Genomic DNA, 57671 nt, shown 5'->3' with positions numbered 1-57671 from the left:
GCGGATCGGCAATATCGCGACCCTGTTCCGGCGTTCCAAGGAACGGCCGCAGATCAGCCTGCCGCGCTAGGCTGGCCCCGCTCCCATCGCACGAGCCGACTCGCGCCCATGCCGCTCGCCGAAGATCGACAGGAAGGCCTCTACACCGTCCGCTGGGTGTCCGCGGATGCGATCCGCATCGACGACGCCGAGTTCCGCGACAGCCTGCTGCTGATGCCGGACAGGGTGCGCGACAAGGTGCCTGCACAGCGTCCTGCCGATATCGGCGAGGCGCTGGTGGCGGAGATCCTGGGCTACGCCCCGCAGGTGCTCATCCTCGGCACCGGCGAGCGCCAGATCTTTCCGCCGCCGGCGCTGCTGGCCGCCTTCCTCGGCCGCGGCGTCGGCCTTGAGGCCATGGACAACAGCGCCGCAGCGCGCACCTACAACCTGCTCGCGCTGGAGGGCCGCCGCGTGGCGGGTCTGTTCCTGCTCCCGCACAGCGGCTGAGTTCGCCCAAAGCGCCGCTGCCACCGGCGTCCGGCGGCGGCCGCACCAGGCCGATAGCTCTTTTTCGCGGGCGCTCAACCTCCCGCCTGCTCCAGACGGGCCCGAAGCGCCGGCAGCTCGATGTGGTTGGGCTCAAGCTCGGCGGCACGCTCCAGGGCCTGGCGCGCCGACGCGATCTCGCCTCGGCCCAGCCGCTCGCTGGCAACGCCGACATAGGCAGCAGCCAGGCGCTGGCGCATGGACGCCAGCTCCGCCGACCCCGGTGCCACGACCTGCAGGCCCTCCAGATAGCGGAGGGCGTCATTGGGCCGGCTGGCCGCCAGCGCGGCATCGAAGCGCGCCTGCGCCTGCGCGGGCAAGCCCTGCATCAGGGTGCGCGCACGGCTGTCTGTCGGCGCCAAGGCCAGCGCCGCGCGCAGGCTGTCATAGGCGCTCTCGCCAGGCGGCTGCAGCAGGCGACCCTGCGCGATGGCCGCCTCGGCCTCGGCGATCAGCGCGTCCACGCGGGCCGGGTCGCTGGTCGAGCCGCCGGCGACACGGCTGTAGTTGCGACGCGCCTCTTCCATGCGCTCGCGCGCGCGAACAAGCCCGGCTGGCGGCGGCGTCAACAGGGCGGCGGCGTCCAGCGCGGCTTCGGCAGCCTCGAAATCGAAGTCGGCGCTCGCCGATTCCGCGCGCCGCAGCAGGTCCTGGGCGAGACGTCGCAAGCCTTCGCGCGCTTCGCTGTTGTCCGCATCCAGGGCAAGCACCGCGCGGAACGCGTCCTGCGCGCTCTGCCCTACGGGCGTCGTCAGCTGCCCGCGGGCACTGCGCTGCCGCGCCAGCTGGAGCTGCGCTGCGATCTGATCGGCCCGGCCCTTGCGCGCTTCAGCCAGCGCAGCGCGCAGCTCGGGCAGCTGCAGATTGGCTGGATCGACCTGCGTCACCACAGCGATGCGTGCCTCGCCCTCGGCAAAGCGACCCGCGTCGATGTCAGCGCGCGCTGCGGTCAACACCGGCGCGAGCGCCTCGCGCAGCCCGGCACGGGCGACCGGATTGGCCGCATCCAGCGCAAGCGCCTGCTGGTACAGCGCGATCGCGCCGGTGACGGGCTCCTCGATACGGCCGGCCGCGAGGGCCTCCGCAGCGGCATCGATGCGACGCGAGAGCTCCTGCATTCCGTCCTGACGTTCGCCAGCGTCGGCCAGTGCCGCCTCGACGACCGCGAGTTCCTCGCGCCCCACGCCCAGCGTGCGCGCAAGTTCGAGCTCGCGCCTGGCGGCGTCCGTAACGCCCGCCTGCAGCTGCTGACGCGCCTGCTGGAGATGTGCGCGTCCAACGCGGCGCAGGCCTTCACGTGCCGCCTCGTGATCGGGCTCGGCGGCGAGGATGGCGTTGTACAGGCTGCGCGCGCCCGGGCCGTTCTCGTCATCCTGCAGGCGCCCGGCCTGTAGCGCTGACTCTGCGCGCGTCAGCTGTTCGCTGCGGTCGGAGCCGCTCCACAGCGGACGCAGCCGCTCCTGGAACACCAGGCCAGCAGCAAGCGCGATGACCAGAGGAAGCAGCCAGACGGCCCAGCGCCAGCCGCCTCGCGAGGCTCCGCGGCGACGGGATGCAGGCCTGGAGGCTACGCGCGGTCGCGGCCCGGTGTCCCGTGACCGGATCGCATCCATGGCCCCCAGCGAAGGGCCCTCCGCGCGCGAGGCCGACCTCGCGGCACGCGCCTCGGGCGGGGTCACTAAAGTCGGCGTCGTGTCCGACACCTGCGGTCGCGGGCTGCGGCCTCGCGGTGCCGGTTCCGGCAGCACCAGGTCCAGCGCTGAAAGGGATTCCAGGGCGGCGACGAGTTCGGCGCCGCTGGCGAAGCGCTGATCGGGCTCCTTGGCCAGCAGGCGATCGAACAGCGGCTGCAGCTCCGACAGCGACTGCGGCAGGCGCGGCAGCGGCGCGGTGATGTGCATGATGCCGACCGCGACGGAGTCATCGGCCTGGTACGGCACCTCGCCCATCAGCAGCTGGTAGAACACCACGCCCAGGCTGTAGAGGTCGGCGCGACCGTCCAGCGGTTGGCCGCGGGCCTGCTCCGGGCTCATGTAGTGCGGCGTGCCGATGATCGCGCCCGTGCGGGTCATGCGCATCGAATCGCCCGCGCGGGCGATGCCGAAATCGGTCAGCACCGCGCTACCGTCCTCGCGCAGCAGGATGTTGTCCGGCTTGATGTCCCGGTGCACCACGCCGCGCTTATGCGCATAGTCGAGCGCGCTGGCGATCTCGCGGATCACCCGCAGGGCGAAGCGGTAGTCGCGCCGCGGGCCGCGGCGCTGGATCACCGGCCCGCCGGGCAGGTGCTCCATCGCCATGTAGTGGTGCTCACCGTGCTGGGCCACGTCATAGACATGGACCACGTTCGGGTGACGCAGGCTGGTGGCGATGCGCGCCTCGCGCAGGAAGCGCTCGCCGAACTCCTCGTCACCCAGCAGGCTGCCGGACATGATCTTGAGCGCGACCTCGCGCTGCACCGACTCCTGCAGGGCCAGGTAGACCGTAGACATGCCACCGCGGCCGATCGGGCGGTCGATACGGTAGCCGGGAATCTCGATCACAAAGGGCAGGCCGCGCACATGGACAAACAGCCGACAGCATAGCAACTCCCCTGCCCGCTTCGGCCCCGGGAAATCGGCTTGCAGCCCACCGGACTTTGCACCACCCTACGCCGCCGCGCCCGCCGGCGGCCTGCCGATTTCCGTGACCGAATCCCCCGACGATCGCCTGAACGACTTCCTGGTCCCCGGCTTCAGCGCCGAGGAGCTGCCGGGGCTGGCCCTGCTGCTGCGAGGCCGCGAGCTGCTGCGCGCCTTCTCGGCCCTGTTCCACGGCGGCGAAGGCGGCGTGCTGGCGCGGCTGCTGGTGCTGCGTGCGCTCGGCTCACGCATCGACCCGCCCGACATCAGCCCGGCCGAGGTCCGCGAGCAGCTCTGCTACATCGACCCGGTCAAGCTCGACACCATCCTCGGCCGCCTGAAGGACCACGAGCTGGTGGTCTGGGAGCCCGAGATCCAGCGCTATCGGGTCAGCCCGCTGGGCCGCAAGACGCTGGCCGCGCTGTCCACCCTGCTGGAGTTCGAGGCCTTCGACCATGACGGCGTCGGCTACCTCACCGCCCAGATCGCCGCCAGCCAGGCGGTGGGCGTGGTGCCCTCGGACGAGCTGTCGCACCTGCTCTCGCGCCTGACCGAGCTGCGCGACGACTTCGACCGCGCCGTACTCTCGGGCTCGGAGTACCGCATCCGCGCGGCTTCCGCCCGACTCGACCAGGTCTGGCAGTGGGTCGAGCGCGGCACGGACGTGGTGCGCAAGATCACCGCGGATCCCGACCTCGATCTCGACCCCAGCACCCATCGCCTGGCGCAAGCGGTCGGCCGCGCGCAGTCGGCCCTGCTGCGCCAGGCCAGCGTGTTCGCGCGGGCGCTGAACCAGATCGACCGCGACCGCATCCATCTGGGCCAGTCGGGCCTGTCCTCGTCCGACCTGGTCGGCTGGCTGCGCGAGCAGAGCGCCGAGCGTCTGGCCGAGTTCGCCGAGGAGCTGTGGACCGCCCCGCCACGCCCGGCCTTCATCCAGGACCAGATCGCATTGGACGTGGCGGAGTTCGAGCTGGTCGACCGCGAGCGTGCGGCCCAGCTGGTGTCCGCTCTGCCCGATGGCGCCAAGGCCCCGCGCACCGATGCGCTGCCGATCGAAACCGAGGACACCAGCCGCCTGCAGCGCTGGCGCGACGAGCTGGGCGAGGTGCGGCGCGAGACCGCGCTGTCGAAGCTCGTGCCCAGCGAGGACTACGCCGCCAGCGCCTATCGGCTGTCCCTGCTCGGCCTGCTGGGCGATCCGGAATCGGCTGCGCTCGACGGCCCGGCGGCGGACATCGCGCGGCTTTCGCTGCGCGTCACTTTCAGCAACGACAAGATCGACCTGCGCGGGCGCGGCGGCATCGCGCTGATGAGCGCGGGTGACGTGCGGCCGCTCGTGGCCCCCGCGGAGGAATGATGCAGGACCCAGTCGCCACCCTGATCGCGCGCCTGCTGGCGCAGCGCTGGCTGCCGCGCGAAGACGAACTGGCGCGTCGCGCCCTGCTCGACGAGCCCTTCCGCGCCGACCTCGACAAGCGCCTCGAAGCCGCGGGACTGGTGCTGCGCGAGCATCCCTATGCCGCCCACATCGGCGTGGCGCTGGCGCGCGCGCAGGAGAAGGCGATCTTCGCCGTAGACCAGGGCTGGCTGTCCAACCAGCTGCAGCTGGACCGCAATGCGATGGCGCTGCTGGTGGTGCTGTGGGCGCTGATCATCCTGCCCAAGCGCCAGCGTCAGGTGGAGCGGCAGGACGCCGACTCGGCCAGCGCGCAGCAGGCGCAGATGTTCGCGGAAGAGAAGCCCATCCCGGTGCACGCCGGCGTGTCGCCGACGCTGAGCGAACGCACCCTGATCGCCGACTTCGCCGACAAGCTGGGCGGCAAGATGGCAGTCAACGTCAACCTGGGCGTGCTGGCGCGGCATGGCTTCATCCAGCGTCGCGCCGGTGACTTGAGTGAAGGCCCGCTGCTCGATCTGGCCTTCGACTACGAGCGCACCAGCCGCCGCATCCTCGATGGCGCACTGGCTGACATCCTGAGCCCGGCCGCGCGCGCCGAGCGAGCGATCCGCCTCGCCGAAGCGCCGCTGCACTCGTCCGACGAGGAAGAGATCGCGCTGCCCGATGCCGACGTGGGTGACGCCGGCTGGAACGCGCCGCTGGCGATGGACGCCGGCACCGACAGCAGCCCGCAGGGAGCCTGAGGCCATGTTCGAATTCCGCGAGCTCGAAGTCGTCCACTGGGACTACTGGGAGCGCTTCAGCCTGCCGATGGACGCCCACATCATCACCGTGGTGGGCCCCAATGGCTCCGGCAAGACCACCCTGCTCGATGCCCTGCGCACCCTACTGACCATCGACTGCGCCGGCAACCGCGATTTCAAGAGCTATCTGCGCCACAACGGCAAGCCCTTCGCCTGGCTGCGCGCGGTGGTCGGCAACACGCCCGGCCCGACCGGCGCGCGGCCCTTCTTCCCGGTGATGGACAGCCAGGCCACCCTGTTCTGCCGCATCCAGAAGAAGGGCGGCGAGTGGACGCGGCAGTTCGCCATCCTCGCCGGCTCGGCCAGCATCGAGGAGGCCGACCAGCGCGGCGAGTGGATCGGCCTGCGCGACTACCGCATCCGCCTCGAAGCGGCCGGGCTGTCCGGCGCCATCCGCCGCGTGCTCACACTCGAACAGGGCGCGACCGACAAGCTCTGCCAGCTGTCGCCGCGCGCCCTGCTCGATCTTGTGTTCGACGTGTTCGGCGACAAGGCCACGCTGGACGACTACCAGCGCGCCCGCAACGAGCAGGAAGAAGCCGAACGCGAACTGGCCTCGCTCAACCACCAGCTCAACCTGCTCGGCGTCAGCCTGCAGGCCGCCGAAGGCCGCGCCCGCGCCTACGGCGAGTGGCAGGCGCTGAAGCGCGAGCGCCAGGACCTGATGATCGACGTGCTGCCGCGGGTCGAGCTGGCCGAGCAGCTGGCGGCGATCCGCAACGCGCGGCCGCAGCTGGCGGTGCAGCGGCGCAAGGCGCGCGAACTGTTGGCCGAGCGCAGCGAGCTGGTGCACCTGATCGCCGAATGCGACGAGGGCGAACTGCGCCTGCGCGCCGAACAGGGCGCGGCCGAGGAAGCCCGCCAGGCGGCGATGAAAGCGCTGGAGCGCGCGCGTGCGGCGCATACCGCCAACTCGGTGGTGCTGCAGCAGCGCGATCGCCTCAATGCGCAGCTCGAAACCCAGGACCAGGTCGACGTACGCGCGCTCAGCGAAGAAGCGCAAAGCCTGCGCGCCAAGGCAGGCGCGCTGGGCAGCGAAGAACAGTCGACCCATCGCGAGCTGGAGTCGCTGAAGAGCCGCCTGCAGGCCTGGCGCAGCGGCCGTCGCTACGTGCCCGAGTTCGAAAGCCAGTTCCGCGCCGAACTCGATCGCGCCGGCATCGCCCACCGCATGCTCAGCGAGATCGTCGAGATCACGGACTCCACTTGGCAGGCCGCGGTCGAGGGCGTGCTGGCCGGCTATCGCCACGTGGTGCTGCTGGAAGACGCCAAGGACCGCGAAGCGGCCTGGGCCATCGGCGAACGCCTGCGCTACAAGCATTTCGTGGTCGCCGACCGCGCCCCGGTCGGCAAGGCCACGCCCGGCAGCCTGCTCGACGTGGTCGAGTTCACCGCCCTGCCCCCCGAGTGGCTGCCGCGCCAGCTCGAGCGCATCCAGCGCGTCGACGAGGTCAAACACGGCGCGCACCTGCCGCGCGAGCAGGAGTGGATCACGCCGGCGGGCTACTACAAGGAGCGTCGCGGCGGCCGCCATCTGGGCGTCGACGACAGCTACTTCGGCACCGCCGCACGCGAGCGCCAGCTGCGCGAGGGCGAGTCACGCCTGGCCGAACTGGAATCGCGCCTGCTGGCCCTGGTCGATGAGCGCCGAATGCTCAGCCAGCGCATCAACGAGATCGAAGCCCAGCTCAAGGGCAGCCAGGCCGGTGCCCAGCTCACCGCGCGCGCCGAAGAGTTCGCCGAAGCCGAGAGCCAGCGCGAGCTGCTGGAGGCCGCGGTGCTGCGCGCCGCCGAAACCTTCGCCGCGGCCGAATCGGCCTTCACCGAAGCCCAGCAGCGCCGCCAGCAGAACTCGCGCGAGCGCGATCGTCTGGATGCCGAACTCAAGCAGGAGGAGCGCCAGCGCAGCGAGGCCGAGCGCACTCTGCTGGGCGCGCGCCAGGAGCAGCTGCAGCGGCTGATCGCCTTTCGCAAGAAGCGCGCCGGCATCCCGTTCGAGAAGCGCACGGTCGCCGCACTCGCCGAACTGCGCGACGCCTACGAGACGCCGCAAGCCGTGCGTCGCGAAGTGGATCGTCTCGAAGCCCGCCTGCGCGAGGGCCACTGGGAAACCGACGACAACGTGCTCGGCCTGCGCGACAAGCTGGCCGACGACCATCTGGCGCTGAAGACCGACCTCGAACGCCGCGGCGCGCACGCCGAGCGCGCGCGCAAGAGCACCGAGGAAGCGCGCGGCGCTTACTTGAGCGTGCTGCGCGCCACCCTGCGCCAGTACGCGCGCAATCTGCGCCACCTTGCCGAGTTGGCCGGCATCGGCGTCGAAGTCGATCTGCCCGAGTTCGGCCGCGACGATCTCGCGCTGGCGCAGTCCGGCCTGATCGTGCGCTTCGAGTTCGACAAGAAGGGCTGGATCGGCATGGATGACGGCGAGGCCTCGGGCGGCCAGCAGGTGATGAAATCCCTGCTGCTGCTGGTGGCCCTGATGCGCGACGAGCACCGCCCCGGCGGCTTCGTCTTCATCGACGAGCCCTTCGCCCATCTCGACATCTTCAACATCGACAAGGTCAGTGCCTTCCTCAAGGCCACCCGCGCGCAGTACGTGCTGACCACCCCGGTGACCCACAACATTAATGTCTTCCAGCCCTCCGAGCTCACGCTGGTCACCAGCAAGCGCCGGCCCGGCAGCCCTTGGGCACAGCCGGTGGCAGTGCTGCGCAGGGCGGACGAGGGCGAGGCGGCGGCTTGAGGACTCTGATGGCTTGGGCCTGAAGCCGCGTGGTTCAACTCACTGCGGCAACTGCGCAAACCCGAAGTTGATCTGCCGGGAGACCTCGCGGATCATCGCGTGCACCGGACTTCCGACCATTGATATGAACCATTCGCTTCGCAAACTCTGCGTCCTGGACATCGCAGGCTTCCTCGCGCTCTTCGGGCTTCTACTGGGACTTCTCAGCGGCTTGCTGCTGATGTTCACCCACAGCCAGGAGCCATCACAGTCGGTGCTTGAGCTCAACGCCGGCCCGCTGACTTGGGAGGTGCCGCGACAGTGGAGCGCCTTGGTGATCCCGCTCTGGGCGTCCGTGTGGAGCGCTCTCACCTACGGCGCAACGGGAGCCTTGCTGGCCATTTTCTACAACTTCTACGCTGTCTGGTTTCGACCCGTGCGAATGCAGATCGATCCATTTGATGATCAGACGCAACAGTTGGGCGACCTCGACGCACGCCAGGCTGAACAGGCCCGCACAACTCGCCAACTGATCGAGGATGGGCGCGCACGTCGGGGCCGCACCAAACCTGCAGCGTAAGAGCCGTCGGAGGACAGGGCCCTGGTCACGCCGAGCCCCCGTCGTTCTACTGGGCTGGGCAGCAGGAAGGCCTTGAGTCCCCGCGGCAGAGTTCAAGTTGCAGCCACTCCAAGGGAACAGAAATGCCACGCAGCGTTCGCGAGATCGTTCAGGGGCTGGCGCGCGGCATCGCCGCCACGGTGGCCGGAGTTCTGCTCGCCGGACTCACCATCGCCGGCGTCGAGTGGTTTGGCCATCGACTGTATCCGCCGCCGGCTGGACTGAAGGCCGACGATCTCGAAGCCATGGCCGCACACGTGGCGGCAATGCCGATCGGCGCCCTGCTGTTCGTGCTGCTGGCCTGGCTGCTGGGCGTCTTCCTCGGCGGCCTGCTCGCCGCCCTCGTCGCAGGCCGCCGACCGCGGCTCTACGCCGGCGTGATCGCGGCGGTCATCCTGCTCGGCGCCATCGCCAACTTCGCGATGATTCCGCATCCGGCATGGTTCATGGTAGCGACCGTACTCACGCTGCCACTGGCGGGGTTTGCCGCGGCAGCAATCGGCTCGCGCAGTTCAGCGCAACCGGCGGCGCCCGCGCGGTAGACACAAGGGTCCGATCGCGTCGGCTTGCTCCGTACTTCATCGAGAGTGACCCACTACGCAATGGACCAAGGCATGCAAGCAGACCCTTCAGCGCTCGACCCCCACCGCTACAGCGGCTCACTGATGCTCGTCGGCTTCGGCGGCGCCCTGGCCTTCGCACTGGCTTTCCTGGTTTCCGTGCTGGCACCCACGCAGCTCGAATCGGCGCTCAAGCAGGTCGTTGCCGGCGAGCTTCGTGCGCGCGCCGACGCCCAGATCGAACGCGTGCAGGACACGCGCCTGGGGCGGACGGCCGAGCGCCTGCTGGCAAGCCAGTCCGAGCGCATCACCCAACTCAAGGCCGAGCTGGCCACAGGCCTGCCGCGGCGCATTGATGCCGTTCTGAACGAAATGCTGAGACCCGACTGCGAGTGCCGGGAGGGGCTGCGCTTCAGTGCCACCGAGAACAGACTGCTGGAAATCGCCAGCCTCGAGCGCGCCAGCGAACAGCTCAAGGACTTTCTGCAGTCGCAGTACCGCGCGCTGGCCGACCAGCTGCACCGTGAGTTCCGCATCTTCACCGGCGCCAACGCGCTGGTGCTGCTCGCCGTTGGCCTGACTGCCGCGCTGCGCCGCCGGGCCGGTCCGCACCTGTTGCCCAGTGCGCTGCTGATCCTCGGCGCCACCCTTATCGTTGCCGGCTTCTATCTGTTCGGCCAGGACTGGCTGCGCACGATTCTCTTCAGCGACTACGTCGGCTTCGGCTACGTGGCCTGGATCGGCGTGGTGTCCCTGCCCCTCTTCGACGTAGCCTTCAACCGCGGGCGCATCACCACCGAGGTGTTCAATGCCGGTCTGGAGGCTGTGGGTTCGGCGGCCTCGGTCTGCACCTGCTGAGAGCGGGGATTCCGATGCCTGCGTGGGCGACTCTGTGGCAGATTGCGTCAGCCCTGCCTCGCACGAGAGCCCGCACGTGAGCCCGATCGAAGTCGCCCAGCACCAGCTCGATGCCTACAACGCCCATGACCTGCAGCGCTTTCTTGAGGTCTACGCCGAAGACGTCGAGGTCTGGCGCATGCCGGCCAGCGAACCCAGCCTGCGCGGCCGGGCGGCGCTGGGTGAGTTCTACGCCAACGAGCGCTTCCACCTGCCGGCCCTGCACGCCGAGCTGGTCAACCGAATCGCCGTGGGCGACACCGTGGTCGACCACGAGCGCGTCAGCGGCCTGCGCGAGCAGCCCTTCGAGGTGGTTGCGGTCTATCGGATCAGCGGTGGACTGATCCGCTGCGTGTGGTTCCACAGCTGAGCATGTGGGCGGAGCTGCTGCGTGACGTCGGCCGCCTGCTGACGTTCCGACGCATGGGCCCGGGCGTGCGCACGCACGCCAACGCCTATCTCGGCTTCGGGCTGGCCATGACCTGGCTGGCCGGCATCGGCCGCTACTGGGACAACCCGCGCGCCGAGCTGTGGCAGATCGCCGGACTGGGCTCGGTGGCCTATGTGTTCTCGCTGGCCCTGCTGCTGTGGCTGCTGATCCTGCCGCTGCGCGCGCGGCGCTGGAGCTACCGCAACGTGCTGCTGTTCGTCTGCCTGACCTCACCGCCCGCCCTGCTCTACGCGATTCCGGTGGAGCGCTTCATGAGCGGCGAGGCGGCGCTGACAGCCAATGCCTGGTTCCTCGGCATCGTCGCCAGCTGGCGGGTGGCCCTGCTGCTGGTGTTCCTGAAGCGCGATGCCGGGCTGCGGGCGTGGGAGGCGATCGTCGCCTGCCTGCTGCCGTTGGCCCTGATCGTGGTTTCGCTGGCCCTGCTCAATCTCGAACACGTGGTGTTCAACCTGATGAGCGGCATCCGTGCGGAGGACCAGAGCGCCAATGACGCGGCCTACATGATCGTGGTCATGCTGTCCTACTTCTCGTTCCTGGCCTCGCCGCTGCTGGTGATCGCCTACCTGTGGGTGCTCTTCCACCGTCGCGAGGTCGCAGCGCGACCGCTGTAGAACGCCGCGCACATCGCACCGAAAACGCGCCGAGAAAGTGCTTGACAGGCCGAGGGGTCGCCGCTCCTCCAAGGGCTGCGGGCGATGGCTCGGGCCGCAGGTTGTGCACAGCGCAAATCGCCGCTCTGTCAAGCGACAGTTTCCGGAATCGGGCATCTCAGCCGACTTCAAGATCGCGACGTAAGCAATTGATTTAACTATCGAATCCCGCTTTGGTCAGATTTTCACCAGAGTCCAGCAAGCCCTTGATGCGCAGGGCTTTGCGCAGCCGCTCCCCAAACCCATGCACACACTTATCCACAGGCGGTGTGGATATCCGATCGCGGGCCTTGAGGGCCGCAGCCAGCCGCTGCAGCACGCCGTGAAAGTCATGGCCACGCTGCGCGTCGAGCCGGAAAGACCATAGGGTGGGCCCTGGCCCACCGAACCCCACCACATGCACCGAAAATGAGCCTCGCCGTTAAGGTTGGCGTTGCGGTTGCGAGAAACGGAAGCAGGAAGCAGGAAGCAGGAAGCAGGACCGGGACGAGCGTCGAGCTCATGGTGGGCCAGGGCCCACCCTATGCGCGCGCTTCGGCACGACGCGGAGCGCGAGCTTGCTCGCGCGGCAAATCCCCACGCGCCTGGCGTCACTTCCGTACCATGCAGGCCCCGCCAGCGAGACTCTGCCGATGCATCCCACCGCGCTTGACCAGGCCGATCCGCTCTCCCGCTTCCGCGAGCGCTTCAACATCCCGCGCCACGGCGAGGGCGAACTGGCCTATTTCGTGGGCAATTCCTTGGGCTTGCAGTCGAAGGACGCCGAGGCCGCGGTGCTGGCCGAACTCAAGGTCTGGCGCGAGCTGGCGGTGGAAGGCCACTTCAAGGGCGAGCGGCCGTGGCTGCGCTACCTCGAATCGATGAACGCGCCGCTGGCCGAGCTGGTCGGCGCGCAGCCGATCGAGGTCGCGGCGATGAACACGCTCACGGTCAACCTGCACCTGCTGATGGTGAGCTTCTACCGACCCACGCCGGAGCGCCCGGCGATCCTGATCGAAGCGGGCGCGTTTCCGTCGGACTGGCAGGCGGTGGAGTCGCAGATCCGCTTCCACGGCTTCGACCCGGCCGAGTGCCTGATCGAGGTTCAACCCGATGAGCCGGGCGGGACGATTTCAATGGAAGCCATCGCGCGCGCCATCGAGCAGCACGGCCCGCGCCTGGCCCTGGTGCTGTGGCCGGGCATCCAGTACCGCACCGGCCAGGCCTTCGATCTGAAGGAGATCGCGCGGCTGGGCAAGGCGCAGGGCGCTGCAGTCGGCTTCGACTGTGCGCACGCGGCCGGCAACCTGCCGCTGGCCCTGCACGACAGCGGCGCCGACTTCGCCACCTGGTGCCACTACAAGTACGTCAACGCAGGACCCGGTGCGGTCAGCGGCATCTTCGTGCACGAGCGCCATGCGCATGACAACACCCTGCCCCGCCTCACCGGCTGGTACGGCCACAAGCTGGCGACGCGCTTCCAGATGGCGTCGAGCTTTGATCCCACGCCGGGCGCAGAAGGCTGGGTGATGAGCAACCCGCCGATCCTTGCCCTGGCCCCGGTGCGCACTTCGCTGGAGCTGTTCCGCGAGGCCGGCGGCATGGCCGCGCTACGCGAGCGCTCGCTGCGGCTGACGGGCTATCTGGAGTCGCTGATCGAAAGCGAGCTGTCGCAGGTGCTCGAAGTGCTGACGCCGAAGCAGCCGGAACGCCGAGGTGCGCAGCTTTCGCTGCGCGTGCGCGGCGGCCGCGCCCAGGGCCGCGCGCTGTTCGAGTATCTCGCTGCCCACGGCGTGCTCGGCGACTGGCGCGAGCCGGACGTGATCCGCATCAGCCCGGCGCCGCTGTACAACCGCTTCGCCGAAATCCGTCGCTTCGCCGACACCGTGCTGGCGTGGAGCGATGCGCAGGCTTGAGTTCTTTCAGGAATCAGAGTTCTCTTCCGCCTCCTCCAATCGTCGCCCCCGCACAGCGCCTGTCCTCGCGAAGGCGGGGACGGGACCCAGAAAATGGCGTCCTCACTCGCAAGAGGTCTGGATCCCCGCCCCCGCCTTCGCGAGGGCAGGCTCTTCGCGGGGATGACGAACCCATGTTTCTTCGAGAACACCGGGCCGCGACGCGCGGCTGGCAAGCTCTCAGGGTGGCGTTGTCGGCTTCAGCCCGAAGTCGGCCGGGTGCCCGCGAGCATTCGCCGCAGCAGGGCCGCCAGCGTGATCACCGCGAGGAAGGCGCCGTAGCCGACCACGGTGGCGAGGATCTGCGGCCACATCGTGCCGATGCTGTCATCGGCGTGGGCCAGCGCCCAGGGACCGGCGATGCCAGCGGCGACGATGGACACCGCGATCGCCGCGAGATCGAACAAGCGTCCTGACCACGGCGCGGGCGTGCGGCGCATGCGCCAGTAGACGATCAGGATCACCAGATACCAGGGCAGGAACAGGATCAGGGCCAGGTTCTGGGCGACGCTCGGGGACATGCAGGTTTCCTTGTTCAGCGCCGGACCATGCCGCCCAGCTCGCGCACTTCATCAGGCGTGATCGGGCGCGGACGTGAGCCCCAGCGCTCGCGGATGTCGTTGACCAGGGCCGCGATCTCGCGCGCGTTCAGACGATGCGCCGAGGGCGGCATGCTGTGCGGGCGAGGATTGAGCGACGTGCTCGGGGCGATGGCGCCGAGCGCGATCAGCTTGACCAGGTTGACCGGATCGCTGCCGATCACCGCGGCCGAATCCACCAGCGCGGGATAGCGCCCCGGCTCACCGCGGCCTTCGTCGCCATGGCAGTCGGCGCAGTGCTGTGCGTACAGGGCACGGCCCTCGCGCAGATGCTCGCCGCTGGCGCGCAGGCGATTCGCGGGCCCCTCGGCCAGCGTCAGCGCCGGCAGGCTGCGCAGGTAGGTTTCGATGCCCTGTGCGTCCTGCTCACTCAGGTGGCGCGTACTGGTGGCGATCACATCGGCCATGGCGCCATAGCCGCCGCGATCATGCGCAGTGCCGCCGCGCAGGTAGGTGGCGACGCTGCCCGGCTCGAAACGTCCGTCCAGCGAACCCGCGTGCAAGGGCGGCGCATACCAGCCCGAAATGCGGCTGCCGCCGAGTTCGGCATCGGCCGCCAGCGAGGCGAAGCGCCCGCGCTGGCCGTGGCACATCGCGCAGTGGCCAATGCCGTTCACCAGCTCACGCCCGCGCTGCCAGTCCGCGTCCATGCCGTCCACGGGCTGCAGCTCGGCGGGCCGGTGGTAGAGCAGACGCCAGGTCAGCAGCGCCCCCGGCAGGTTGGCCGGGAAGACCATCACCGCCTCGGGCTGGGCGCGCGCCACCGGCGCGAGCTGGCCGAGGTAGGCGAACAGGGCTTCGATATCGCGCTCGGGCAGCTGGGCGAAATTGGCGTACGGAAACACCGGCGACGCGATGCCGTTGCGGCTGACGCCGTGGCGCATGGCGTGCGCGAATTCGGCCAGCGACCAGTCGCCGATGCCGAACGCGGGATCCGGGGTGAGGTTGCTCGAATAGACCGTGCCGTAGTCGCTGCTGAAGGCGCGTCCACCGGCGTAGGCCTCGCCGCCGGTCGCGGTATGGCAGCCCGCGCAGTTGCCGATGCGCGCGAGGTACGCACCGCGCTCGACCAGGGCGGGATCGGTCGGCACCACGCGGGCCTCTCCCGTCGGCACGCGGAACGGCGCCAGCCCGCCCTGCTGCACCAGGCCGTAGAGCGCGAGGCTCAGCAGCAGCATCAGCAGCGGCGCAAGCAGGGCGGCGGCCGGCAGCCAGCGCGGTATGCGGCGGCTCATGGCCGTGCCTCTGCGTCCAACACAGCCACGGGCGCAGCGACCGGATTCGAGCCGCAGGCCACAGGCAGGGCGAGGCTGCCGGCCGGCGCCGGGCGACGCGGCTCGCTGTGGCCCTGTACGGCCAGCCATTCGGCAATGGCGCGGATCTCGGCCGGCGTCAGCGACTTCGCGATATCGGCCATGCAGTCCGGCGCGACCGCCGTGCGCACACCGGTGCGCCAGGCGCCGAACTGGGCGACCACGTATTCGGCGGGCAGGCCGACCAGGGCCGGCACGCCGGGCTCCACGCCTACCAGATCGGCGCCATGACAGGCGCTGCAGGCGTGAAGGCCGCGCGCGGCATCGCCCTGCGCCACCAGCTGCCGGGCGATCGAGTCGCCGGGCCGCTCAACGCGCGCGGCCAGCACTTCGACGGGCGCAGTCTTGGGCGGCAGTGCGGCATAGAACTCGCCGATCTCGCGCAAGTAGGCGTCATCGAGATGGCGCACCAGCCAGGCCATCTGCACGTGCTGGCGACCGCCATCGCGGAAGCCACGCAGCTGCTCGTACAGGTACTGCGCAGGCTTGCCGGCGAGATGCGGGGCGTACTCGCTGTCGCTCGCGCCCTCGCCCTGTGCGCCATGGCAGCTGGCGCAGGCGGCGAGGCGCTCGCGCAGCTCATCGCTGGATGCCGCGGATGACGACCCCGGCTCTGGCGCGCCGCCTTGTTCTGATGCTGCATGCAAGCCCGGGCTTGAGCCGAGCAGCAGCACACAGCCTGCCACCAGGCCACGGATCCACGGTTCGATCCACACGCGCCAGCGAGCCGGCGCGCGCGCAGCGCCCAGCATGATCAGTCCGCCTCGGGCCGCATGTAAGGGAACAGCAGCACGTCGCGGATCGAGGCGCAGTTGGTCAGCAGCATCACCAGACGGTCGATGCCAATGCCGAGGCCTCCGGTCGGCGCCATGCCGTATTCCAGCGCGCGGATGTAGTCGGCATCGAAGTGCATGGCCTCGTCGTCGCCGCCCTCCTTCTGCTCGACCTGGGCGCGGAAGCGCGCGGCCTGGTCTTCGGCGTCGTTGAGCTCGCTGAAGCCGTTGGCGATTTCGCGGCCGTTGATGAACAGCTCGAAGCGCTCGGTGATGCCGGGCTCGCTGTCGCTTTCGCGCGCCAAGGGGCTGACTTCGACCGGATGGTGGGTGATGAAGGTCGGCTGGATCAGCTGGCCTTCGACGGTCTTCTCGAAGATCTCCAGCAGCAGCTTGCCCCAGCCATAGCCCTTCTTGACCGGGATCTTCAGGCGCGCACAGTGCGCGGCCAGCGCCTCGCGGTCACGGCAGTCGGCCTCGCTGATCTCCGGGTTGAAGTGGCGCACCGCCTCGTCCATGCGCCAGCGGCGGAAATCGGGACCCAGGTCGATGGTCGCACCTTCCCACTCGCGCACCGGCGTGCCAAACACCTCGACCGCGCAATGGCGGATCACCTGCTCGGTGAGGTCCATGATCTCGTGGTACGTGGCGTAGGCCTCGTACAGCTCGAGCATCGTGAACTCGGGATTGTGGCGGGTGGACACGCCCTCATTGCGGAAGTTGCGGTTGATCTCGTAGACCCGCTCCAGCCCGCCGACCACGAGGCGCTTCAGGTACAGCTCGGGCGCGACGCGAAGGTAGAGCTGCAGGTCCAGCGCGTTGTGGTGAGTGGTGAAGGGACGCGCGGTGGCGCCACCGGGGATGTAATGCATCATCGGCGTTTCCACTTCGAGGAAGCGCCGCGCATCCAGCCAGCTGCGCATGGCGCGGATGATCTTCGAGCGCTGCACGAAGACCTCGCGCGCCTCCGGGTTCACAATCAGGTCGACATAGCGCTGGCGGTAGCGCTGCTCGACATCTGTCATGCCGTGGAACTTGTCCGGCAGCGGCCGCAGCGCCTTGGTCAGCAGGCGCAGCGATTTCACCTCGACCGAGAGCTCGCCGGTGCGGGTGCGGGTCAAGCCGCCGCTGACGCCGACGATGTCGCCGATGTCCATGCCCTTGAAGGCGGCATAGCTCTCTTCGCCGATGCCGTCGCGGGTCAGGTAGAGCTGGATGCGGCCGGACTCGTCCTGGATCTGGGCGAAGCTGGCCTTGCCCATCACGCGCTTGGCCAGCAGGCGACCGCCGAGCTGCACCGTGCGGCCGGTCTCCGCCAGCGCCTCGGCGCTGAAGCGTTCGGCGTCGGCGTACTCGGCCTGCAGGTCGCCGGCGTAGTGCTCGCGGCGGAAGTCGTTAGGGAACGCCGGGCCGATGTCACGCAGCGCTTTCAGTTTGCTGCGGCGCTCGGCGATCAGGAAATTCTCGTCGGTGGCGGGCGCGGCGTTGGGCTGAGTGGTCATTGGGGAGCCGGGATTCGGGAGTGGGGATTCGGGATTCGGAAGAGCGGGGCTTCGAAGGTCGAGGATTGGTGGCGGTAAGGACGCGCCAGAATCAGGGAACGGAGCGCGGGTTCCTACGAATCCCGAATCCCGAATCCCCAATCCCGACGCCTCAAACGGCGTCCGAACGCTTGGAGCCCGCCTCAAGCCCCGCCTTCAGGCTGGCCTCGACGAACTCGTCGAGATCGCCGTCCAGCACCTTCTGCGTGTCGCTGCGTTCGATGCCGGTGCGCAGGTCCTTGATGCGGCTCTGGTCGAGCACGTAGTTGCGGATCTGGCTGCCCCAGCCGATGTCGGACTTGGTGGCTTCCACCGCATCTTTTTCCGCGTTGCGCTTCTGCAGTTCAAGCTCGTAGAGCTTGGCCGCCAGCATTTTCATGGCGGTGTCGCGGTTCTGGTGCTGGCTGCGACCGTTCTGGCAGGCCACCACGATGCCGCTGGGCACGTGGGTGATGCGCACCGCCGACTCGGTCTTGTTGACGTGCTGGCCGCCGGCGCCTGAGGAGCGATACACATCGGTCTTCAGGTCGGCCGGGTTGATCTCGATGTCGATGTTGTCGTCGACCTCGGGGCTCACGAAGACCGAAGTGAAGCTCGTATGGCGGCGGTTGTCCGAGTCGAAGGGCGACTTGCGCACCAGCCGATGCACGCCGGTTTCGGTCTTCAGCCAGCCATAGGCGAAATCACCCTCGACGCGGAAGGTGGCCGACTTGATGCCGGCGACATCGCCGCCGCTGACTTCCATCAGCTCGGTCTTCCAGCCGCGCGACTCGGCCCAGCGCAGGTACATGCGCAGCAGCATCTCGGCCCAGTCCTGGGCCTCGGTGCCGCCGGCGCCCGCCTGGATGTCGACGAAGGCGTTGGTCGAGTCCATCTTGCCGGAGAACATGCGCTGGAACTCCAGCTTCTCGACGGCGGCGGTGTGCTTCTCGACATCGGCCACGACCGAGTTGAAGGTGTCTTCGTCGCTTTCCATCTCGGCGAGATCGAGGAACTCGCCGGCGTCCTTCAGGGCCTGCTGAAGATCGCGGATGCCGACCACGACCTTCTCCAGCTGGGCGCGTTCGCGGCCCAGCTGCTGGGCGTTCTCGGGGTTGTTCCAGACGTCCGGGCTTTCCAGCTCGCGGGTCACTTCCTCAAGACGTTCGACCTTGCGGTCGTAGTCAAAGAAACCCCCGAAGCAGGGACAGCCGCTGCGAGAGGTCGGCGATCTGGTTGCGGACGGGATTGACTTCGAACATGAGGGGCACCCTGCGACGACAGCGCGGAAAAAGACCGCGAAGTGTAGCAGAGCACCCCGACCCGTCCCGGGCCTAAGGTACCTTCAACAGCACTGCCGGAGCCCGATGCAGACTTCGCCAGTCCCCGTCCGCGCCGCAGCGAGTTCAGGACTCTCGCTTCCACGACGCCCCCTCACCGTCGTCCCCGCGTCGGCGGTGACCCAGAACCGCTCACCTCGATCGCAAGCACTCTGTAGCCCTGCCTTCGCGAGGCTGACAAGGCCTGGGGGATGGAGAGAGGGACGACCGGAGGCTGGCGGCGCAACGCACATCGACGACCCTCACCGCCCGGGCTTCCTACAGCTCGAAGCCCGAGCGGAACAGCAGCACGCTGCCCGGCATCGGCTGGATGCTGATGCCGATGCCGTTGTTCTGGGGGTTCGGGTCCGGGGTCGCCGAGGCCGCGGTCACCTCGACCGTATCGCCATTCAGCGTGCCCGGGAACTCGGCCCAGCAGTCGATGAAGCCACCCACGCCCAGGCTGGCCTGCACGCCCGCCGGGCTGCAGCCCTGGCTGGCCGCGGCCGGCAGTCGGGTGAAGCTGCAGCTGGCGTTCTGCGCCGAGTTCGGGCCGTCATTCTGGCAGCGCGCCACCACCCGGCGATTGAGCGGGTTGGTGGGCGTGGTGGTGTTGATCGAAGCCACCCGCATGTCGGCCGAGCCGCTGCCGCCGCTGGCCGGGTGTACCAGCAGGCTGAGCTGCGGGTAGGCCCAGGCGCTCAGGCCATCGCCCTGCATCGAATAGGTCGGCGCGCGGAACAGGGCCGATTGGCTGATGCCGTCGAGTACACCGGTGCTGACCACCGGCACCAGGAACTCGTAGGCGGCATAGCTGCCCATCGGCCAGGCCTCGTTGTTGACCTGCGGGTCGCGGCGGGTGATCAGCAGACCGGTCCCGCTGGCGCCGTTGAACAGGTTGCGCAGCGGCAGGGCCGCGCTGGACGGCTGCGGACAGCCGGCGATGCGCAGGCTGGCGCCGAAGCTGGTATCGGTGAGCACCTGGCTGGTGAACTCGAAGAACTGGTTGCCACCGCTCATCGGCCGATAGAAGCAGCGCAGCGGCACCGCCGGATCCGCCACCACGCTGACGCCGGCCGGCAGCTGCAGATGCGGGTACATGAAGCGCCCGACCGGTGGCGAGGCGATCGCCGAGATGTAGACGCTCAGGTAGAAGCGCTGCCCGACGGTCGGCTGCGGCGGGCTGGAGATCACCGCCTGCGAGACGAAATAGCCGGTGCCATTGGCCTGGTAGTTGCCCAGCTGATCGATCAGCGGCGTGTAGACGATCGAGCCCGAGCGCCACTGGGTCTGCGCACTGGCTGCCCCTGGGCCAGCGAGCGCGGCGAGCGCAAGCACGGTGCCGGCCAGCACCCGGCGAACTGAGGAGAAACCGAAGCAGGACTGGAACTCGTTCATGGCGCATCACCCCGGCCGGCACCCCCGGCCCTGCAGCGGATGACGGCAAACCGATGCCCGACGTATCAGCGCGTCGGGGTGGTGACAGCCACGATTCAGGCGGGCAGCAGATGCCGGACGAACAGGCGCAGCTCGGGGGCGCCACGGTAGTCGTCGATGCCGAGCTGATAGGCGACCCGCACCTGCCGCGGCGGCGGGCTGCCGGCCCAGCCGCCGAAGAACACCGCGGACAGCGGCACGCGGCTGTCGGTATGACGCAGCGAGAAGCGCAGGTGGCGCTCGCCCATCAGGCGCCAGTCCAGCACCTCGAAGCTGTTGTCGAACAGCGGTTCGGGGAAGGCTTGGCCAAAGGGCCCGGCTTCGCGCAGGGTCTCGGCCAGGCGCAGGTCGAAGTCGGCCACGCCCAGCTCACCGTCGCTGAGCAGGACCGGCGACAGCAGGGCGGGATCGATGCGCCGTTCCACCACCTCGGCGAACACCCGGCAGAAGCGCTCGACTTGGGCCTCCGCCACCGACACGCCGGCAGCCATCGCATGGCCACCGAAGCGCAGCATCAGGCCGGGATGCAGGGCCTCCATCTCGGCCAGGCAGTCGCGCAGGTGGAAGCCGGGGATCGAACGGCCTGAGCCCTTCCACTCGCGGCCTTCGTCATCGCCCGGCGCCAGCGCAAACACGGGTCGATGCAGCCTCTCCTTGAGCTTGGACGCCACCAGGCCGACCACGCCCGCGTGCCAGCCGGCATCAGCCAGCGCAAGCCCCGCCGCCACGTGGGCCTGCGCGGACAGATCCGCGCGCAGCACCGCGGCCTCGGCCTGCTCGACCATCTGCTGCTGCAGCTCGCGGCGCTCGGCGTTCAGGGCCTGCAGCCGCTGCGCCAAGGCCAGCGCGGTGGCCTCGTCCTCGCTCAGCAGGCACTCGATGCCGACCGCCATGTCCTCCAGGCGACCGGCGGCGTTGATGCGGGGCCCGAGTACGAAGCCGAAGTCGGTCGCCGAAGCGCGGCTCGGGTCACGCCCCGCGACCCGGTAGAGAGCACGCACGCCGGCGCAGGCGCGACCGGCGCGGATACGCTTCAGCCCGGCCTGCACCAGCAGGCGGTTGTTGCGATCAAGCGGCACGAGGTCCGCCACCGTGCCCAGCGCGACCAGATCCAGCAGCTGACCGAGGTCAGGCTCCGAGCCTGCAAAGGCACCCTCGTCGCGCAGGCGCGCGCGCAGGGCCAGCAGCAGGTAGAACACCACGCCGACACCCGCCAGCGCCTTGCTGGGGAAGCCGCAGCCCGGCACGTTAGGATTCACCATCGCATCGGCCGGGGGCAGGCTGTCGCCGGCCAGATGGTGGTCGGTGACCAGCACCGGAATGCCGCGCGCATGCGCCGCCTCGATGCCGGCATGAGCCGCCACTCCGTTGTCGACCGTGAGGATCAGCCCCGGCGCCGGCTCAAGCTCGGCCACCAGCAGGGGCGACAGTCCGTAGCCATGCAGGAAGCGATTCGGCACGCGGTAGCCGACGCGCCCGAAGCCGAGCATGCGCAGACCGCGCACGGCGACCGCGGTGCCGGTGGCGCCGTCGGCATCGAAGTCGCCCACCACCAGCACGGACTGCCCCTGGCCACGTGCGCGCAGCAGCAGCTCGATGGCCGCATCGATGCCGCCGAGGTTGGGCGCCAGCAGCCCGGCGAGGCGCAGATCGAGCTCGTCGGCCTCGCGCACGCCACGCGCGGCATACACGCGACGCAGGACCGGATGCAGACGGGCGTCATCGAGCAGCGGCACCTGCGGCACGCTGCGACGTTCGATGCGCATGGACTAGCTGAAGCTCGTGGCCGGACGCTTCCAGAGCCGCAGGCCGTGGCTGCGGCGGTAGTTCCAGCCGTGCCCATCGCCGAAGTCGACGGTCAGGCTGGACAACTTGCCTTTGCCGACGCGCTCGATCAGCGGCGCGAACACCGCCGCCTCCAGGGCCTCAAGACTGCGGGCGATGCGCAGATCGATGGCACAGTCCTCCAGCTCGGTCGGAAGCTCGTCGCTTTCGATGCGCTGGATGTCGATGCCCGACAGCTGGGCCAGCGCACAGGCCAGCGGCTCCGAGGAATACAGGGTGCCGACGCCGGACACGACCTGCTCGGGCAGCGCGCCGCCGCCCCAGACCCACAGCGCATTGGCAGGTGCACGACCGGCGCTGACGCGGGCCTGGTTGACCGGGTGGTTGTGCAGGACCACCTGCGCCTCGTTCAGCAGCGCGCGCCAGCGACGGCCCTCGTCGCCATAGGGCAGATGCACGCCATAGTCATCGCCGATCGCATCTTCGGGTGCAGAGAACGCCGGCAGGCGGGCGCCGGCTTCGACCCGCAGATACCAGCGTGACGTGGTGGGCGCCGTGAGCGGCATGCCCGCATCACCGAACAGCGGCTGCACGGCGAGCGCCAGCGCCTCGGCCTCGTCCGGGCGCAGGCCCAGCTCGCCGACCGCCATCAGGCGCACGCCGTTCATCTCCGGCTGCAGGGTCGCGGGATCGGCACGCAGCCACTGGCTGCCCGCGGCATCGCCACAGTCGAAGTGCCGGGACAGGGCGGCCGCGGGCAAGCCCAGCGGGGTGATGTCGAACAGCCGCCCCAGCTGGCCCAGCTCACCGGCCTCGCCGTCTTCCAGCGCATCGCCGCGGCCGATCAGCTTCTGCAGCGAGGGCGCCTGCGCGAGCTCGCCGCGCAGCTTCGCGCGGGCCGGAAGCAGCAGGATGCAGCCGCTGCCGCTCATCCGGCGTAGCGCACGCTGATGATGTCGTAGCTACGCTCGCCGCTGGGCGCGGCGATGGTGACCGAGTCACCCTCGTTCTTGCCGATCAGGGCGCGTGCGATCGGCGCCGATACCGAGATCAGGCCCTGTTTGATGTCGGACTCGAGGTCGCCGACGATCTGGTAGGTGACCTCTTCGTCGGTCTCGCTGTCGGCCAGCTCGACGGTGGCGCCGAACACGATCTTGCTGCCGGCGGCCAGCTTGGAAACGTCGATCACCTGGGCGTGCGAGAGCGTGGATTCCAGCTCCTTGATGCGGCCTTCGATGAAGCCCTGCTGTTCGCGGGCGGCGTGGTATTCGGCGTTCTCCTTGAGGTCACCGTGCGCACGCGCCTCGGCGATCGCGGCGATCACTTCCGGGCGCTTCACCGACTTCAGGTACTCCAGTTCCTCGCGCAGACGCTGCGATCCTTTCAGCGTGAGGGGGGCTCTCATGCGTTCAACTCCTCGTGCAGCTCCTGCAGCGACAGCACGTCGCCCGAGCCGCGGAACTCCAGCGAGTGCAGCAGGGCACGCGCGCCGGAGACAGTGGTGGAATAGGTCACCCGATGCTGCAGCGCCTCGCGGCGGATCGAGAAGGAATCCGCGATCGCCTGGCGGCCCTCGGTGGTGTTGACGATATACACGATTTCGCCGTTCTTGATCAGGTCGACCACGTGCGGGCGGCCCTCGGCCACCTTGTTGACCACGGCGCAGTCGAAGCCCTTGTCGCGCAGGAAGGCCGCGGTGCCGGCGGTCGCAATCAGGCTGAAACCCTGCTTGATCAGCAGCTCGGCGACCGGCAGCAGGCGCTGCTTGTCGGGGTCGCGCACCGAGACGAAGGCCTTGCCCGGCGGCGGCACCTTGATGCTGGCCGCCTCCTGCGCGCGCGCGAACGCCGCGCCGAAGCTGCGGCCCACGCCCATCACCTCGCCGGTGGAGCGCATCTCGGGGCCGAGGATGGGGTCGACGTTCTGGAACTTGGCGAAGGGGAAGATCGCCTCCTTGACCGACCAGTAGTCGGGCACGATCTCCTCGGTCGCGCCCTGCTGCGGCAGGCTCTGGCCGACCATGCAGCGCGCGGCGATCTTGGCCAGCGGCCGGCCGGTGGCCTTGGACACGAAGGGCACGGTGCGCGAGGCGCGCGGGTTCACTTCGAGGATGTAAACAGTGCCACCGCCCTCGCCGTCCGGCAGCACGGCGAACTGGGTGTTCATCAAGCCGATCACCTTGAGCTCGCGCGCCATCGCCGCGACCTGTACGCGCAGCTGGTCCTGCAGGTCTTTCGACAGCGAGTACGGCGGCAGCGAGCAGGAGGAATCGCCCGAGTGCACGCCGGCTTCCTCGATGTGCTCCATGATGCCGCCGATCAGCACATTGCCCTCGGCGTCAGCGACCACGTCGACATCGATCTCGACCGCGTTGTCGAGGAAGCGGTCGAGCAGCACCGGCGACTCGTTGGACACGCTGACCGCATCGCGGATGTAGCGCGAGAGGTCGGCGTCGGAGTACACGACTTCCATCGCGCGGCCGCCCAGCACATAGCTCGGACGCACCACCAGCGGGTAGCCGATCTCCCTGGCGATCAGCAGGGCCTGCTCAGGCGTGCGCGCAGTGCGGTTCGGCGGCTGGTTCAGACCGAGCTTGACGATCATCTGCTGGAAGCGCTCGCGGTCTTCTGCGAGATCGATCGAGTCCGGGCTGGTGCCGATGATCGGCACACCCGCTTCTTCGAGTGCGCGCGCGAGCTTCAGCGGGGTCTGACCGCCGTACTGCACGATCACGCCCTTGGGCTTCTCCTTTTCCACGATCTCCAGCACGTCCTCCAGCGTCAGCGGCTCGAAGTACAGGCGATCGGAGGTGTCGTAGTCGGTCGAGACCGTCTCCGGATTGCAGTTGACCATGATGGTCTCGAACCCGTCCTCGCGCAGGGCGAGTGCTGCATGCACGCAGCAGTAGTCGAACTCGATGCCCTGGCCGATGCGGTTCGGGCCGCCGCCCAGCACCATGATCTTGTCGCGGTCGGTCGGCTCGGCTTCGCACTCGTCCTCGTAGGTCGAGTACAGGTAGGCCGTGCTGGTGGCGAACTCGGCGGCGCAGCTGTCGACGCGCTTGAACACCGGGCGCACGCCGAAGGCATGGCGCAGGGCGCGCACGGCTTTCTCGTCGGTGCCCAGCAGCTTGGCCAGACGCATGTCGGAGAAGCCCAGGCGCTTCAACGCGCGCAGGCGGGCCGCATCGAGTGCGGCCAGACCGCCGGCAGTCACCTCGCCCTCGGTGCGGATCAGGTGCTCGATCTGGCGCAGGAACCAGGGGTCGATGCCGGACAGCGCGTGGACTTCATCCACGCCGAGGCTATGGCGAAAGGCATCGCCGACGTAGAACAGGCGGTCCGGCCCGGGCTCGCGCAGCTGGCGGCGCAGTTCGAGCATGCCGTCGGCATCGAGCTCGGCCGGCAGCATCGGGTCGAAGCCGGTGCGGCCGGTCTCCAGGCCGCGCAGGGCCTTCTGCAGCGACTCCGACTGCGAGCGGCCCATCGCCATCACCTCGCCCACCGACTTCATCTGGGTGGTCAGGCGCGAATCGGCGGCCGGGAACTTCTCGAAAGCGAAGCGCGGAATCTTGGTGACCACGTAGTCGATGGTCGGCTCGAAGCTCGCCGGCGTCGCTCCACCGGTGATCTCGTTGCGCAGCTCGTCCAGCGTGTAGCCCACGGCCAGCTTGGCCGCGACCTTGGCGATCGGGAAGCCGGTGGCCTTCGACGCCAGCGCCGAGGAACGCGAGACGCGCGGGTTCATCTCGATGACGACCACGCGACCGTTCTTCGGGTTGATCCCGAACTGCACGTTGGAGCCGCCGGTGTCGACGCCGATCTTGCGAAGCACCGCGATCGAGGCGTCGCGCAGGCGCTGGTACTCCTTGTCGGTCAGCGTCTGCGCCGGGGCCACGGTGATCGAGTCACCGGTGTGCACGCCCATGGCGTCGATGTTCTCGATCGAGCAGACGATGATGCAGTTGTCCGCGCGGTCGCGGACCACTTCCATCTCGTACTCCTTCCAGCCGAGCACCGACTCTTCGACCAGCACCTCATGGACGGGCGAAAGCTCAAGGCCGCGCTTGACGATCTCCTCGAACTCCTCGCGGTTGTAGGCGATGCCGCCGCCACTGCCGCCCAGGGTGAAGCTCGGCCGGATGATGGTCGGATAGCCGACCTTGGCCTGGATCTCGACCGCCTGTTCGAAGCTGCGCGCGACCTCGGCCTTGGGGCATTCGAGGCCGATCTCGCCCATGGCGACGCGGAACAGCTCGCGGTCCTCGGCCATGCGGATGGCCTCTCTTGATGCGCCGATCAGCTCGACCCCGTACTTCTCCAGCGTGCCGGCATCGGCCATGTCGAGCGCGCAGTTCAGCGCGGTCTGTCCGCCCATGGTCGGCAGCAGGGCGCAGGGCTTCTCCTTGGCGATGATCTTCTCGACCGTGGCCGGGTTGATCGGCTCGATGTAGACCGCGTCCGCCGTGTCGGGGTCGGTCATGATCGTGGCCGGATTGGAATTGACCAGCACCACGCGGAAGCCTTCCGCCTTCAGGGCCTTGCAGGCCTGCGCGCCCGAATAGTCGAACTCGCAGGCCTGGCCGATGACGATCGGCCCGGCGCCGATGATGAGGATGGTCTTGAGATCAGTTCGCTTGGGCATCGGTCAGGTCGGTCGAGGAATCGGGTTGGATGGCGGCGGCGTCGAGCACGCGCACGGTCTGCACGGTCTCGGCGGGAACGGTGAGGTCGAAGCCGCCCTCGCTGGGCGGCAGACGCAGCACCAGACGCGCCTGCGCATGGTTGATCAGCTCGCCGCGGCGGCGGCTGCCGTAAATAGTGAGGATCTCGATCTCGCGGCCCAGGTAGGGCCCGAGGTCGGCGTAGGCGATGCGGCCGTCGCGCGCCGGCAGCGGAATCTCCTGGCGCGGCGGCTGCGGCTCGGGAATGTTGGGTGGCGCACTGACCACCTCTTCGATTTCCGGGTCCAGCGGCACGCCATCTTCAAGCCGCGTGCGCGCGACTTCAGCAGCCACCTGCTGCTCGCGCAGGCTCATCGGCCGGACCTGGGCGAACGCGAAGCGCACCGGATCGATGCCGGTGACCCGCACGTACGGCGCCAGCGCCTGGCGCAGGGCTTCGCCATCCATGCCGCCGAGCTGGAGCAGGCCGAGCGCGGCGGAGGGCCGGGTCTCGATGCGGAACTCACCACCCTCGGCGGCGAACTTCGCGAACGCGCGCAGCAGGTCGGCATCGGGCTGCAGGCCGACCGTGCGCAGCAGCGCGCGCACGGCATCGGAATGCAGGGCATTGAAATCAGCGAGGCTGGTGGTGACGCGGTCGGTGCACCAGCCGTTGCGGGCCTGCATGAAGCCCTCGTCGATGAAGGCCAGGCTGAGGTTGACCAGCCGGCCCGAAGCGACATCCTCCGCGGCCACCGATGACGCCGTGACGGCGAGCCCCAGCCGCCACTCCATGCGCCCCACCCCCGCCGTGCCGAGGTCGAGGCTGAAGTTCAGCATCCCGGCATCGGAATGCTCGAACCGCGCGCTGAGCACGGTGTCGCTGGGCGGCAGCCCCATCTCGACCAGATCGCTGCGCGAGAAGCTGTTGACGCCGCAGCCCGCCGCCTCGAAGGGCATGGCGCTGTAGGTGCCGATGAAGCCCGACTCGGGCCCGCTGGGAGCCCCCTCGACCACGAGGTTGGCGACATTGAAGCCCAGGCGTCGCGGCAGCTGCTGCGGCGGGCCGAACACGCTGGCCTTCAGCAGCCACACGAAGCCCGGCGTCTCGATCGCCACCCGCCCCATGCGCAGGCTGGTGCCGCTGATTCCGGGCAGGCGCGGAGTGATCTCAAGGTGTCCAACCCCCACCTCGCCGTCGAAGGTGAAGAAGCTGCGCCCGCGCTGCACATCGGCGACGGCTTCCAGCGCCTTCAGCTCCTTCGAGATGGTCGCATCGACGCGCCACCACAGCAGGCCGTAGAGCGCCAGCAGCGGCAGCCCCACGCGACTCAGCAGCAGCCACAGCCAACGGCCCGGGCGCCTGCGACCGCTGTTGCGTGATGGGGGGGTGCGTGCCATGGCGGACTCCTGCCGGGATCAGCGCGAAGCGGACATCAACTCGATGAAGCGATCGAACAGCCCAGCCACATCATGCGGCCCCGGTGCCGCTTCCGGGTGCCCCTGGAAGCTGAAGGCCGGCGCATCGGTCAGCGCGATGCCCTGCAGGCTGCCGTCGAACAGCGAGCGGTGCGTGGCGCGAACGTTCGCCGGCAGGCTGGCCTCATCGACCGCGAAACCGTGGTTCTGGCTGGAGATCATCACCCGCCCGCTGTCGAGATCCTGCACGGGATGGTTGGCGCCGTGATGGCCGAACTTCATCTTCAACGTGCGCGCGCCTGACGCCAGCCCGAGCAGCTGGTGGCCGAGGCAGATGCCAAAGGTCGGCAGCTTCACCTCGATGAAACGGCGGATCGCGGCGATCGCGTAGTCGCAGGGCTCGGGGTCGCCGGGGCCGTTGGACAGGAACACGCCGTCGGGCTTGAGCGCCAGCACCTCGTCGGCGCTGGTCTGCGCCGGCACCACGGTCAGGCGGCAGCCGCGCTCGGCCAGCATGCGCAGGATGTTGCGCTTCACACCGAAGTCGTAGGCGACCACATGGAAGCGCGAGGCCGGCGTCTCGAAGGCCTGGCGATCGAGGACATAGCGCCCCTCCGTCCATGCGTAGGGCGCATCCACGCTGACGACCTTGGCCAGGTCCATGCCCTTCAAGCCGGGGAACTCGCGGGCGCGGCGCAGGGCCTCTTCGGCCGTCGCGCTCTCGCCGGCGAGGATGCAGCCGTTCTGGGCGCCCGAATCGCGCAGGCGACGGGTCAGCGCACGGGTGTCGATTTCGGCGATGGCGACCACGCCGCGCGCCTTGAGCCACGCCGGCAGATCGGCCTGGCTGCGCCAATTGCTGGCCGGCGTCGGCTGCTCGCGAATGATCAGCCCGGACGCGAACACGCGCGCGGCTTCGTCATCGACATCGGTGCAGCCGGTGTTGCCGATGTGCGGGTAGGTCAGGGTGACGATCTGCTGCGCATAGGAGGGATCAGTCAGGATCTCCTGGTAGCCGGTCATGGCGGTGTTGAACACCACCTCGCCGACCGTGCAGCCGGAAACGCCCACCGAGACACCGCGGTAGACGGTGCCATCGGCCAGGGCCAGTAGAGCGGGTTGGGTCACGAGCGATTCGCCTTGTCAGGAGCTGGGGAGGCACCCCCACGGACTGCGCCGGACGCAGCTTGCGCGAAACCGCCGGGCTTGCATCTAGCAGGTCCGGAGGCTGTCGAGTGGAGGGGGCGAAAGGTGAAGCAGGCGAGGCGGAATCTTACGGTTTCACGTCACAGGCTGTCCACCTGTGCGGGCGCAGCAAACGCCGCTCGCGTCACGCTTCCCGGCTCGACCTTGCGGCAACGCTGAAGAATTCAGCGTTGCCGCGCGCCATGCAGGGCGCGCCCATGATTCGAACACGCGATGCTCGATCCAGCGCGAGCGAGTCCGGACATGTGCCGGACTCGCGCCCCCTGATCAAGGCCAGGAGGGACCTGATCAGAGTTGCCTTGGGCGTCCGCGCCTGGGGCGTCCGCGCCTTCGGCAAGCCCTCAGCGCGGCCGCAGCCCGAGCACGTCCTCGATCACATAGCGTCCCGGGGCGCGACCGGCCAGCCACGCGGCGGCCTTGAGCGCCCCACGCGCAAACACTTCGCGACTGGCGGCGCGGTGGGTGAGCTCGATGACCTCGGCTTCTCCCGCCAGCAGGATCTGGTGATCGCCCACGACATCGCCACCGCGCACCGCGTGGAAGCCGATTTCGCCAGCGACCCGAACCGCGTGCGCGCCTTCGCGGCCATGCCTTGCGACCGCGGCGAGATCCTGCTCTCGCCCCGCAGCGATGGCCTCGCCCAGCCGCAGTGCCGTACCCGAAGGCGCGTCCTGCTTGCGCCTGTGGTGGGTTTCGATGATCTCGCAGTCCCAGTCCGGCACTGCCGCGGCGGCCTGTCGCGCCAGCGCCGCCAACAGAGCCACGCCCAGCGAGAAGTTGGCCGCCCACAGCACCGGCACCTGCAGGGCCGCCTGGTCGAGTGCGGCCAGCGCGCTCGCATCGAGCCCCGTCGTACCGGAGACCAGCGCCGCACCGCGCGCCGCGCAGGCCTGAGCGAGCGCAGGAATGGCGGCTGGAGCGCTGAAATCGATCACGACATCGAAGGCCGGCGCCTGCCCGATGTGCGCGGGCCTGAGAACGGCCAGCGCCCCCAGGTCCGCGCGCGGCGCGTTCGCCACCGCGGCGACCAGATGCAGGCCGGGGTGTTCGGCGACCAGCGACAGCAGGCTGCGCCCCATGCGACCGGAGGCACCGTGGATCAGCAGGCGGGAACGGGCGTCATCCATGATCAGCTCGCGCTGGCGTCGGGGCCGGCAGTGTAATGCTGCCGCGCGTGCTCCAGGCCGCAGAACCTCGCTCATGCGGCGTGAAGTGCAACACTGCGGTGCACGACAAACGCTGGAAAGCGCGGACTCAGCCTCCATATCCTGTGACCACCCAGCCCGCGGGAACGGATGCCCTGCCCCGCGCTGTCGACTCAAGGACGCTGAATGTCATTCTCCGATTCGCACCCGCGCGGCCCGCGCCCCACGCTGCGGCCGAAGCTGCTGCTCGCCGCCCTCGCTCTGGGCTGCACGCTTGCCGCCACGGCGCAGGGGGCCACTCCGGCACGAGAGCCCTGGACCAGCCTGCAGGGGGGCATCAGCGATGCACCCGACACCCGCAACACCAACTTCGTGCTGCTCCAGCACGGACGCCCGCGCGAGGGTCTACCGCTCGGGCTGGACTTCTATGCCTTCAACCTCGGCAGCATCGGCCGCCACCGGAACGCGCCGCCCGGCAGCGACGAACGCGTGCACTTCGCCTCGATGCAGCTGGGCTACGACTTCGGTAGGGTCACGCTTGCCTCGGGTCTGGCCCTGGTCAGTCACGTCACCGACTATCTCAGCAGCGGCTACCAGTTCCACAGCCACCTCGGCATCCGCCTCGGCCGCATCGAGCTCGGTCTCGGCCATCTCTCGAACGCACGCACGCGCCAGCCCAACAAGGGCGAGAGCTATCTCTCGGTAGGCTTCCGCTTCTAGGGTGGGCCCTGGCCCACCGCAAGCTCGAACCCACCCCAGGCTTCGCGTCAGAAGCAACGGTAGCCAGCGGCAACTCAGGCCGCGGATGCGACGAGGCGCGCGCCAGCACCAAGGGTGCGGCGGCAATGCAGCACGGAAGCGCGTGAAGGTCGCCGAGCGCCGAGGGGCATCGCCATCGTGGGCGAGGTCCCACGCGCTTGTTTCACTCAGGGTGGCGAATGCGGGAGTTTCGCCAGACGCTAGGCTCGCACCCGAGCGTCAGCGCTCGCTGATGACAAAGCTGCCGAAAGCGACCCCCACATCCCAGCCCTTGCCGGTGCCCGACAGGGCCAGCGAGATCTCGCCCTTGGTGACGACCTGCCCCTTGGCCGAGCGGCCCGCGCCGGCATGGGCCTCGGCGCTGGCATAGCCGCCGATCAGCTCGCGGATGTCGTCGACGCCGGAGAACTCGCCGACACCGTTCTCGATCCGCGATTTGCCGAACGAGATGCCGCCGCCGCGCGCCTCCAGCCGCACGCGCAGGGTCTGGCCGTTGTTGCAGCTGATGGTGCCCTCGCCGCTGGAGCGCTTGTAGAAGGCCGACCAGCCAGACAGATTGAAGCGCATCTCGCAGTCGACGCTGCCGGCCTGGGAGGCCGCGGGAAGCATCAGCGCGAGACCGGAGGCGGCGATGGCGCCGAGGCGAAGCATGCGGTGCATGGAGGGCTCCCGAAACACATTGGATGCCCACAAGGCTATCCCAACCCAAGGTCAGTCGGTGCCGCTGGATCCGACTTCGCGCACCGGAACCGAGATGCGCGATCCGCTGCACGCGTATGCGCTCGGTCAATTGCGAGCGGTGCTAGAGCCGCTCACCCGGCGGCAGGTAGCGCCAGCTCGACTCGGGCAGCTTGGCGAGCGGCACGCGACCGATCCGCAGGCGCCGCACGCCCAGCACCTGCAGGCCGACCTGCGCGCACATCCACGCAAGCTGGCCTGGACGCACGTCCTTGATCGCAAAGCGCAGGCGGGTTTCGTTCTGCCAGCTCACCTTGCAGGGCGGCAGCGCGCGCCCGTTGAAGACCAGCCCATGGCTCAGCCGATGCAGGCCGTAGGCGACCAGGCTGCCGCTGACCTCGACCACGAACTCCTGCTCCAGGCGCATGCCGTCATCACGCATGCGATGCAGCAGGCGTCCATCCTGGGTGAAGACCTGCAGCCCACTGCTCGCCAACTCCAGCGGCAGCAGCGGAGTCAGATGACGCAGATGGCGGCGCAGCTGGCGGATGCCGCTGGGGTCATCGCCCCAATGGTTCGCCGGCGTGAGCAGCTCGGGGTCGATGCGCGCGCCGGCGGGCTTGTTCCACAGCAGGGTCATCGGCTGCACGGGCGCCGCCGCGATCTCGAGGTCGACCTCAACGCGCTGGTCGGTCACCGGCCACTCGGGCCGATCGATGATCTCGCCATCGACCCTCACGCAACCGCCTTCGATGTAGCGCTCGGACTGGGCGCGCGAGCAGCCGGTGAGCTCGATGACGCGCTTGGACAGACGGATCGGTTCGGACATCGGTGAGGCCAGACGGGACAGTCCGCAGTGTACGCGCCCACCCGGCTCGCGCCCGACTCGGGCGCCATCCACGTTGAAGCCGGTCGACCCTGCCGGCCACGCCCGCCCGCAGTCCGGCCGCCCCGGCCTGACCACCTGCACGTACGCGGCGCAGCTCGGACGATGCAGACTGCGCGCCTTCCCATCGCCGGAACCGCGCATGCGCCTGCACCGCCCCACCCTGCTCCGCTCTTCCCTGCTGGCGCTCGCGCTGGCCGCTGCCCTGCCGCTCGCGGTCAATGCGGCCGATCCTGTGCCGGTGCACCCGGTGGTACAGGTGTTCGGGCAGTTCGAGGCTGACCCCGCGGTGCCGCATCCCGACACCCTGCTCGGGTTTCCGCTGGGCCAGCAGGCGGCCAGCCCCGAGCAGATCCACGCCGCGCTGCAGCAGTGGGCGAACACCTCGAACCGCATCCGCGTCGTCGAGTACGCACGCAGCCACCAGGGCCGGCCGCTGTCGGTGGCGATCGTGTCCAGCCCCGCCAACCTTGCCCGGCTCGACGAGATCCAGAACGCGCTGGACGAGCTCGCCGACCCGCGCCGCACCTCGGCCGCCCGCGCCAGCGAGATCCTGCGCGATGCGCCGGCCGTGGCCTATGTCGCCCACAGCATCCACGGCAACGAGCACAGCGGCGGCGACGCCGCACTCGGACTGATCTACGGCCTGATCGCCTCGAACGATCCCGCCCACACCGCGCGTCTCGATGACACCATCCTGCTGATCGATCCGCTGATGAACCCCGACGGCAGGGCGCGCGCGATCGCCGACCTGCGCGGCTTCCGTGGCGCCGCCCCGGGCTACGACGGCCAGTCGATGTCGCGCGGCACCAGCTGGCCCTTCGGCCGCGGCAACCACTACGTGTTCGACATGAATCGCGACTGGATCTTCGCGACCCAGCCGGAGACGCAGGGCCGGCTGGAATTCCTCAAGCGCTGGCACCCGGTGGTGTTCATCGACGCCCACGAAATGGGCTCGGACGACACCTTCCTGTTCTCGCCGGCGCGCGCACCGATGAACCCGCACCTGTCGCCGCGCTTCATGCAGTTCGCTGCGGAGTTCGGCCGGGAGCAGGCGCAGGCCTTCGACCAGCGCGGCTGGGTCTACTACTCGGGCGAATGGAACGAGGGCTGGTATCCGGGCTATTCCGATGCCTGGGGCGGCCTGCGCGGCGCGGTCAACATCCTCTACGAACAGGCACGCGTGGCCGATTTCGGCGTGCGCCAGGCCAATGGCGAGGTGCAGTTCCATGCCGACGGCGTGGCCCGCCAGCTTGCAAGCGCAGTCGCCAACATCGACTCGATGCGCGCGCGTCGCGCCGACCTGCTGCAGGCCTTCTGGGACGACCGCAACGCGCTCACCGGCGCACGCGGCGACTACGCGAACGGCGTCTACGCCATTGACGTCAGCCAGCACCCGGCGCGCGGCGCGCAGCTGCTGCGCGTGCTGCAGATGCAGGGCGTGGAAGCACGCCGTCTGTCGAGCGCGTGGACGGTCGAGGCGGAGGGTTTCGACGGCCGCAAGACGCGCACCGAAGTGCCGGCGGGCAGCCTGCTGGTGTCAACCCGGCAGCCGCTGGGCCGGCTCGCCGCGACCCTGATGGAATTCGACCCGCAGATCGATCGCGAGTCGCTCAAGAAGGAGCGCGAGGCCCTGATGCGCACGGGACAGGGCACGATCTACGACGTCACCGCCTGGAGTCTGCCGATGTTCTACGGCCTGCCGGCCTGGCGCATCGAGGGCGGCCTGCCGCAGCAGGCCGAAGCCGCGAGCGCGGCGAACGCGCAGCCAATGCTGCCGGCCGACTCAGCCGTCGGCTGGGCGCTGTCCGGGCATGACGATGCTGCGCTGCCGGTCGCCGCCAAGCTGCTGGCCGCCGGCATCCGCCCGCGCGTGGCGCGCAAGGACCTGCGCTTCGACGGCCGCGACTACCCGCGCGGCAGTCTGATCGTGACCCGCTACGACCATCCGCAGCTCGATGCGCAACGCCTGCGCGAAGCGCTCGCTGCGGCCGCGAAGGACGCACCGCAGGGCTTCGCGGCCCTGCGCAGCGGCGAAGGCCCCGGTGACCTGCCCGATCTCGGCGGCGGTGAATTCGCCCTGCTGCAGCCCGGCGCGGTCGCGGTGCTCGGCAAGGGCGCGGTCAACCCGCACACCTTCGGCGCGGTCTGGCACTACCTGGAGCACGGCCTCGGCGTGAACCCGAGCCTGCTCGACGAAAGTGCCGTCGCCCGCATGGACCTGCGGGCCTATCGCGTGATCGTGCTGCCCGAGCGCTGGGGCGGCAGCCTGCCCAAGGAAGTCAGCGACGCGCTGAAGCCCTGGGTGGAAGCCGGCGGCACCCTGATCGCGCTGGGCAATGCCTCGACTGCACTGGCCCGCGAAGACGGCCTGTCGGCCGCGCGCGGCTTGCCCGACGCGCTGAAGGAGCTCAAGCCCTACCGCGACCGCCTCGCCCGCGAATGGCTGGCGGCGTCTGCACGCACCAGCCTCGAAGGCGACCCCTACGCCCGCGGCGCCGCCAGCGGCCGCAGCGGCGCCTTCAGCCTGGACCCCGACGCCAAGAGCCTCGACGGCGATGCATTGACCGAGCGCGACAGCTTCCAGCAGGTGTTCATGCCGGTGGGCAGCTTCGTCGCCACCCGCTGCGACGACACCCACTGGCTGAGCTTCGGCTGCCGCGATCATCTGCCGGTGCTGGTCGACTCCAGCACCCCGCTGATGGCTTCCGGCAGCGTCGAAGCGCCGTATCGCCACGGCGTGTGGCGCGCGGAGTCCGGCAAGAAGGCGAGCGAGCACTGGACCGCTTACGGTTGGGCCGGCCTGCCGCCGGGCCAGACCCTGGAACTGCGCCTGGGCGGCCTCCTGTGGCCGGAAGCACAGGAGCGCATCGCCAACACCGCCTGGGTGACACGCGAGTCGAAGGGCGCCGGCCAGATCATCCTGTTCGCCACCAACCCCACCTTCCGCGGCGCCAGCCTCGGCATGCAGCGCGTGCTCGGCAATGCCGTGGTCTACGGCCCCGGCTTCGGAACGCGCACGGCGGTGCCGGTGCACTGATCGGCGCTTGAACAGAGTCGGTAGACACCACAACGCCCGCGCACTGCGGGCGTTGTGGTTTGCGGGTGCAGGTGGTGCGGGACGGGCTGAAGTTGTGCGGGGCGAGCAAGATCATGCAGAGCGCGATGTTCTACGTTGGCGCCGAGCGCAGCGAAGCCCAACATCGGGAGGCCGAGCGCGCCGCCCCCGCTGTGAGAGCCTCGCTCTCAAACCTCTCTCCCTTCGTGGGAAGCGGAGGAGAGCGCTTGTCGGCTGCCGGTGGCAGCCGACGCTCTCTGGAGCCCGAGCGAAGCGAAGTTACATTGGGGAGAGGGGACGCCCCGGCAATCGAAATCGCGAGCCGCTAAGCCCCTCTCCCCTGGAGGGAGAGGGGTTGGGGAGAGGGGGACGACTCTCGCCGCAAGCCTTCTACCCCTCTCCCCCGACCCCTCTCCCTCAAGGGGAGAGGGGAGCAAAGCTCGCTCCAGCAAGCGACATCGCCCGCTGCTGAGCCCCCCCTCCCCTCGTGGGAAGCGGAAGAGAGCACTTGTCGGCTGCCGGTGGCAGCCGACGCTCTCTGGAGCCCGAGCGAAGCGAAGGCAGGTTGGGGAGAGGGGGATAAGCCTCGCCGCACGCGTTCAACGCCCCCAGCCTCGCTCGCCAATAGGGAGAGAGGGGAAACAGCACTTGCCACACGCCCCCCCATCTGCGAAACACCACACCTGCCCTGCCCTGCCCCGCACCACCGCCCGGAGACTCACCGATGCGCATCGCCCCCTGGATCGGAACCCTGCTGCTGCTCTGCCTTGCCACACCTACGCATGCAGCACGGCCGAAGCCCGGCGCGCCCAGCACGCCCGAGCAGCGCGAAGCCGCCTGGCAGCAGCACCAGCAGATGCAGGACGCCTCGATCTTCAAGGGCCTGAGCTGGCGCAACATCGGCCCTACCGGGCAAGGCGGGCGCGTGGTCGATCTGGCCTCGTTGCCCGGCCAGCCCTACACCTTCTACGTGGCCTACGCCACCGGCGGCGTGTGGAAGACCACCAACAACGGCGGCAGCTTCGAGCCCCTCACCGATCAGCTGCCGAACACCGTGATCGGCGCCATTGCAGTCGACCCGTCCCAGCCCGAAACGCTGTGGATCGGCGCCGGCGAACCCAATGCCGCGCGCTCCAACTACGGCGGCCACGGCGTGTTCGTCAGCCATGACGGCGGCCAGAGCTTCGCGCGCAAGGGCCTGACCGGCACCGACCGCATCGCCGAGATCCTCGTCGACCCGCGCGACAGCCGGCGCGTGCTCGTGGCCGCTGCCGGCAAGCTCTACTCGCCCGGCGGCCAGCGCGGCGTCTTCCTCACCGAAGACGGCGGCGACACCTGGACGCAGGTTCTGAAACCGACCGACGACTGGACCGGCGCCAGCGACCTCGTCATCGACCCGACCCGCCCCGACGTGCTCTTCGCCGCGCTGTGGACGCGCACGCGCACGCCCTGGCAGTTCACCGAAAGCGGCGACGGCTCGGGCATCTACAAGTCGGAGGACGGCGGCCGCAGCTGGCGTCAGCTGAGCGGCGGCCTGCCGCAGGGTGACAGCGTCGGCCGCATTGGCCTCGCCATCGCCGCCAGCCAGCCCGACACCGTCTACGCCAGCATCGACCACTGGGCCGAACTGCCCGAAGCCCTGCGCGACCTCGGCGACCGCCCGCTCTCTCCGCAGCGCCTGCGCACGATGAGCAAGGACGAGTTCCTCAGGCAGGACCCGGCTGAAGTCGAACGCTTCATCCGCGGCGCCGACCTGCCGGTCGAGCTCGACGCCAAGGGCCTGATCGCGAGCGTGCGCGACGGCTCGATCACCCTGCAGCAGCTCATCAGCCGCCTCGAAGACGGCAACGCCGCCCTGTTCGACAACCCCGCCTGGGGCCACACCGTCTGGCGCAGCGACGACGGCGGCGCGAGCTGGCGCCGCACGCATGAGGAGCCCATCCGCGAAGTCACCTACACCTATGGCTACTACTTCGGCGAAATCGCGGTCGACCCCAGCGATGCCGAGCGCGTCTACACCATGGGCGTGCCGCTGATCGTCTCCTCTGACGGCGGGCGCTCCTGGTCCGGCTACACCAACCACCCCAGCGTGCACGTCGACTACCAGGCGATGTGGATCGACCCGAACTTCCCGCAGCGCCTCATCGTGGGCAACGACGGCGGGCTGGACGTGAGCTACGACGCCGGCATCACCTGGCGCCGGCTCGATGCGCAGCCGCTCGGCCAGTTCTACACCATCTACGCCGACATGGCCGAGCCCTACAACGTCTACGGCGGCATGCAGGACAACGGCACCTGGAAAGGCAGCAGCCGCACGCGCTGGGAGCTGGGCGAAGACTGGTCCTACATCAACGGCGGCGACGGCATGTGGGTGGCGGTGGACGATGAATCCGGCGACACCTACACCGGCTACCAGTTCGGCTACTACACGCGCATCGACAGCGCCGGCAAACGCCACGAGGTGCGCCCGCGCGCAGCGCTCAACGAGCCCCTGCTGCGCTACAACTGGAGCACGCCGGTGATCCTGTCGCCGCACGACGCGCGCACCGTCTACATGGCCAGCAACCGCCTGTACCGCAGCTTCGACCGCGGCCGCAGCTGGGCCGCCATCAGCCCCGACATGACGAGCTCGAAAGAGCGCGGCAACGTGCCCTTCGCCACCATCACCACGGTGTCCGAATCGCCGCTGCACTTCGGCCGCCTGGGCGTAGGCACCGACGACGGCCACGTGCACGTCAGCACCGACGGCGGCGTGCGCTGGCAGCAGGTGGATGCCGCCCTGCCGGCCGACCGCTGGGTGAGCCGCATCGAACTCTCGCGCCACAGCAGCGAGCGCATCTATCTCAGCTTGAACGGCTACCGGCAGGACGACGACCGCGTCTACCTGTACCGCAGCGACGACTTCGGCGCGAGCTGGCAGTCGATTGCCGAGGGCCTGCCCGCCGAGCCCGTCAACGTGATCCGCGAGGACACCGTCAACCCCGACCTGCTCTACGTCGGCACCGACCGCGGCGTGTACGCCAGCCTGGACCGCGGCCGCAGCTGGCAGGCGCTGGACGGCGGCCTGCCCAACGTGCCCGTGCACGACCTGTTCGTACACCCGCGCGACCGCGAACTGATCGCCGGTACCCACGGCCGCAGCGCCTGGATCGTCGACGTGCTGCCGGTGCAGCAGCTCAGCAGCGAGGTGCGCAGCAGCGCCGTGCACCTGTTCCACATCGATGACTTGAAGGCCTCACGCGACTGGCGCCGCCGCCCCGACCCCTGGTTCGACCGCCCCGAACACCTGCCCGAACTCACCGGCACCTACTGGGCCAAAGCCGCCGGCCCCGTGCGCTTCCGCCTGCTGGACGAGAAAGACCGCCCGCTGGCCACGTTTGAGCGTGAGGCGCAGGTCGGCCTGAACAGCTTCCGCTGGAATCTGGCGCTGGACGCCGAACTCACCCTCGCCGCCGAGAAACAGGCGCTGGAAGCGCTGGACGCCGACAAGCGCGAGGAGCGCAAGCACCAGCCCTACGCCGAATCCCAGCGCCTGGGGCATCGGCTGTATCCGGTGCCGGGCACGTACACGCTGGAGATTGCACACGCCGACACGACGAGCCGCAGCGGGTTCGAGATCAAGGCGCCGAAACCGCAGGACCCGCGGTGGACGCCGGCTTACAAGCTGCGCGGGGATGATGGGGATGGACGGCATCAGGATGAAGAGCGGCCGCATCCGCGGGCTGGGGCGCGTGGGCGGGGGTTTGCTATGCCGGGGAAGTAGGGTTCGCTCAGAAAAGAGAGAAGGTGCCAAATGCACATCGAATTCGTCGAGATCGCGAATTTCAGGAAGCTCTTGTCAGCGCGCGTGGATTTCTCGCCTAAGACGACGCTGTTCGTCGGTGCGAACAACAGCGGCAAGACCTCAGCCATGTTGGCCCTGCGGCGTTTCCTGACGCCGCGCCGCTGTCCTTTCGAAATCCACGACTTCACGTTGTGCCACTTGCAGGCGCTCTTGGACATCGGCGAAGCATGGCTTCAAGCGAGCCACGCCGGTGGGGTGGCAGACATCAACTTGAATCCCTGGGTGCACGCTCTGCCGGCGTTGGATCTTTGGCTGCAGGTCAAGGAGGACGAAATCCACCGAGTCCGAGACTTGGTCCCGCTGATGGAGTGGACGGGCGGACGGCTGGGAGTACGACTGCGCTACGAGCCTAAAGACCTCAATGCGCTCTTCAAGGAGTTCATCTCCGCGATCACCGACGCCAATGTCATGCGCACTGCAGCAGTGGCTGCGGCGGCTGCCAAGGCCGCCGGCGCGGCGCCCGCGCCTAAGCTGACAGTTTGGCCAGAAACCTTGGTCGACTTCCTCACTAAGCGGCTGAGTTCGATGTTCACGATCCGGGCATATCCGCTGGATCCAGCTCTTCTTGCCGATCCTGAAAGGCTTCGGGCCGTGCCACAGACGCTTCCGGCATCGGCATTGCCGATCGAGGGCGACCCTCTCAGTGGTCTAATTAAGGTGCATGACATCCCCGCGCAGCGCGGCTTTGGTGAGATCCCGAGTGGTGTCGAGGAAGAGGGCGAACAGCGAACTTCGGCGGGCGCAACGCGGTTGTCGGAACGGCTCAGAAGCTACTACGCCAAGCATCTAGATCCTGCCAAGGGGCCGGACCCAACGGACCTGGAGGCTCTACAGGCGATAGAGGCGGCTGAGGATGCATTCGACCTGAAGCTGATGGAGAGCTTCAACGAATGCTTCACCGAGGTGGCGGGCCTGGGCTATCCGGGCGTCAGCGACCCGCGGCCGCACGTATCGACACGATTGCGTGCGATCGATGGGTTGAACCACAGCGCAGCAGTTAATTTCCAGGTTGACGTGGTTTCGGATGCGGGCGCGGTGACGCCGCTCCTGCTGCTGCCGGAGGGTAGCAACGGGCTGGGCTACCAGAACCTCATTTCGATGATCTTCCGGCTCATGAGCTTCCGCGATGCATGGATGCGCGTCGGTAAAGCTTCCAAGGGTGCTGAAGCTGCGAGCATTGAACCGCTTCACCTCGTGCTCGTTGAGGAGCCTGAAGCCCACCTGCATGCGCAGGTGCAGCAGGTCTTCATCAAGAAGGCTTACGAGGTGCTGCGACGGCACCCAGAGCTGGGAGAAAGCGACGCCCTACGCACGCAGTTAATCGTCACCACGCATTCGAGCCACATTGCGCACGAGACGGCGTTCGCTAGCTTGCGGTACTTCCGGAGGCTGCCGGCGGGCATGGTGGCCAAGGTGCCGGTGTCGACGGTGGTCAACCTTTCGCAGGTCTTCGGGGAGGGTACGGCGACTGAACGCTTCGTCACCCGGTACTTGCGTTCGCAACACGCCGATCTGTTCTTCGCCGACGCAGCGATCCTTGTCGAGGGCCCGGCCGAGCGCATGCTCATACCCAACTTCATTCGGGCTCACTACAAGGTGCTGCATCAGAGCTACGTCACCTTCCTGGAGATTGGCGGTAGCCACGCGCATCGTCTTCGTTCGTTGATCGAGCATCTGGGCCTGCTGACGCTGATCGTCACCGACCTGGACAGCCTGACAGCGACGGGCGGCTCATCAGTTCAACCGGCCTTGGGCGCCGGCCAGAAAACCAACAACGCCACCCTCAAGACCTGGGTGCCAGCCCTAGAGGATGTAGACGCCCTCATCGGCGCGGAGCCTGCAGCTAAGACCCGCACAGATGCCGGCGACACGCTGTTCGCTGTGCGCGCGGCGTACCAGACACCGGTTGAGGTCACGATGCCGGGCACTGCCACCAAGGAGACCGTCTACCCCTACACGTTTGAGGACGCACTCGTGTTCGAGAACTTGGACTTTTTTGCGTCGTTTGCCGGTTGTGGACTCAACGCCAAATTCCGGACTGCCATCGCCACGAGTGGCGGCGCAACCGCGGTTGGTGCCAGCTTGTACACCGCGCTCAAGGACGGCAAGAAAGCAGAGTTCGCCCTCGACGTCTTGATGGCCGATAACTTTAGAAGTCTGAAGGTGCCGCAGTACATCGCCGAGGGGCTGGAGTGGCTGCTGGAACAGATGAAGAAGAAGCAGCTGGAAATCTTGATTCCAGCGACGCCCACGGCCGTTTCAGGAGTAACCGGCGCGGGCCCAGGGCCGGCGGCGACACCATGACTGCCACCGACGATCAATTCGACGCTGAGGCCGACGCAACGATCATCGGGTGTCTCGACCTGCGCACGCCGAGAAGCTTCTTCCTTTACGCTGGCGCTGGATCAGGAAAGACGCGGTCGTTGGTCAGCGCCGTCAGAAAGACTATCGACGGCGAGCACGGCCGGCAGCTGACTCTGACTGGCAAGAAAATTGGCGTCATCACGTACACCAACGCCGCCTGCGACGAAATCAAGCAACGTCTTGAGTTCGACCCTCGGGTAGAGGTCATGACGATCCACGCGTTCTCGTGGTCGCTGATCGAGGGCTTCAACGCCGATATCCGTCAGTGGGTCGCCAAGAACCTCGAAGACGAGATTGCTGAGCTCGAGGAACTACACAAGAAGGGGCGACCCAGCACGAAAGCCGGCATTGAACGGCTACGGTCTATGGAGAGCAAGCGTCGCCGTCTCGCGCGGCTGGACTCCATCGTCAAGTTCATCTACAGCCCGACAAGCGACAACCGCGCGCGCGACTCTTTGAATCACTCGGAGGTCATCGCCATGACGGCTGCCTTCTTGACCAGCAAGCCTGGGCTGCGGCGGATGTTGGTCAGCCGGTGTCCAGTCTTGCTCATTGATGAGAGCCAGGACACAAACAAGGCGCTCATGGACGCGTTCCTGCATCTGGAGGAAGAGTTCCAAGGACGGTTCAGCCTGGGACTGTTCGGCGACATGATGCAGCGCATCTACTCGGATGGAAAAGAGCGGCTGGACAAGGCCATTCCAGCTCGGTGGGCCATGCCTCGCAAGCGCATGAATCACCGGTGCCCGTCGCGCGTCGTCGATGTCATCAACAGCATCCGCCACGATGTCGACGGCGAGGAACAGGTCCCACGCAGCGACGCTGAAGAAGGCGTGGTGCGGGTCTTCATTGCGCCGCAAGCAGACGCCGCCCCCTTCGCCATCGAAGCGGCGGTGCGCCAACGTATGGCGACGATAGCCAACGACCCGGCCTGGCAGAATTCTGACACGGTAAAGACGCTTGCCCTTGAGCATCTGATGTCTGCGCGGCGGTTCGGCTTCGTGGAGTTCTTCGAGCCGCTGTGGACGATCGACAACCTCAGGACGAGCCTGCTCCAAGGCGCCGGCGCAGGTCTTGGTTTCTTCATTCGAGACGTGTTACCGCTGGTGAAGGCGCTTCGCGCGAACGACCGGTTTGGGGCCACGGCGATCATCAAGGCTTCATCGCCACTCCTGGACCCCACAGCGCTTCAAGAAGCTGGATCGAATCAGGTCGCGCAGCTCGGCAGGGCCAAGGCAGCGTGCGACGGGCTTCTGGCGCTAATCACGGAACAGCCAGAGATCACTGCTCAAGCGGTGCTCGATTTTGTTGCGCAGTCGGGTCTGTTTGTCATCCCGGAAACGCTGGCGCCATTCGTTCCAGGTGACACGGCAGTAGCGTCGGAAGACAACGCGGGGCACGGCGATCCGATGAGGAGCGCCGAGGAAGGGGAAGCCGAAGACACGAGTTCTGAGCTGAGCGCATGGAGCAAAGCACTTGCAGCCCCCCTGAGCCAGATCGAGCGCTACGACCTGTACGCGCGAGGACAGTCGCAGTTCGGGACGCACCAGGGCGTCAAGGGGCTTGAATTCCCACGCGTGCTGGTCGTGATTAACGACGACGAGGCGCGAGGCTTCCTTTTTGCCTACGACAAGTTTTTCGGCACCAAGGAGAAGTCAAAGGCTGACCTTGAGAACGAGGCTGCCGGCCGAGAGACCGGTCCGGACCGCACCCGCCGCTTGTTCTACGTTACATGCAGCCGGGCCGAGAAGAGTTTGGCGATCGTCTACTACTCGCCCGATCCTGCACTAGCTCGAAACGCCATACTTCAGTATGGATGGTTCAATGAAGGCGAGGTTGAACTGATCAACTGAACAGCTGCTACTGCAGAACAGGCAAAGCAGGGGACAGAGTGCACTTTATGGAGGGAGTCAAGTGTGCAGTCTTCCTTGGCTGCCAGCGTCCCTGCGGGATGGCGCGCAAAGTGTACTTTGACCCGTGTTTTTATTCTGCAATGAGTGCGACCAGCGCCTTGGCAACCGCCGGATGAGGAACAACGCATGAGCGGGTAGCATGCCATCCGGGATCAGAGGAGAGCGCGGCACAGGATTTCGCGTCATCTCTCGCTCACCTTGCGTTAGCAATCTGTGGAGACTCTGCATGCTTAAGGATATTGAAGAAGCAGCTGAACGTTGGGCCGAAATTACTTGCCCGATATTCGGCGAGTCCAGCAAAAGATTCGTCTCAGCCGAGGGATTTGGGACGGGCTTTTTGACATCAATCAAAACCGAGATGTACTTCTTCACGGCTTACCATGTCCTTGAGGACTTCAAACGTTACTCAGTTCGTATCGCGAACATCGGAGGAAAGGCATTCGACCTTGATTCGCTTGAGTTCCAAGGGGATAAGAAGCTGGATATAGGATTCGCCAGAGTCGATGCACAGCAACTCCGCCACCTGGGATTGTCAAGCGTCAAGCACTGCCCACTAGCTCGGGACTGGTCTGAGTGGTGCCCTTTGGAAGTATTCGTTGCAATGGGATACCCGGCAACACGAAACGAACTAAAGCTGAAGTTCAATAGCACTGACCGTCACTGTCTCAACATCTTCGCCAGCAAAACAACGACCCAAGCGCCGAAGTCAGCACTTGCGAAATACCTTGGAATTGCTTACGACCCAAAGAAAGTGACACTCTCAGACGGGACATTTCTGAAGCCACCCGAACTGAAAGGCATAAGCGGCGGCCCGTGTTTTCAGCTCATGCGGCGGTATGTAAAAGAATCCGTCGCTTATTCATTTAGACTAAGGAGCGTCATTTCCGAACTCCATCCGACGCAGAAGATTATAACCACTTCGCCCATTGAAGCGCTTATTGGAACCTGATTAGCGTCGAACCTCAGTCGCCGAGAAGGGGGTCACCATTGCGCCGCCCGCAAATCGGGGGTCAGGTCTTGTTTTGCCACATGCGCGCTCGCTGGTGCGACCGCCGCGCCATCTACTCCGCGGAAGTCACCGGCTTACCGTGAATGTGCCACGGCGTCGGTACACCCGTGCCGCTCATGTCGCCCGGGTCGAAGACGTAGCGGCCGTCGGCGTAGGTCAGAAAGACGTGGTAGCTGGCGAGGTTCGACTCGTAGCGGCACATGACACGGTACGGATGCCGCACCGTCGGGTCGCCGTTGCGCTGATCGGTCAGCATGCCTTCGCCATCGTCGATCTCACCGGTGATGTCCAGCTGGTCGATGCCGGTGATCGCGCGGAGCGCTGATTCGGCTTCCTTGATCGGCGCACACGCGGGGGCGGCGCCGCCGAGGTCGACCACCTTCCAGTCGCTGCCGTCGACCTGCACCAGCGCGTCGGCATGGAAGTCCACATTCGTGGTGGCACCGAGGCAGATCCAGTGGTCGCGCCAGACGCCGCCACGATCGGAATCGAACGCCGGCATGCAACCGAGCGCTTCCGTGATTTTCCACGCGGGGCTTGCAGCTTCGGTCCCTTCGGCAGCGGCGCGCGCCTGCCAGAACGCATCAATCGCAGCCTGGAGTTGTGCAGCGTCCGGGTTGGGTGCTGCGGCCATGGCAGGCCCGGCGCAGACGGCCAGAAGCAGAATCAACGCGCGCTTGCGAGGCGTGAAGTTCATGTCGGAAAGGGGATGCATGCGAGAGTTCGGCAGTAGAGCGTGCCGCCTACCAAATGGCAATCGCGCGGCGCGAGCGAGCGGGCATTCGGGATCAGGTCATGTTTTGCCACATGCTCCCTACCCGACGTCCCAGCGAAAGTAGGATGCCTCGACTCAAGGCCCCGGGACCACAACTCGCTCTTCAGCGCCAGCACGCTGAGTATGCACTCGTGCAACCGGTAGAACGGCACGCGCTCGACAAGGCGGTGCTGGCCCTCGCGCCCCAGCAAGCAGAACAGAGTGCGCTTTTGGGAGGCGATTAAGTGCGCGATCTACGTTGGCTGTCGGATCCCTTGCAGGTTGCCCGGGAAAATGTGTTCTGACCCCTGTTCTGGTTCTGTTCTGGTTCCGCCCGTTTTGGCAGCCCCCGTCTTGGCGCAGGTGCTCGCCAGGTGGACCGGGACACGGCCGCAGACGAGTCAGCCGCCACCCGCTCGCTGTCAACGGAAACCCCCGGCGCGCGAGCGCGCGCCGGGGGTGATTCCATCGCTCAGGGGCAGCCGAAGCAACGCGAGCCGCCGAACCAATCCGAATCGAAGGTCTGGACGGACAGATTGGTGGTGGCAGTGGCACCCCAGAGTCCGCCGTTCGGCCCGATGTACCAAAGGCCGGTGGGACCAGTTCCCGGTGTGGGCGTCGGTGACGGAGTGGGAGTGGGCGTCGGAGTCGGCGTCGGTGGCGGCAATCTCTGGCAGGTGTAGGTCGCCCCCATGCCACAGATTCCGGAAAACTCGACAAGCGGAGTTCCGCCTTCGGCCTCGCACGCCCTGATCATGAGGCGCTTGTTGATGTTGTCGTTGAGGTAGCACATGCCCGCTCCGATGCCGATCGCAACGGGAAGTGCCGGCAGGCCCATGGCTCGAACCTGTTCGTGTTTGGACTCTGCAATTTGCCACTGTTCTGCGGTCAGCTGGTTGTAAATGATTTCATCGCCGCTGATGGCGATGACTTCGCGAGTCACAGGATTGACCCGCGCCGTGAACGTCTGGCCCACGGGATCAACCGACGTGACTTCATAGAAGTTCCCGTACTGTACGCCGCTGCCTGGCAGAATTTCGGTCGTGGCGTACTGGACATCGTCCGGACCGATCGGCCCCTCCTGGTCGCCCAGATCACCGCCGTTATTGCCTGCATGAACCGCAGTGATAGAGCACCCTATCGTGAGCGCCATCAGCGCCATTCCCCGCTTGAGCTTCATGGCCATCCTTGTAGATCGTTCAAGCCGTGACATACGGCACAAGCATCGTGCAGAAGACAGGCCATGGGGTCTCCTCGCAGCGACCATGTCGTGGTAACGGATCGGTAATGCTGCCGCGACAAAGGGCGTCACCGGCCGGGTGCGCTAGCCTCACTTCGAAGGCAGAGTCCTCACTGCCATAGCGCTCGTGGACCCGTTCCGGGTCATTTCGTCCGATGCACCAACAAAGTGGGCAGGATCATTTTTCGGATGATCTTGGGCGGCTGCACGTGGGGACGTGGGTGGCGCGCTGCGTGAGAGCTTCGATCTGGGCGCGCAAGCTAATACGAAGAGAATGGGGTCGAAGAGAATTGGGGCAGGTTCACTTCCCAATACGCGCGCTGGCGAATCAGCTCTTGTTCTGATAGACCCGCGCCGCCCGATAATCTTGTGGCGCGCCTCGCCTCACAACCTGGGATCCAAGATGGCAGCGGAGCAGCGCTCATTGAGGGGTCCGAGATGAGCCGGACCCTTCTTCGGCTTGCGGCCCAGCAAGTGCCACTCTAGCCTCACTCCATGCGTACCGAACCCGTCACGACCCTCAAGCGCCAGGCCACTGAGCTGCTCGCAGACCTTGAGCGGAGCAGGCAGCCGATCCTGATCACCCAGCACGGTCTGCCCAGCGCCTATCTGGTGGACGTAGAGACCTACGAGCTCATGCAGCAGCGCATGAACGTGCTCGAAGGCATCGCCCGCGGCGAACAGGACGTCGCGGAAGGTCGTGTGCTCACCCATGATCAGGCCAAGGCCCGACTGGCAGGATGGCTAAAGTAGCTTCGTCCGAGTCGGCACCGGCCGACCTCGAAGCCATCGCCGACTACATTGCGTTGGAGAACCCAGCCGCCGCGGCGGAACTCGTGCAGCGCGTGCTCGCGCATATGGATCAGCTGGCCGAGCACCCACAGAGTGGTGTCCGCGTCCCCGAGTTGGGCCGCTCAAGCTATCGCCAACTCGTCGAACCGCCCTGCCGCGTGTTCTATCGCCACGAAGGGCCGCGCGTGTTCATCGTCCACGTCATGCGCACCGAGCGGCTGCTGCGCAAGGCGCGGCTTTCTCGGGCGCGCGCCTCGAAACCCTGACGCTCACGAGCCGGAATCACCACGTGCATCGCTGTTCTGCTGAAGCTGTGTGCAGCACCTTGGGCCCCTGCCATGTTGATGGCCGGACTCAAGCGGTCGATCAGGTCCAGAAGCCAGCAACTGCTCTTCTCCAGCGTCGCCACGACCCAGTAGGCGAGCATGTGGAGGGGCACGAGGCGCAGGTCAGCGACGCAGTTGACTGACCAGCAGCAGCGGCGGTACTCGGATACACATTTCATTCCAAGTCTTACTGCGTCTGCAGACGTGTCTCAACGTTAGCCATTCAACGGAAACCGAAGGGTCTTGCCGTCTACATCGATCCGGACCTCGCGCGCCGTCAGCTGGAGCTTGGTGAGCACTCTTCCAGCGCTGAAAAGATCGATCGGGCCGAGTGGCCAGCGCATCGGGCGGCTCGCCTGGGGAGTCTTGGCTTCAAGGTAGAAGATGGGCCGCAGGATGCAGCCTTGATCCTTGCGCTCCCTGAGCGAGTAGGAAACTTCCACGAGGCGCTCGGCCTTCTCCGCTCGACGGTAGACAAATACGGTCGACAGACCCTCGACGTCGACGGTATCCAGCGAGTCCGCGATCTTGCCGCCGTCGAGATGGTCGACTTCGGCCAGCTCAAGCAACGCCATGCGCGCGGCGTCGAACACCGTCCGCCGCAGCCGCGCCTCATTGCGCTCACCAAGTGAGCGTTCTGACACGACGGCCCATGCGTTCTCGCACCAGTCCTCCAGCGCGGTACGGTTGAATCGGACCGTGGTGTCGTCGCTGCCGAGATTGACGTAGATCTCGTCATACCCCGGGGTTTCGATCTGGGCTGACAGTGCACTTCCGATCAGTACACTCACGAGACGACAAGCGTCCGCCAGCGGCCCCTTGCGCGCGGCATGCGGGCCGACAGCGTGCAGCCGCACCCAACGAAGCGACTTGACGAGCGGACGCTTCCATTGCCGCCTAAGCGCATCGCGGCCCACCTGCACGGCCGCCATTCGCCGTGCGATCGCCCCGTTGAGGTCCTTGCTGAGCCGTTGCACGACGCGCGCGTCGATCGGTTCAGCAAGACAGCTCGTCACGGCCGCTTGCGCAGCTTCCAGATCGAAGTCCAGCGCGGCATCAAGCGCTGGCTGCGCGCGGGCAAGGGCCTCGGGGACCGCTTCGATCAGGGCGCGAACGGCCTTCTCGATCGCCATGCCCTCGAGTTCAGGGGCCTGAAGTTCGACGATCAGGTGCTCACTGCGCGTGCCCCGCCACCTCCAGACGTGCTTGAGCGTCTTGGTGCCGCGCTTGCCGGGCACGAACAGCACGTCGAGCCATTCCAGAGCAGGGCCGAAGGAACGGGCCGACACCTGTTGCCCAAGCAGGATCTCGGCGATCCGGGCGGCCGGATGTTCGGTGCGCGCGCGGTCGGTGCCCCAGGACAGGTCTATGCGCATGTCGTCTGCACCACTACGAGTTCAGCCATCTGCTTCTCATCCGTTTCCTGCTTCTACGTCATGTGACCCGCGTGCCAAAGCGCCGCCACAGCCCCCGTCAAAGCCTCGGATCCACCGGCTCGCTCTCCAGCGCCAGCACGCCGAACACGCATTCGTGCACCCGGTACAGCGGTTCGCGTTCGACGAAGCGGTGCAGTGCCTCGTGCCCCAGCATGAACTCGCGCAGGGCCAGGGCTCGCTTGGGCGCCAGCCCACGCTGGCGCAGGCGGTCGAGGTTGGCGGGTTCCGTGTAGGTGGGCCCGTAGATGATGCGCAGGTACTCGCGGCCGCGGCATTTGATGGCCGGCTGCAGCAGACCCTTCTTGCCCTGGACCAGGCCGTCGAGCGGTTTGATGACCATGCCCTCGCTTTGCGCTGAGGTGATCTCGTGCCACCAGGCGGTGGCGGCGGCCTCGCTCTCGGGCTGGCTCAGGTCGACGAAGCGGCGCTGGGTGATGCGGAAGAGACCGGCGTCGGCGGCGCACAGGCGGTCGATCAGGTCCAGGTGCCAGCGGTGGCCTTGTTCCAGCGTCGCTGCGCCCTCGTAGGCGAGTACGTGGAAGGGCGCGAGACGCAGGTCGTTGACGCTGTTCACTGGCCAGCAATAGCGGCGGTACTCGGCCACGTAGCGGCTCACGGCGTCGCTGCGCTGGGCCAGCGTCGCGGGCAGTGCGCCTAGGTCGATGCCGCGCGCGGCGGCTTGATCCGCCCATGCGGAGGATGCGCGCAGCGCCTGCGTGGCGACGGTGCCGGTCGGCGCGTATTGCTGGCGCAGCAGGTCGCCGGCTTTCGCGGACCAGGGCAGCAGTTCGGCATCCAGCACGATCCAGTCGGTGGCGAGTTCGTCCCACAGGCCGCTGGTCTGCATTGCGGTGTCGAGCTTGGCGAGCAGCGCCTCCTCGATGCCGCCGTCGCCGAAGAAACGGCGGCCGGTGCGGGTGTAGATCACGCCGCGCCCATCGCCACGGATGCCGAAGCGGCGTGCGGCAACCTCTTCGTCGCGGCACAGCACCACGACGGCGCGCGAACCCATGTGCTTCTCTTGGCACACCAGCTGGGTGACGCCCTCGCTGCGGTAGTAGTCGAAGGCTTCCAGCGGTCGCTCCAGCAGATCACCCGCGGCTGCAGCCGCGGGCGGCGACATCGTGGGCGGCAGGTAGACCAGCCAGCGCGGGTCGACGGCGAAGCGGCTCATCACCTCGAGCGCGGCGCGCGCGTTCTCCTCGCGGATGGTCACGCTGCGGCCGAGGCGCGGTTTGAGAATGCGCTTGCCCAGCACGTCTTCCACATCAAGCACGCTGGCGTCGCGCGTCGGGGCCGCGGGCGGGGCCAGTGGTTTGATCGGCTCGTAGTAGGTGCGCGCGGCCGGCACGCTGACCAGCTCGCGCTCCGGGTAGCGCAGCGCGGTGAGCTTGCCGCCAAACACGCAGCCGGTATCGACGCAGATCGTGCGGTTCACCCATTCGGCTTCGGGCACCGGCGTGTGGCCGTAGACGACCATCGCCTGGCCGCGGTACTCGCTGGCCCAGTCGAAGCGCACCGGCAGGCCGTACTCGTCGGTCTCGCCGGTGGTCTCGCCGTAGAGCGCGAAGTCGCGCACGGCGCCGGAGGCGCGGCCCTGCAGCTTCTCCTTCATGCCGGCGTGGGCGACGACCAGCTTGCCGTCATCCAGCACCAGATGGCTGACCAGCGAGTAGATCCAGTCGGCGGCGGCACGGCGGAATTCGTCGGGCTCGGACTCCAGCTGCTGCAGCGTTTCTGCGAGGCCATGACTGACCTTGACGTCGCGGCCGCGCAGCTTCTTCATCAGCTTGACGTCGTGATTGCCAGGCACGCACAGGGCGGTGCCGTTCGCGACCATGGCCATCACCAGACGCAGCACGCCGGGTGAGTCCGGCCCGCGGTCGACGAGGTCACCGACAAAGATCGCGCGGCGGCCTTCGGGCGCGGTGACTTCAGGCGCCTCGCGGGTGCCGGCCACCGTGTAGCCCAGGGCGCGCAGCAGCTGCACGCACTCGTCGAGGCAGCCGTGCACGTCGCCGATGATGTCGAAGGGGCCGTGCTGGTCGCGCTTGTCGTTCCAGGCCTTCTCGCGGGTGATCTGCACCTCGGCGACGGCTTCCACGCTGCGCAGCACTGCGGCGACCTTGAAGCCTTCCTTCTCCAGGCTGCGCAGGGAGCGGTGCAGGCTTTGCGTCTGCAAGCGCACCACATGCGGGCCGAAGTCGCGGTCGGGGCGAGCCTCGTTGCGCTCGTGCAGCAAGCGCTCGGGCAGATCGAACACGATGGCCGAGGCCAGCACATGGTGCTCGCGCGCCAGCGCCACCAGTCGCTTGCGGTCTTCCGGCCGCACATTGGTGGCGTCCACCACGGTGAGCTTGCCGGCGGCCAGGCGCTTGCCGGCGATGTAGTAGAGAACGTCGAAGGCGTCCTTGGTGGCGGCCTGATCGTTCTCGTCGTCGGACACGAGCGCGCGGCAGTAGTCCGAGGAGATCACTTCCGTCGGCTTGAAGTGCGTGCGCGCAAAGGTCGACTTGCCGGAGCCCGACGCGCCGATCAGCGCGACCAGGGACAGCTCGGGAATGCGGACGGTGCTCATCGGCTGAACACTCCCATCTGGGTCGGCGGCCCCAGCTCAGGATCGACGTCGCCGATCGGCAGAAACTCCACCGTGTAGCCGTGGCGCTCGCAGACGCCGTTCGCCCAGGCCTGGAACTCGGCGCGTGTCCACTCGAAGCGGTGGTCGCGGTGGCGCATCGCGCCGGCAGGCAGGCTGGCAAAGCGCAGGTTGTACTCGACGTTCGGGGTGGTCACGATCACCAGGCCCGGCGCGGCGTACTCGAACAGCGTGCGTTCGAAGGCCATCAGGCGACTGGCGTCGATGTGTTCGATCACCTCGATGGCACAGGCGGCGTCGAAGCCGGCCATGCGCGCATCGCGATAGGTCAGGCTGCCCTGCAGCAGCTCGATGCGGGCGCGCTGCAAGGGCGCAAGCCGATCCAACTTGAGGCGCTCGGCGGCGCGTTCGAGGCAGAGCGCGGACACATCCATGCCGAGGATCTTGCGGAACTGGCGCTGCTCCAGCAGCCGCGCCAGCAGCCGGCCTTCGCCGCAGCCGACATCCAGCACGGTGGCCGCACCGCTGCGCAGCAGCACATCCTCCACCGCGGCCATGCGGCGATCGTTGAGGCTGAGCGCGCGTTCCAGCTGCTGCTCGCCAGCCTCCTTCTCGCGCTCGCCGGATTCGACGTCTTCCTCTGGCGCGGCGAGAAGCTGCCCCAGGGCCTCGCGCACCAGCGAGCGCTGGCGCTTCAAGTAGTTCGAGAGGATCCAGTCACGCTCGGGATGCGCGGCCAGCCAGTCGCCACCCTTCGCCAACAGCTTCTGCACCTCGTCACTGCCGACGAAGTAATGCTTGTCGCCATCCAGCGCCGGCAGCAGCACATACAGGTGCTGCAGCAGCTCGCACAGGCGCAGTTGTCCGCTGAGTTTCAGGCTGAAGTAGTGGCTCTCGCCCCAGTCGGCAAAGGTTTCGTCGAGTGGCAGCGCTTGAATGTCGACCTGATAGCCCAGCGGCTCGAAGCAGGCACGCAGCTTGGCCGCGCCCGCACGGCAGCGCAGAACCGGAACCTCGGCCTCCAGCGGCATCGCCGCGGCAGCCAGCTCCGCACGCGCCTTGCTGCTGCCCGCCATACCGCTGGAAAACACCTGCGCGATTGCGACGGCCAGGAACGACGAGGCGGTGTAGGGGCGATCGTTGACGTACTGGGTCAAGGGCCCATCGCCCTCGCCGCGCCCGCGCACCAGCCCCACGGGGTCGACATCGACCACCAGCGCGACCGAGCAGCGCTGCGGCGAGGCCTCGGGATAGAAGACATGGGCAGTGCCGAAGGACAGCGAGAACGTCTGATGACGCTCGGGGTTCTTCGAGAGCAGATAGCCGAGATCGGTGGCCGGCTGATGAGTGGTGGTTATGAGCAGTTGCATCGAAGGAGGCCAGAGAGGCGTAGCGCCGAGGGAGTGAGGGAGCGAGGGAGCGAGGGAGCGAGGGAGCGAGGGAGCGAGGGAGCAAATAATGCTGGAGGGGCCGAGGAACCGCCATGGCTCCGGCGACGGATCAGAGGCGTTGCCTGATCGGTGCTGTCTGCGAGAACTCCGCTTGCGGCCAACGCGAAGGCTGCGGTCGCCTGCGAGCAGGCTCCTTGAGGCGCGCGCTTCGATGGCGCCCGCAATCGTTCATCCGATGCTGGGCTCCGCCGCGGTGCTGGGCCGCCCATCGCCCTGCGCCATCCTGCACACTCTCGCGATGATCTCCCGCCCCTTTCTGCTCGCCGCCGCTGGGTTCTGGCTGCTGTTCGGTCTTGTCGCCGGCATCCAGGTGTGGATCAGCATGATCACGCACGGGCACAACATCGCCCTGCTGCTGGGCTTCCATGTGGCGGTGTGGATCGTGTGGCTGGCGCCGACGGTGGGTATTGTGTGGCTGGCCCGGCGCTTTCCGATGACGCCGCCACGTGCCCTGTCCTTTGGGGTGCACTTCCTGGCGGCCACGGTCATCGGGCTGCTGCATGCGCTCTACTCGCTGGGCCTGATGCTGTGGCTGCAGCCCTACGACGCGATGACCGCGTCGGCTGCCGACATCCAGCTGGAGCAGGCCCTGCTGACGCCGCTGCTGCTGGAGTGGATTCTCTATCTGCTGGTGCTGGGCGCGGTGCTGGCTCTGGACTACGGCCGGCGCTCGCGCGAGCAGGCGGCCGAGGCCGAGGAGCTGCGCCGCTCGCTGGTGGATGCGAGGCTGCATGCGCTGGAGCTGCAGCTTCGGCCGCACTTCCTGTTCAACACGCTCAACGCCATCACCGGCCTGGTGCGTACGGGACGCGGCGATGAGGCCATCGGCGTGGTCGCCGGCCTCGGCGATCTGCTGCGCTATTCGCTCGACCACGCCGGCCGTCAGCGGGTGCGCCTGGACGAGGAGGTCGAGATGCTTACGCGCTTCCTGGAGATCCACCGGGCGCGGTTTCCGGACCGGATGACGTTCGAGGTCTCGCTGCCGCCGCCGCTCACCCAGGCCGCCGTGCCGATCCTGATCCTGCAGCCGCTGGTGGAGAACGCGGTGCGCCACGGCGTGGAGCGCTTGAGCGGCGCGCACCGCATCGAAGTGGCGGCGCTGCTGGTCGGCAATGGCCTGCAGCTGCAGGTGGCCAACCGCGGCCAACTCGCCTCACCCGTGAGCGAGGGCATCGGCCTGCGCAACACCCGCGAGCGGCTGCGGGCGCTGTACGGCGATCAGGCCGGCTTCGCGCTCACCCAGGCGGGCGAGCAGGTGATCGCGCGCGTGGAACTGCCCTTCGAGTCGCTCGCATGAGCCGGCCCGCCCCCACGCCCATGAAGGTGCTGCTGGTCGACGACGAGCCCCTGGCGCGCGAGAACCTGCGCGTGCTGCTGGCGGCCGACGCCGAGGTCGAGGTGGTCGGCGAGTGCGCCGGCACCGAGGCCGTGGCGGCGGTCGCGCGCCTGCGGCCGGACATTCTGTTTCTCGATGTGCAGATGCCCGAGCTGGATGGCTTCGCCCTGCTTGATCTGATCGGGACCGAGGCCATACCTGCGGTGGTCTTCGTCACCGCCTTCGATCGCTACGCGCTGCAGGCCTTCGAGGCACAGGCCCTGGACTACCTGCTCAAGCCGTTCACCGACGCACGCTTCCATGCGGCGCTGGGGCGCGCCAAGGCGCGCGTGCAGGCGCAGCGGCAGTCGGCGCTGACCCAGGCCGGCCTGGTCCGCGAGCAGCCCCGCCATCGCTCGCGCTTCCTGATCCCCGGCCGCGACAAGAGCGTGGTGGTGGAGGCCGCCGAGATCGACTGCGTGCGCGCGGCCGACTACTACGTCGAGCTGCAGTGCGGCGGTGTGAGCCATCTGCTGCGCGAGAGCCTGGACGCGATGGAGCGACAGCTCGACCCCGAGCAGTTCGTGCGCGTGCACCGCGGCGCGATCGTCAACCTGGCGCGCGTGCGCGAGGTGCATCCACTGTTTCGCGGGGGCTGCGAGCTCAAACTGGTCGACGGGACAGTGGTAAAGCTAAGCCGCGATCGACGCGCCGAGTTCGAGGCGCGCTTCGCGGTGCTGGGCGTACGGCGCTAGCGCGCCGTCCGAGAGCGCCACCTTCGATGGGCGGGTCAACCTGGTGCAGGCGCCGCGGCATGCGCGCGCTGCGCCGGGTTTCGATCACTGGCGAGCGCATCGGAGACTGTTTCCACGCGCTGAGGGCAACCAGTGCGGCCGGATCGAACCGCTTCGCCGCCGCGGGCACACGGTTCGCTGCACCCTGAGGCCGCTTGGCTGCCCGCGCCTTGGCAGGCGGCGGCGAGCCGCACAGTCTTGTCCACGACCTCCCCTGCCGTGAAAACCCCAACCGTGCGTCAACTCCTGCTGCGACAGTCGCGGATCCTTCCGCTCGCCGCCCTGCTGCTGCCCATCCTCATCGGGTTCAGCGCGCCCGGGTATTCCTCGCTGAGCCAGCACGTCAGCGAACTGCAGCTGCTCGACCATCCGGTGGCCGCGCTGATGCGGGTGGCCCCCTTGGTCTGTGGGCTGTCGATCCTGCTGTTCGGTCTCGGCGCCTGGCTGATCGAGCCCGCGCGCTTCACGTTCACGGCGCTGACCTCCGCGGCGGTGGCGGCCAACTTCATCTCGGCTGGCCTCTGGGTCACCGGCAGTCCGCTGCACGGGCTGTACGGCGTCGGCTTCTTCATTCCCCTCGTGCCGGCCTGCTTCGCGGCGGAGTCGGGGATGGGCCGGAGCGTGCGCCGTGTGTGTCTCACCGTCGCAGTGCTCAGCATGGCCTACCTGTGGCTGAACCTCTCCGGCCTTGACCCGCTGCGCGGCCTCAGCCAGCGCCTCGCCATCGTGCTGATCCTCGGCTGGTACACATACGCCAGCCACCAGTTGCTGAGGGCCTTTCGCGGCAACGACCCGAAGACCCGGCGCACTGCCGACGGTGCGCGGCCCGATCCGCTGATGCGCTGATGCATTCCCGTCTGCCGAAGCTCGCCTCGGGCTTGTTGTGTTCGAGCCCGGATCCCTGCCGCCCACCCCACCGGCCCGCCGCGTCCGCGGTGAGCCACATTCAAGGTTCCCTACCTCCATGACTCGCCTGTTCTGGTTGCTCCTGCTCGCTGGCACGTCCACCGCCAGCGCCATCGTCATCCGCGACGACGTGCCCGATGCGGAGTATCGGATCGCGGCCGCCGACTTCCCTGCCCTCGTCGACCTGCCGATGGAAGCCCACGGCGTGCTGATCGCCCCGCAATGGGTGGTGACGGCGGCGCACGCGGTCAGCCCCGCGCTGGACTGCGTGGAGCTCGGCGGCGTGCAGCGCGCAGTGCGCCGCGTGGTGATCCATCCCGGCTATCGGCAGCCGCCGCAGGCGATGGTCGAGGCGGCGCTGGCTTCCGGCGACTGGGCCGAGTTCTTCGCGTTCCAGACGGGCACCGACGACATCGCGCTGATCGAACTGGCCGAACCCGTGCAGGACATCCCGCCGGTGCCGCTCTACCAGGGCCCGGCGCTCGGCGAGACGGTACGCATCCTCGGCCGAGGTGCGACGGGCACGGGCGCGGAGGGCCATCGTCTCGATGCACCCCGGCGCAACGCGCTGCGCCAGGGATACAACGTGATCGACCGCGATGAAGGCCGCTGGCTTGCCTACACCTTCGACGCCCCGCCCGCCGCGCTGCCGCTGGAGGCCAGCATGGGCAGCGGCGACAGCGGCGGGCCGCTGTTGATTGCCGTGGAGGACAGCTGGCAGCTGGCGGGCGTCGCCGCCTGGAAGCGCAGCATTGTCGAGGGCACTGAGATCAAACCCGGCAAGTACGGCGAGTCCGGCATCGGCGTTCGGCTGCAGCACTACGCGGCGTGGATGGAAGAGACGATGGCGGAGACTGCGCCCTAGGCTGCGGTCACCAGCAGGTGTGAGAGCGAGCCAGGTGGATGCGCGGCCTTGGCCCACAGCAGGCTGTGGACGAATCCCATATGCCCAATTCCCGATCCCGGCCTCTCGAAAAGCAGAACGCGTTTGACCGACTGGTCGCCCCAGTACGCCCCAGCTGTGTGTGGGAGCCTGCTTGCAGGCGAGCGCGGCCTCCGCTCTGTGCGCCCACTGCGGGTCGCGAGCAAGCTCGCTCCAAACAGCCGGTACGCGGGACCCGGAGTAGCGTCGTGCGGTCAACCGAGTGTTTTGCTCCAATCTCCGTGATTCAACGGACTGC

The 57671-nt window shown here is 67.9% G+C and carries 44 protein-coding genes (1 of these 44 running past the window's edge); 23 read left to right on the top strand and 21 right to left on the bottom strand.

Features of this window, described 5'->3' with window-relative positions:
• Window positions 1-70, top strand: the 3' portion of a protein-coding gene (gene yhbY / locus Q0654_RS09515; protein WP_298853145.1) for a ribosome assembly RNA-binding protein YhbY. It extends 233 nt beyond the left edge of the window; 70 of the gene's 303 nt are visible here — the last part of the coding sequence; its start codon lies beyond the left edge, outside the window; it ends in the stop codon at window positions 68-70.
• Between the two features lie 38 nt (window positions 71-108).
• Window positions 109-489 (top strand): MTH938/NDUFAF3 family protein, encoded by a 381-nt coding sequence (locus tag Q0654_RS09510; protein WP_298853143.1) that lies wholly within the window; start codon window positions 109-111, stop codon window positions 487-489.
• A gap of 74 nt (window positions 490-563) precedes the next feature.
• Here Q0654_RS09510 and Q0654_RS09505 read toward each other — a convergent pair whose 3' ends face one another.
• Window positions 564-3089, bottom strand: coding sequence for a serine/threonine-protein kinase (locus Q0654_RS09505; protein ID WP_298853141.1), 2526 nt, complete (start codon window positions 3087-3089; stop codon window positions 564-566).
• 124 nt (window positions 3090-3213) lie between these two features.
• On the opposite strand from Q0654_RS09505, the gene Q0654_RS09500 reads away from it, so the two are divergent.
• From Q0654_RS09500 to kynU, 9 genes are all read left to right on the top strand, one after another.
• Window positions 3214-4509: a hypothetical protein gene (locus Q0654_RS09500; RefSeq protein WP_298853139.1), complete on the top strand. Its 1296-nt coding sequence runs from the start codon at window positions 3214-3216 to the stop codon at window positions 4507-4509.
• Window positions 4509-5294: a hypothetical protein gene (locus Q0654_RS09495; RefSeq protein WP_298853136.1), complete on the top strand. Its 786-nt coding sequence runs from the start codon at window positions 4509-4511 to the stop codon at window positions 5292-5294. The genes Q0654_RS09500 and Q0654_RS09495 overlap by 1 nt, the downstream gene beginning before the upstream one ends.
• Before the next feature lie 4 nt (window positions 5295-5298).
• Entirely contained in the window at window positions 5299-8100 is a 2802-nt protein-coding gene (locus tag Q0654_RS09490; RefSeq protein ID WP_298853134.1) for an AAA family ATPase, read from the top strand.
• A 13-nt stretch (window positions 8101-8113) separates the two neighbouring features.
• Complete coding sequence (locus tag Q0654_RS09485; RefSeq protein ID WP_298853130.1) at window positions 8114-8659, top strand: hypothetical protein; 546 nt, start codon at window positions 8114-8116, stop codon at window positions 8657-8659.
• Window positions 8660-8781: 122 nt separating this feature from the next.
• Complete coding sequence (locus tag Q0654_RS09480; RefSeq protein WP_298853128.1) at window positions 8782-9240, top strand: hypothetical protein; 459 nt, start codon at window positions 8782-8784, stop codon at window positions 9238-9240.
• 72 nt (window positions 9241-9312) lie between these two features.
• Window positions 9313-10116, top strand: coding sequence for a hypothetical protein (locus Q0654_RS09475; protein ID WP_298853126.1), 804 nt, complete (start codon window positions 9313-9315; stop codon window positions 10114-10116).
• A 76-nt stretch (window positions 10117-10192) separates the two neighbouring features.
• Window positions 10193-10525 carry a nuclear transport factor 2 family protein gene (locus Q0654_RS09470; RefSeq protein ID WP_298853124.1) on the top strand — a complete coding sequence of 111 codons (333 nt, stop codon included), beginning with the start codon at window positions 10193-10195 and terminating at the stop codon, window positions 10523-10525.
• Between the two features lie 2 nt (window positions 10526-10527).
• On the top strand, window positions 10528-11217 hold the full coding sequence (locus Q0654_RS09465) for a hypothetical protein (protein ID WP_298853122.1): 690 nt from the start codon (window positions 10528-10530) through the stop codon (window positions 11215-11217).
• A gap of 671 nt (window positions 11218-11888) precedes the next feature.
• Complete coding sequence (gene kynU / locus Q0654_RS09460) at window positions 11889-13151, top strand: kynureninase (protein WP_298853120.1); 1263 nt, start codon at window positions 11889-11891, stop codon at window positions 13149-13151.
• 239 nt (window positions 13152-13390) lie between these two features.
• On the opposite strand, the gene Q0654_RS09455 is transcribed toward kynU, so the two are convergent.
• The 13 genes from Q0654_RS09455 to dapB all read right to left on the bottom strand — a co-directional run bounded on the left by Q0654_RS09455 (window position 13391) and on the right by dapB (window position 30351).
• Window positions 13391-13711, bottom strand: coding sequence for a hypothetical protein (locus tag Q0654_RS09455; protein ID WP_298853119.1), 321 nt, complete (start codon window positions 13709-13711; stop codon window positions 13391-13393).
• A gap of 14 nt (window positions 13712-13725) precedes the next feature.
• On the bottom strand, window positions 13726-15024 hold the full coding sequence (locus tag Q0654_RS09450; protein WP_298853117.1) for a c-type cytochrome: 1299 nt from the start codon (window positions 15022-15024) through the stop codon (window positions 13726-13728).
• Complete coding sequence (locus Q0654_RS09445; protein ID WP_298853115.1) at window positions 15021-15854, bottom strand: c-type cytochrome; 834 nt, start codon at window positions 15852-15854, stop codon at window positions 15021-15023. Before Q0654_RS09445 ends, Q0654_RS09450 begins: the two co-directional genes overlap by 4 nt.
• Before the next feature lie 2 nt (window positions 15855-15856).
• Window positions 15857-17377, bottom strand: a complete 1521-nt coding sequence (lysS, locus tag Q0654_RS09440) for a lysine--tRNA ligase (protein ID WP_298853112.1) — start codon at window positions 17375-17377, stop codon at window positions 15857-15859.
• A gap of 151 nt (window positions 17378-17528) precedes the next feature.
• A protein-coding gene (gene prfB / locus Q0654_RS09435; protein WP_343230135.1) for a peptide chain release factor 2 occupies window positions 17529-18657 on the bottom strand; the annotation gives its coding sequence in 2 pieces (ribosomal slippage) (window positions 17529-18581 and window positions 18583-18657; 1128 coding nt in all).
• Between the two features lie 336 nt (window positions 18658-18993).
• A complete protein-coding gene (locus tag Q0654_RS09430; RefSeq protein ID WP_298853110.1) occupies window positions 18994-20112 on the bottom strand; it encodes a hypothetical protein in 1119 nt (372 codons plus the stop codon).
• A 95-nt stretch (window positions 20113-20207) separates the two neighbouring features.
• A complete protein-coding gene (recJ, locus tag Q0654_RS09425) occupies window positions 20208-21917 on the bottom strand; it encodes a single-stranded-DNA-specific exonuclease RecJ (protein ID WP_298853108.1) in 1710 nt (569 codons plus the stop codon).
• A gap of 3 nt (window positions 21918-21920) precedes the next feature.
• Window positions 21921-22868 (bottom strand): phosphoglycerate mutase, encoded by a 948-nt coding sequence (locus Q0654_RS09420; RefSeq protein ID WP_298853105.1) that lies wholly within the window; start codon window positions 22866-22868, stop codon window positions 21921-21923.
• Complete coding sequence (greA, locus tag Q0654_RS09415; protein ID WP_298853103.1) at window positions 22865-23341, bottom strand: transcription elongation factor GreA; 477 nt, start codon at window positions 23339-23341, stop codon at window positions 22865-22867. Before greA ends, Q0654_RS09420 begins: the two co-directional genes overlap by 4 nt.
• Window positions 23338-26580 carry a carbamoyl-phosphate synthase large subunit gene (carB, locus tag Q0654_RS09410; protein WP_298853100.1) on the bottom strand — a complete coding sequence of 1081 codons (3243 nt, stop codon included), beginning with the start codon at window positions 26578-26580 and terminating at the stop codon, window positions 23338-23340. Before carB ends, greA begins: the two co-directional genes overlap by 4 nt.
• Window positions 26564-28000, bottom strand: coding sequence for a hypothetical protein (locus tag Q0654_RS09405; RefSeq protein ID WP_298853098.1), 1437 nt, complete (start codon window positions 27998-28000; stop codon window positions 26564-26566). Before Q0654_RS09405 ends, carB begins: the two co-directional genes overlap by 17 nt.
• Window positions 28001-28018: 18 nt before the next feature.
• The gene (gene carA, locus Q0654_RS09400) at window positions 28019-29146 is read right to left on the bottom strand and encodes a glutamine-hydrolyzing carbamoyl-phosphate synthase small subunit (RefSeq protein WP_298853095.1); all 1128 of its coding nucleotides are present in this window, start codon (window positions 29144-29146) and stop codon (window positions 28019-28021) included.
• Between the two features lie 419 nt (window positions 29147-29565).
• Entirely contained in the window at window positions 29566-30351 is a 786-nt protein-coding gene (gene dapB, locus Q0654_RS09395) for a 4-hydroxy-tetrahydrodipicolinate reductase (RefSeq protein WP_298853093.1), read from the bottom strand.
• A 204-nt stretch (window positions 30352-30555) separates the two neighbouring features.
• Between dapB and Q0654_RS09390 the strand changes: the two genes are divergently transcribed.
• Complete coding sequence (locus tag Q0654_RS09390; protein ID WP_298853091.1) at window positions 30556-31089, top strand: acyloxyacyl hydrolase; 534 nt, start codon at window positions 30556-30558, stop codon at window positions 31087-31089.
• Between the two features lie 258 nt (window positions 31090-31347).
• Here Q0654_RS09390 and Q0654_RS09385 read toward each other — a convergent pair whose 3' ends face one another.
• Window positions 31348-31788 carry a hypothetical protein gene (locus Q0654_RS09385; protein ID WP_298853089.1) on the bottom strand — a complete coding sequence of 147 codons (441 nt, stop codon included), beginning with the start codon at window positions 31786-31788 and terminating at the stop codon, window positions 31348-31350.
• A 142-nt stretch (window positions 31789-31930) separates the two neighbouring features.
• Window positions 31931-32635: a S4 domain-containing protein gene (locus Q0654_RS09380; protein ID WP_298853087.1), complete on the bottom strand. Its 705-nt coding sequence runs from the start codon at window positions 32633-32635 to the stop codon at window positions 31931-31933.
• A gap of 199 nt (window positions 32636-32834) precedes the next feature.
• On the opposite strand from Q0654_RS09380, the gene Q0654_RS09375 reads away from it, so the two are divergent.
• From Q0654_RS09375 to Q0654_RS09355, 5 genes are all read left to right on the top strand, one after another.
• The gene (locus tag Q0654_RS09375) at window positions 32835-35732 is read left to right on the top strand and encodes a M14 family metallopeptidase (protein WP_298853086.1); all 2898 of its coding nucleotides are present in this window, start codon (window positions 32835-32837) and stop codon (window positions 35730-35732) included.
• Between the two features lie 742 nt (window positions 35733-36474).
• Window positions 36475-39513, top strand: a complete 3039-nt coding sequence (locus Q0654_RS09370) for a hypothetical protein (RefSeq protein WP_298853084.1) — start codon at window positions 36475-36477, stop codon at window positions 39511-39513.
• 30 nt (window positions 39514-39543) lie between these two features.
• Entirely contained in the window at window positions 39544-41898 is a 2355-nt protein-coding gene (locus Q0654_RS09365) for an AAA family ATPase (protein ID WP_298853082.1), read from the top strand.
• The gene (locus Q0654_RS09360) at window positions 41895-43811 is read left to right on the top strand and encodes a UvrD-helicase domain-containing protein (protein WP_298853080.1); all 1917 of its coding nucleotides are present in this window, start codon (window positions 41895-41897) and stop codon (window positions 43809-43811) included. The genes Q0654_RS09365 and Q0654_RS09360 overlap by 4 nt, the downstream gene beginning before the upstream one ends.
• A 286-nt stretch (window positions 43812-44097) precedes the next feature.
• Complete coding sequence (locus tag Q0654_RS09355) at window positions 44098-44820, top strand: hypothetical protein (protein ID WP_298853078.1); 723 nt, start codon at window positions 44098-44100, stop codon at window positions 44818-44820.
• A gap of 112 nt (window positions 44821-44932) precedes the next feature.
• Here Q0654_RS09355 and Q0654_RS09350 read toward each other — a convergent pair whose 3' ends face one another.
• Window positions 44933-45595 carry a hypothetical protein gene (locus tag Q0654_RS09350; RefSeq protein WP_298853076.1) on the bottom strand — a complete coding sequence of 221 codons (663 nt, stop codon included), beginning with the start codon at window positions 45593-45595 and terminating at the stop codon, window positions 44933-44935.
• A 511-nt stretch (window positions 45596-46106) separates the two neighbouring features.
• Window positions 46107-46820, bottom strand: a complete 714-nt coding sequence (locus tag Q0654_RS09345; protein ID WP_298853074.1) for a hypothetical protein — start codon at window positions 46818-46820, stop codon at window positions 46107-46109.
• Window positions 46821-47369: 549 nt separating this feature from the next.
• Between Q0654_RS09345 and Q0654_RS09340 the strand changes: the two genes are divergently transcribed.
• Window positions 47370-47627 (top strand): type II toxin-antitoxin system Phd/YefM family antitoxin, encoded by a 258-nt coding sequence (locus Q0654_RS09340; RefSeq protein WP_298853073.1) that lies wholly within the window; start codon window positions 47370-47372, stop codon window positions 47625-47627.
• Window positions 47615-47932, top strand: coding sequence for a type II toxin-antitoxin system RelE/ParE family toxin (locus Q0654_RS09335; protein WP_298853072.1), 318 nt, complete (start codon window positions 47615-47617; stop codon window positions 47930-47932). Before Q0654_RS09340 ends, Q0654_RS09335 begins: the two co-directional genes overlap by 13 nt.
• Before the next feature lie 275 nt (window positions 47933-48207).
• Here the strand turns inward: Q0654_RS09335 and Q0654_RS09330 are convergent, their stop codons facing one another.
• The 3 genes from Q0654_RS09330 to Q0654_RS09320 form a co-directional block, all read right to left on the bottom strand.
• Window positions 48208-49368 carry a hypothetical protein gene (locus Q0654_RS09330; RefSeq protein WP_298853071.1) on the bottom strand — a complete coding sequence of 387 codons (1161 nt, stop codon included), beginning with the start codon at window positions 49366-49368 and terminating at the stop codon, window positions 48208-48210.
• Window positions 49369-49465: 97 nt separating this feature from the next.
• Window positions 49466-52006 (bottom strand): polynucleotide kinase-phosphatase, encoded by a 2541-nt coding sequence (locus Q0654_RS09325; protein ID WP_298853068.1) that lies wholly within the window; start codon window positions 52004-52006, stop codon window positions 49466-49468.
• Window positions 52003-53394: a 3' terminal RNA ribose 2'-O-methyltransferase Hen1 gene (locus Q0654_RS09320; protein WP_298853064.1), complete on the bottom strand. Its 1392-nt coding sequence runs from the start codon at window positions 53392-53394 to the stop codon at window positions 52003-52005. Before Q0654_RS09320 ends, Q0654_RS09325 begins: the two co-directional genes overlap by 4 nt.
• 232 nt (window positions 53395-53626) lie before the next feature.
• Between Q0654_RS09320 and Q0654_RS09315 the strand changes: the two genes are divergently transcribed.
• The 4 genes from Q0654_RS09315 to Q0654_RS09300 all read left to right on the top strand — a co-directional run bounded on the left by Q0654_RS09315 (window position 53627) and on the right by Q0654_RS09300 (window position 57355).
• The gene (locus Q0654_RS09315) at window positions 53627-54772 is read left to right on the top strand and encodes a histidine kinase (protein WP_298853062.1); all 1146 of its coding nucleotides are present in this window, start codon (window positions 53627-53629) and stop codon (window positions 54770-54772) included.
• A complete protein-coding gene (locus Q0654_RS09310; RefSeq protein WP_298853060.1) occupies window positions 54769-55545 on the top strand; it encodes a LytTR family DNA-binding domain-containing protein in 777 nt (258 codons plus the stop codon). Before Q0654_RS09315 ends, Q0654_RS09310 begins: the two co-directional genes overlap by 4 nt.
• A 258-nt stretch (window positions 55546-55803) precedes the next feature.
• Window positions 55804-56430, top strand: a complete 627-nt coding sequence (locus tag Q0654_RS09305) for a DUF998 domain-containing protein (RefSeq protein WP_298853058.1) — start codon at window positions 55804-55806, stop codon at window positions 56428-56430.
• Window positions 56431-56548: 118 nt separating this feature from the next.
• Window positions 56549-57355, top strand: a complete 807-nt coding sequence (locus Q0654_RS09300; RefSeq protein ID WP_298853056.1) for a trypsin-like serine protease — start codon at window positions 56549-56551, stop codon at window positions 57353-57355.
• The last annotated feature ends 316 nt before the right edge of the window (window positions 57356-57671 follow it).

Source organism: uncultured Aquimonas sp., assembly GCF_937888285.1.
Classification (GTDB): domain Bacteria; phylum Pseudomonadota; class Gammaproteobacteria; order Xanthomonadales; family Xanthomonadaceae; genus Aquimonas.
The sequence above is the reverse complement of the archived record's forward strand: the minus strand, read 5'-3'. Positions and strand labels throughout refer to the sequence as shown.

Coding starts and splice junctions, on each gene's coding strand:
- Q0654_RS09510 (WP_298853143.1), top strand. CDS start 109: ATGCCGCTCGCCGAAGATCGACAGGAAGGCCTCTACACCGTCCGCTGG.
- Q0654_RS09495 (WP_298853136.1), top strand. CDS start 4,509: ATGCAGGACCCAGTCGCCACCCTGATCGCGCGCCTGCTGGCGCAGCGC.
- Q0654_RS09490 (WP_298853134.1), top strand. CDS start 5,299: ATGTTCGAATTCCGCGAGCTCGAAGTCGTCCACTGGGACTACTGGGAG.
- Q0654_RS09480 (WP_298853128.1), top strand. CDS start 8,782: ATGCCACGCAGCGTTCGCGAGATCGTTCAGGGGCTGGCGCGCGGCATC.
- Q0654_RS09475 (WP_298853126.1), top strand. CDS start 9,313: ATGCAAGCAGACCCTTCAGCGCTCGACCCCCACCGCTACAGCGGCTCA.
- Q0654_RS09465 (WP_298853122.1), top strand. CDS start 10,528: ATGTGGGCGGAGCTGCTGCGTGACGTCGGCCGCCTGCTGACGTTCCGA.
- kynU (WP_298853120.1), top strand. CDS start 11,889: ATGCATCCCACCGCGCTTGACCAGGCCGATCCGCTCTCCCGCTTCCGC.
- Q0654_RS09455 (WP_298853119.1), bottom strand. CDS start 13,711: ATGTCCCCGAGCGTCGCCCAGAACCTGGCCCTGATCCTGTTCCTGCCC.
- Q0654_RS09450 (WP_298853117.1), bottom strand. CDS start 15,024: ATGAGCCGCCGCATACCGCGCTGGCTGCCGGCCGCCGCCCTGCTTGCG.
- Q0654_RS09445 (WP_298853115.1), bottom strand. CDS start 15,854: ATGCTGGGCGCTGCGCGCGCGCCGGCTCGCTGGCGCGTGTGGATCGAA.
- lysS (WP_298853112.1), bottom strand. CDS start 17,377: ATGACCACTCAGCCCAACGCCGCGCCCGCCACCGACGAGAATTTCCTG.
- Q0654_RS09430 (WP_298853110.1), bottom strand. CDS start 20,112: ATGAACGAGTTCCAGTCCTGCTTCGGTTTCTCCTCAGTTCGCCGGGTG.
- recJ (WP_298853108.1), bottom strand. CDS start 21,917: ATGCGCATCGAACGTCGCAGCGTGCCGCAGGTGCCGCTGCTCGATGAC.
- Q0654_RS09420 (WP_298853105.1), bottom strand. CDS start 22,868: ATGAGCGGCAGCGGCTGCATCCTGCTGCTTCCGGCCCGCGCGAAGCTG.
- greA (WP_298853103.1), bottom strand. CDS start 23,341: ATGAGAGCCCCCCTCACGCTGAAAGGATCGCAGCGTCTGCGCGAGGAA.
- carB (WP_298853100.1), bottom strand. CDS start 26,580: ATGCCCAAGCGAACTGATCTCAAGACCATCCTCATCATCGGCGCCGGG.
- Q0654_RS09405 (WP_298853098.1), bottom strand. CDS start 28,000: ATGGCACGCACCCCCCCATCACGCAACAGCGGTCGCAGGCGCCCGGGC.
- dapB (WP_298853093.1), bottom strand. CDS start 30,351: ATGGATGACGCCCGTTCCCGCCTGCTGATCCACGGTGCCTCCGGTCGC.
- Q0654_RS09390 (WP_298853091.1), top strand. CDS start 30,556: ATGTCATTCTCCGATTCGCACCCGCGCGGCCCGCGCCCCACGCTGCGG.
- Q0654_RS09385 (WP_298853089.1), bottom strand. CDS start 31,788: ATGCACCGCATGCTTCGCCTCGGCGCCATCGCCGCCTCCGGTCTCGCG.
- Q0654_RS09380 (WP_298853087.1), bottom strand. CDS start 32,635: ATGTCCGAACCGATCCGTCTGTCCAAGCGCGTCATCGAGCTCACCGGC.
- Q0654_RS09375 (WP_298853086.1), top strand. CDS start 32,835: ATGCGCCTGCACCGCCCCACCCTGCTCCGCTCTTCCCTGCTGGCGCTC.
- Q0654_RS09370 (WP_298853084.1), top strand. CDS start 36,475: ATGCGCATCGCCCCCTGGATCGGAACCCTGCTGCTGCTCTGCCTTGCC.
- Q0654_RS09365 (WP_298853082.1), top strand. CDS start 39,544: ATGCACATCGAATTCGTCGAGATCGCGAATTTCAGGAAGCTCTTGTCA.
- Q0654_RS09360 (WP_298853080.1), top strand. CDS start 41,895: ATGACTGCCACCGACGATCAATTCGACGCTGAGGCCGACGCAACGATC.
- Q0654_RS09355 (WP_298853078.1), top strand. CDS start 44,098: ATGCTTAAGGATATTGAAGAAGCAGCTGAACGTTGGGCCGAAATTACT.
- Q0654_RS09350 (WP_298853076.1), bottom strand. CDS start 45,595: ATGCATCCCCTTTCCGACATGAACTTCACGCCTCGCAAGCGCGCGTTG.
- Q0654_RS09345 (WP_298853074.1), bottom strand. CDS start 46,820: ATGGCCATGAAGCTCAAGCGGGGAATGGCGCTGATGGCGCTCACGATA.
- Q0654_RS09340 (WP_298853073.1), top strand. CDS start 47,370: ATGCGTACCGAACCCGTCACGACCCTCAAGCGCCAGGCCACTGAGCTG.
- Q0654_RS09335 (WP_298853072.1), top strand. CDS start 47,615: ATGGCTAAAGTAGCTTCGTCCGAGTCGGCACCGGCCGACCTCGAAGCC.
- Q0654_RS09330 (WP_298853071.1), bottom strand. CDS start 49,368: ATGCGCATAGACCTGTCCTGGGGCACCGACCGCGCGCGCACCGAACAT.
- Q0654_RS09325 (WP_298853068.1), bottom strand. CDS start 52,006: ATGAGCACCGTCCGCATTCCCGAGCTGTCCCTGGTCGCGCTGATCGGC.
- Q0654_RS09320 (WP_298853064.1), bottom strand. CDS start 53,394: ATGCAACTGCTCATAACCACCACTCATCAGCCGGCCACCGATCTCGGC.
- Q0654_RS09315 (WP_298853062.1), top strand. CDS start 53,627: ATGGCGCCCGCAATCGTTCATCCGATGCTGGGCTCCGCCGCGGTGCTG.
- Q0654_RS09310 (WP_298853060.1), top strand. CDS start 54,769: ATGAGCCGGCCCGCCCCCACGCCCATGAAGGTGCTGCTGGTCGACGAC.
- Q0654_RS09300 (WP_298853056.1), top strand. CDS start 56,549: ATGACTCGCCTGTTCTGGTTGCTCCTGCTCGCTGGCACGTCCACCGCC.